This is a genomic window from Paenibacillus sp. NPDC058898, assembly GCF_049316025.1.
Taxonomy (GTDB): Bacteria; Bacillota; Bacilli; order Paenibacillales; family Paenibacillaceae; genus Paenibacillus_AQ.
Genome location: NZ_JBMOSM010000023.1, coordinates 1 through 57,439 on the forward strand (window position 1 = coordinate 1; position 57,439 = coordinate 57,439).

55 protein-coding genes, 1 pseudogene and 1 riboswitch (1 of these 57 cut by a window edge) are annotated in these 57,439 nt (G+C 51.3%); of the genes and pseudogenes, 44 read left to right on the forward strand and 12 right to left on the reverse strand.

Translation table 11 applies throughout. The features are described 5' to 3' along the window. From ACOZB4_RS31955 to ACOZB4_RS31965, 3 genes and pseudogenes are all read left to right on the forward strand, one after another. Positions 1–432: pseudogene (locus ACOZB4_RS31955) on the forward strand (hypothetical protein); the annotation flags it as partial. 368 nt (positions 433–800) lie between these two features. Continuing rightward, complete coding sequence (gene tkt, locus ACOZB4_RS31960) at positions 801–2,822, forward strand: transketolase (protein ID WP_379415704.1); 2,022 nt, start codon at positions 801–803, stop codon at positions 2,820–2,822. A 101-nt stretch (positions 2,823–2,923) separates the two neighbouring features. Continuing rightward, positions 2,924–3,241 (forward strand): pyrimidine/purine nucleoside phosphorylase, encoded by a 318-nt coding sequence (locus tag ACOZB4_RS31965; RefSeq protein WP_339267666.1) that lies wholly within the window; start codon positions 2,924–2,926, stop codon positions 3,239–3,241. A gap of 131 nt (positions 3,242–3,372) precedes the next feature. Here ACOZB4_RS31965 and ACOZB4_RS31970 read toward each other — a convergent pair whose 3' ends face one another. Beyond that, on the reverse strand, positions 3,373–4,299 hold the full coding sequence (locus tag ACOZB4_RS31970; protein ID WP_379415701.1) for a copper amine oxidase N-terminal domain-containing protein: 927 nt from the start codon (positions 4,297–4,299) through the stop codon (positions 3,373–3,375). A 166-nt stretch (positions 4,300–4,465) separates the two neighbouring features. Next, positions 4,466–5,362: an NAD(P)-dependent oxidoreductase gene (locus ACOZB4_RS31975; RefSeq protein ID WP_379415699.1), complete on the reverse strand. Its 897-nt coding sequence runs from the start codon at positions 5,360–5,362 to the stop codon at positions 4,466–4,468. A gap of 197 nt (positions 5,363–5,559) precedes the next feature. Here ACOZB4_RS31975 and ACOZB4_RS31980 point away from each other — a divergent pair, with 197 nt between their 5' ends. The 3 genes from ACOZB4_RS31980 to ACOZB4_RS31990 all read left to right on the forward strand — a co-directional run bounded on the left by ACOZB4_RS31980 (position 5,560) and on the right by ACOZB4_RS31990 (position 8,254). Continuing rightward, on the forward strand, positions 5,560–6,915 hold the full coding sequence (locus ACOZB4_RS31980) for a glucose-6-phosphate isomerase (RefSeq protein WP_076324629.1): 1,356 nt from the start codon (positions 5,560–5,562) through the stop codon (positions 6,913–6,915). A gap of 106 nt (positions 6,916–7,021) precedes the next feature. After that, complete coding sequence (locus tag ACOZB4_RS31985; protein ID WP_076324628.1) at positions 7,022–7,654, forward strand: YigZ family protein; 633 nt, start codon at positions 7,022–7,024, stop codon at positions 7,652–7,654. A 6-nt stretch (positions 7,655–7,660) separates the two neighbouring features. After that, complete coding sequence (locus tag ACOZB4_RS31990; RefSeq protein WP_076324627.1) at positions 7,661–8,254, forward strand: TetR/AcrR family transcriptional regulator; 594 nt, start codon at positions 7,661–7,663, stop codon at positions 8,252–8,254. 180 nt (positions 8,255–8,434) lie between these two features. On the opposite strand, the gene ACOZB4_RS31995 is transcribed toward ACOZB4_RS31990, so the two are convergent. After that, positions 8,435–8,836 carry a secondary thiamine-phosphate synthase enzyme YjbQ gene (locus ACOZB4_RS31995; protein WP_379415695.1) on the reverse strand — a complete coding sequence of 134 codons (402 nt, stop codon included), beginning with the start codon at positions 8,834–8,836 and terminating at the stop codon, positions 8,435–8,437. A 299-nt stretch (positions 8,837–9,135) separates the two neighbouring features. Here ACOZB4_RS31995 and cysT point away from each other — a divergent pair, with 299 nt between their 5' ends. Genes cysT through ACOZB4_RS32015 form a run of 4 tightly spaced genes read left to right on the forward strand, consistent with a single transcriptional unit; the run spans position 9,136 to position 12,905 of the window. Then, positions 9,136–9,951: a sulfate ABC transporter permease subunit CysT gene (gene cysT, locus ACOZB4_RS32000; RefSeq protein WP_379415692.1), complete on the forward strand. Its 816-nt coding sequence runs from the start codon at positions 9,136–9,138 to the stop codon at positions 9,949–9,951. Next, positions 9,948–10,745, forward strand: a complete 798-nt coding sequence (locus ACOZB4_RS32005) for a sulfate ABC transporter permease subunit (RefSeq protein WP_379415689.1) — start codon at positions 9,948–9,950, stop codon at positions 10,743–10,745. Before cysT ends, ACOZB4_RS32005 begins: the two co-directional genes overlap by 4 nt. Position 10,746: 1 nt before the next feature. Next, a complete protein-coding gene (locus ACOZB4_RS32010; RefSeq protein ID WP_379415686.1) occupies positions 10,747–11,811 on the forward strand; it encodes a sulfate/molybdate ABC transporter ATP-binding protein in 1,065 nt (354 codons plus the stop codon). 35 nt (positions 11,812–11,846) lie between these two features. Further along, positions 11,847–12,905, forward strand: coding sequence for a sulfate ABC transporter substrate-binding protein (locus ACOZB4_RS32015; protein WP_379415684.1), 1,059 nt, complete (start codon positions 11,847–11,849; stop codon positions 12,903–12,905). A gap of 221 nt (positions 12,906–13,126) precedes the next feature. On the opposite strand, the gene ACOZB4_RS32020 is transcribed toward ACOZB4_RS32015, so the two are convergent. Continuing rightward, positions 13,127–13,693, reverse strand: a complete 567-nt coding sequence (locus tag ACOZB4_RS32020; protein ID WP_379415682.1) for a GNAT family N-acetyltransferase — start codon at positions 13,691–13,693, stop codon at positions 13,127–13,129. 190 nt (positions 13,694–13,883) lie between these two features. Between ACOZB4_RS32020 and ACOZB4_RS32025 the strand changes: the two genes are divergently transcribed. The 4 genes from ACOZB4_RS32025 (at position 13,884) to ACOZB4_RS32040 (ending at position 17,473) form a co-directional block, all read left to right on the forward strand. After that, positions 13,884–15,164: a serpin family protein gene (locus ACOZB4_RS32025; RefSeq protein ID WP_379415679.1), complete on the forward strand. Its 1,281-nt coding sequence runs from the start codon at positions 13,884–13,886 to the stop codon at positions 15,162–15,164. A 112-nt stretch (positions 15,165–15,276) separates the two neighbouring features. Continuing rightward, positions 15,277–16,305 carry a TIR domain-containing protein gene (locus ACOZB4_RS32030; protein WP_379415712.1) on the forward strand — a complete coding sequence of 343 codons (1,029 nt, stop codon included), beginning with the start codon at positions 15,277–15,279 and terminating at the stop codon, positions 16,303–16,305. Further along, complete coding sequence (locus ACOZB4_RS32035; protein WP_215163405.1) at positions 16,302–16,538, forward strand: hypothetical protein; 237 nt, start codon at positions 16,302–16,304, stop codon at positions 16,536–16,538. Before ACOZB4_RS32030 ends, ACOZB4_RS32035 begins: the two co-directional genes overlap by 4 nt. Positions 16,539–16,693: 155 nt before the next feature. After that, entirely contained in the window at positions 16,694–17,473 is a 780-nt protein-coding gene (locus ACOZB4_RS32040) for an MBL fold metallo-hydrolase (RefSeq protein ID WP_379415676.1), read from the forward strand. Positions 17,474–17,573: 100 nt separating this feature from the next. On the opposite strand, the gene ACOZB4_RS32045 is transcribed toward ACOZB4_RS32040, so the two are convergent. After that, positions 17,574–17,984, reverse strand: a complete 411-nt coding sequence (locus tag ACOZB4_RS32045; RefSeq protein ID WP_379415673.1) for a GNAT family N-acetyltransferase — start codon at positions 17,982–17,984, stop codon at positions 17,574–17,576. A gap of 220 nt (positions 17,985–18,204) precedes the next feature. On the opposite strand from ACOZB4_RS32045, the gene ACOZB4_RS32050 reads away from it, so the two are divergent. Then, positions 18,205–18,966: a TioE family transcriptional regulator gene (locus tag ACOZB4_RS32050; protein ID WP_379415671.1), complete on the forward strand. Its 762-nt coding sequence runs from the start codon at positions 18,205–18,207 to the stop codon at positions 18,964–18,966. Positions 18,967–19,097: 131 nt separating this feature from the next. On the opposite strand, the gene ACOZB4_RS32055 is transcribed toward ACOZB4_RS32050, so the two are convergent. Further along, positions 19,098–19,904 carry a Cof-type HAD-IIB family hydrolase gene (locus tag ACOZB4_RS32055; RefSeq protein WP_076324614.1) on the reverse strand — a complete coding sequence of 269 codons (807 nt, stop codon included), beginning with the start codon at positions 19,902–19,904 and terminating at the stop codon, positions 19,098–19,100. Positions 19,905–19,942: 38 nt separating this feature from the next. After that, positions 19,943–20,845, reverse strand: coding sequence for a DMT family transporter (locus ACOZB4_RS32060; protein WP_379415667.1), 903 nt, complete (start codon positions 20,843–20,845; stop codon positions 19,943–19,945). A gap of 285 nt (positions 20,846–21,130) precedes the next feature. Here ACOZB4_RS32060 and ACOZB4_RS32065 point away from each other — a divergent pair, with 285 nt between their 5' ends. Further along, on the forward strand, positions 21,131–21,844 hold the full coding sequence (locus ACOZB4_RS32065) for a metal-dependent hydrolase (protein ID WP_076324612.1): 714 nt from the start codon (positions 21,131–21,133) through the stop codon (positions 21,842–21,844). 87 nt (positions 21,845–21,931) lie between these two features. Here ACOZB4_RS32065 and ACOZB4_RS32070 read toward each other — a convergent pair whose 3' ends face one another. Beyond that, positions 21,932–22,933 (reverse strand): lipoate--protein ligase, encoded by a 1,002-nt coding sequence (locus ACOZB4_RS32070; protein ID WP_215163392.1) that lies wholly within the window; start codon positions 22,931–22,933, stop codon positions 21,932–21,934. A 175-nt stretch (positions 22,934–23,108) separates the two neighbouring features. Between ACOZB4_RS32070 and cobD the strand changes: the two genes are divergently transcribed. The 11 genes from cobD to ACOZB4_RS32125 all read left to right on the forward strand — a co-directional run bounded on the left by cobD (position 23,109) and on the right by ACOZB4_RS32125 (position 34,365). After that, positions 23,109–24,233, forward strand: coding sequence for a threonine-phosphate decarboxylase CobD (gene cobD / locus ACOZB4_RS32075; protein ID WP_379415663.1), 1,125 nt, complete (start codon positions 23,109–23,111; stop codon positions 24,231–24,233). A 75-nt stretch (positions 24,234–24,308) separates the two neighbouring features. Further along, positions 24,309–25,043: an adenosylcobinamide amidohydrolase gene (locus ACOZB4_RS32080; RefSeq protein ID WP_379415660.1), complete on the forward strand. Its 735-nt coding sequence runs from the start codon at positions 24,309–24,311 to the stop codon at positions 25,041–25,043. Continuing rightward, positions 25,040–26,017, forward strand: coding sequence for an adenosylcobinamide-phosphate synthase CbiB (gene cbiB, locus ACOZB4_RS32085; RefSeq protein ID WP_379415658.1), 978 nt, complete (start codon positions 25,040–25,042; stop codon positions 26,015–26,017). Before ACOZB4_RS32080 ends, cbiB begins: the two co-directional genes overlap by 4 nt. Then, positions 26,008–26,781: a histidine phosphatase family protein gene (locus tag ACOZB4_RS32090; RefSeq protein WP_379415655.1), complete on the forward strand. Its 774-nt coding sequence runs from the start codon at positions 26,008–26,010 to the stop codon at positions 26,779–26,781. Before cbiB ends, ACOZB4_RS32090 begins: the two co-directional genes overlap by 10 nt. A gap of 155 nt (positions 26,782–26,936) precedes the next feature. Beyond that, positions 26,937–27,138: riboswitch (cobalamin riboswitch) on the forward strand. 258 nt (positions 27,139–27,396) lie between these two features. Beyond that, positions 27,397–28,401: an ABC transporter substrate-binding protein gene (locus ACOZB4_RS32095; protein WP_076324606.1), complete on the forward strand. Its 1,005-nt coding sequence runs from the start codon at positions 27,397–27,399 to the stop codon at positions 28,399–28,401. Continuing rightward, positions 28,398–29,444, forward strand: coding sequence for a FecCD family ABC transporter permease (locus ACOZB4_RS32100; protein ID WP_379415652.1), 1,047 nt, complete (start codon positions 28,398–28,400; stop codon positions 29,442–29,444). The genes ACOZB4_RS32095 and ACOZB4_RS32100 overlap by 4 nt, the downstream gene beginning before the upstream one ends. Beyond that, on the forward strand, positions 29,441–30,226 hold the full coding sequence (locus ACOZB4_RS32105; RefSeq protein ID WP_076324604.1) for an ABC transporter ATP-binding protein: 786 nt from the start codon (positions 29,441–29,443) through the stop codon (positions 30,224–30,226). The genes ACOZB4_RS32100 and ACOZB4_RS32105 overlap by 4 nt, the downstream gene beginning before the upstream one ends. A 67-nt stretch (positions 30,227–30,293) precedes the next feature. Next, complete coding sequence (gene cobT, locus ACOZB4_RS32110; RefSeq protein ID WP_379415648.1) at positions 30,294–31,364, forward strand: nicotinate-nucleotide--dimethylbenzimidazole phosphoribosyltransferase; 1,071 nt, start codon at positions 30,294–30,296, stop codon at positions 31,362–31,364. Continuing rightward, entirely contained in the window at positions 31,361–31,939 is a 579-nt protein-coding gene (gene cobU / locus ACOZB4_RS32115) for a bifunctional adenosylcobinamide kinase/adenosylcobinamide-phosphate guanylyltransferase (protein WP_379415646.1), read from the forward strand. Before cobT ends, cobU begins: the two co-directional genes overlap by 4 nt. Then, positions 31,936–32,757 carry an adenosylcobinamide-GDP ribazoletransferase gene (gene cobS / locus ACOZB4_RS32120; RefSeq protein WP_379415644.1) on the forward strand — a complete coding sequence of 274 codons (822 nt, stop codon included), beginning with the start codon at positions 31,936–31,938 and terminating at the stop codon, positions 32,755–32,757. The genes cobU and cobS overlap by 4 nt, the downstream gene beginning before the upstream one ends. 213 nt (positions 32,758–32,970) lie before the next feature. Next, the gene (locus ACOZB4_RS32125; RefSeq protein WP_076324600.1) at positions 32,971–34,365 is read left to right on the forward strand and encodes an L-cystine transporter; all 1,395 of its coding nucleotides are present in this window, start codon (positions 32,971–32,973) and stop codon (positions 34,363–34,365) included. Positions 34,366–34,491: 126 nt separating this feature from the next. Here the strand turns inward: ACOZB4_RS32125 and ACOZB4_RS32130 are convergent, their stop codons facing one another. Next, positions 34,492–35,580, reverse strand: a complete 1,089-nt coding sequence (locus tag ACOZB4_RS32130) for a M24 family metallopeptidase (protein ID WP_379415709.1) — start codon at positions 35,578–35,580, stop codon at positions 34,492–34,494. Positions 35,581–35,678: 98 nt separating this feature from the next. Here ACOZB4_RS32130 and ACOZB4_RS32135 point away from each other — a divergent pair, with 98 nt between their 5' ends. After that, a complete protein-coding gene (locus ACOZB4_RS32135; RefSeq protein ID WP_379415641.1) occupies positions 35,679–36,074 on the forward strand; it encodes a DUF2569 domain-containing protein in 396 nt (131 codons plus the stop codon). Positions 36,075–36,168: 94 nt separating this feature from the next. Continuing rightward, the gene (locus tag ACOZB4_RS32140; RefSeq protein WP_379415639.1) at positions 36,169–36,669 is read left to right on the forward strand and encodes a GNAT family N-acetyltransferase; all 501 of its coding nucleotides are present in this window, start codon (positions 36,169–36,171) and stop codon (positions 36,667–36,669) included. A 119-nt stretch (positions 36,670–36,788) separates the two neighbouring features. Here the strand turns inward: ACOZB4_RS32140 and ACOZB4_RS32145 are convergent, their stop codons facing one another. Further along, complete coding sequence (locus tag ACOZB4_RS32145; RefSeq protein ID WP_379415637.1) at positions 36,789–38,246, reverse strand: PLP-dependent aminotransferase family protein; 1,458 nt, start codon at positions 38,244–38,246, stop codon at positions 36,789–36,791. Between the two features lie 109 nt (positions 38,247–38,355). Between ACOZB4_RS32145 and ACOZB4_RS32150 the strand changes: the two genes are divergently transcribed. Next, positions 38,356–38,934 (forward strand): GNAT family N-acetyltransferase, encoded by a 579-nt coding sequence (locus tag ACOZB4_RS32150; RefSeq protein WP_379415635.1) that lies wholly within the window; start codon positions 38,356–38,358, stop codon positions 38,932–38,934. A 109-nt stretch (positions 38,935–39,043) separates the two neighbouring features. Next, a complete protein-coding gene (locus ACOZB4_RS32155) occupies positions 39,044–39,520 on the forward strand; it encodes a GNAT family N-acetyltransferase (RefSeq protein WP_379415632.1) in 477 nt (158 codons plus the stop codon). Between the two features lie 63 nt (positions 39,521–39,583). On the opposite strand, the gene ACOZB4_RS32160 is transcribed toward ACOZB4_RS32155, so the two are convergent. After that, the gene (locus ACOZB4_RS32160) at positions 39,584–39,925 is read right to left on the reverse strand and encodes a hypothetical protein (protein WP_379415629.1); all 342 of its coding nucleotides are present in this window, start codon (positions 39,923–39,925) and stop codon (positions 39,584–39,586) included. A 330-nt stretch (positions 39,926–40,255) separates the two neighbouring features. Between ACOZB4_RS32160 and ACOZB4_RS32165 the strand changes: the two genes are divergently transcribed. Then, positions 40,256–41,203 carry a serine/threonine-protein kinase gene (locus ACOZB4_RS32165; protein WP_339267617.1) on the forward strand — a complete coding sequence of 316 codons (948 nt, stop codon included), beginning with the start codon at positions 40,256–40,258 and terminating at the stop codon, positions 41,201–41,203. On the opposite strand, the gene ACOZB4_RS32170 is transcribed toward ACOZB4_RS32165, so the two are convergent. After that, positions 41,166–43,274 carry a VWA domain-containing protein gene (locus ACOZB4_RS32170; RefSeq protein ID WP_422759725.1) on the reverse strand — a complete coding sequence of 703 codons (2,109 nt, stop codon included), beginning with the start codon at positions 43,272–43,274 and terminating at the stop codon, positions 41,166–41,168. The genes ACOZB4_RS32165 and ACOZB4_RS32170 overlap by 38 nt on opposite strands. Before the next feature lie 408 nt (positions 43,275–43,682). Here ACOZB4_RS32170 and ACOZB4_RS32175 point away from each other — a divergent pair, with 408 nt between their 5' ends. The 12 genes from ACOZB4_RS32175 to ACOZB4_RS32230 form a co-directional block, all read left to right on the forward strand. Continuing rightward, positions 43,683–45,851, forward strand: a complete 2,169-nt coding sequence (locus ACOZB4_RS32175; RefSeq protein ID WP_379415627.1) for a transcriptional regulator — start codon at positions 43,683–43,685, stop codon at positions 45,849–45,851. A gap of 627 nt (positions 45,852–46,478) precedes the next feature. After that, entirely contained in the window at positions 46,479–46,910 is a 432-nt protein-coding gene (locus tag ACOZB4_RS32180; protein WP_379415624.1) for a membrane-associated protease 1, read from the forward strand. A gap of 125 nt (positions 46,911–47,035) precedes the next feature. Beyond that, positions 47,036–47,581, forward strand: coding sequence for a J domain-containing protein (locus tag ACOZB4_RS32185; protein WP_379415622.1), 546 nt, complete (start codon positions 47,036–47,038; stop codon positions 47,579–47,581). A gap of 38 nt (positions 47,582–47,619) precedes the next feature. After that, on the forward strand, positions 47,620–48,159 hold the full coding sequence (locus ACOZB4_RS32190; RefSeq protein WP_379415620.1) for an FHA domain-containing protein: 540 nt from the start codon (positions 47,620–47,622) through the stop codon (positions 48,157–48,159). Positions 48,160–48,200: 41 nt separating this feature from the next. After that, a complete protein-coding gene (locus ACOZB4_RS32195; RefSeq protein ID WP_076324588.1) occupies positions 48,201–48,719 on the forward strand; it encodes an FHA domain-containing protein in 519 nt (172 codons plus the stop codon). Positions 48,720–48,734: 15 nt separating this feature from the next. Next, positions 48,735–49,619 (forward strand): PP2C family protein-serine/threonine phosphatase, encoded by an 885-nt coding sequence (locus ACOZB4_RS32200; protein WP_379415617.1) that lies wholly within the window; start codon positions 48,735–48,737, stop codon positions 49,617–49,619. A gap of 44 nt (positions 49,620–49,663) precedes the next feature. Then, complete coding sequence (locus tag ACOZB4_RS32205; RefSeq protein ID WP_379415614.1) at positions 49,664–51,592, forward strand: serine/threonine protein phosphatase; 1,929 nt, start codon at positions 49,664–49,666, stop codon at positions 51,590–51,592. Beyond that, positions 51,589–52,875 carry a normocyte-binding protein gene (locus tag ACOZB4_RS32210; RefSeq protein ID WP_379415612.1) on the forward strand — a complete coding sequence of 429 codons (1,287 nt, stop codon included), beginning with the start codon at positions 51,589–51,591 and terminating at the stop codon, positions 52,873–52,875. Before ACOZB4_RS32205 ends, ACOZB4_RS32210 begins: the two co-directional genes overlap by 4 nt. Next, the gene (locus ACOZB4_RS32215) at positions 52,866–53,564 is read left to right on the forward strand and encodes an iron-dependent peroxidase (protein WP_379415610.1); all 699 of its coding nucleotides are present in this window, start codon (positions 52,866–52,868) and stop codon (positions 53,562–53,564) included. Before ACOZB4_RS32210 ends, ACOZB4_RS32215 begins: the two co-directional genes overlap by 10 nt. A 117-nt stretch (positions 53,565–53,681) precedes the next feature. After that, entirely contained in the window at positions 53,682–56,330 is a 2,649-nt protein-coding gene (locus ACOZB4_RS32220; RefSeq protein ID WP_379415608.1) for a molecular chaperone, read from the forward strand. A 233-nt stretch (positions 56,331–56,563) separates the two neighbouring features. Beyond that, a complete protein-coding gene (locus ACOZB4_RS32225; protein WP_379415605.1) occupies positions 56,564–57,337 on the forward strand; it encodes a DNA and RNA helicase in 774 nt (257 codons plus the stop codon). 62 nt (positions 57,338–57,399) lie between these two features. Continuing rightward, positions 57,400–57,439 carry the 5' end (the start) of a contractile injection system protein, VgrG/Pvc8 family gene (locus ACOZB4_RS32230; RefSeq protein WP_379415603.1) on the forward strand. It continues 1,511 nt past the right edge of the window, so only the first 40 of its 1,551 coding nucleotides appear in the window; its start codon is at positions 57,400–57,402; the stop codon falls past the right edge of the window.

Here is a 57,439-nt window from a genome sequence, read left to right on the forward strand (position 1 = left end):
GAGGCCGCGCGTGACGCCGGCCTCGAGCGGCTGGCGGCGCGCAAAGCCCGCGCCGCCGATTTCTACGGCGGCAGCTCCGCGAAGCCGCCGCCGCAGGCCCCGCCCGCGCGCGAGCGCAGCGGCGCGGGCCACGGTGCCGGGGGCGGGAACCCCGCCCCGGCACCCGGCGCAGCTCCGGCAGGGGGCCGCAAGGCCCCGCCGGAGGCGCGCGATTCGCAGCGGGCGGATGCCCCGCTGCGGGAAGAGCGGCCGTCCCAGGCGAAGCCGGCCGCAAGCCAGGGCGCGCGCAAGGGAAGCGCGCCCATGCCGCCTCCCCCGCCGCCGCAGGCGCAGGGGGACGGCCAAGGCCGGCCCGGGGAGAACGGGCCGGCTCCGGAAGGAGGCTCCTCCATGGATCGCCTCCTCAAAGCCAAAAAACGCGGCACGCGCTGATGTGCCGCCTCAAGCTTCGGCCTAAGCTGTCTAATGTACAGCTTAGGCCGAAGCTTTTTCATTTGTCGAGTGAAGTAACTTTTTCCATACCGCCGAAGTCCATAAAATCGTTTAACGGATGTCGAATCCGGTTATAACCGGACTATTAAGGGAAATAATGCAAGGGGGATGTCGCTCTCCCTGACGGCCTTTACACAACTTTGACAATTACGTTATGGAAATGAAAGACGTGTGGTGATACAATAAGAGTCAAAATGATATTCTCAACATTCCTAACTGCTCTGATACCATGTGGATTGGGGCTGGCGGGACGTAAGAAGCCTTCATTTTCGAAGCTTACTATGGAAAAGATTTGAGGAGGACGAATCATGACAACTGAACATAACCAAACGATCGACAACCTGTCCATCGCAACGATCCGGACATTGGCGATCGACGCGATCGAAAAAGCAAACTCCGGTCATCCGGGCATGCCGATGGGGTCTGCACCTATGGGCTACCAACTGTTCGCGAAGACGATGAACCATAACCCGGACCAGCCGGCGTGGATTAACCGCGACCGTTTTGTCTTGTCTGCAGGCCATGGCTCCATGCTGCTCTACAGTCTGCTTCACCTGAGCGGTTATGACTTGTCCATTGAGGATCTGAAGCAGTTCCGTCAATGGGGAAGCAAAACCCCGGGTCACCCGGAATTCGGCCACACGGCCGGCGTTGATGCAACGACAGGTCCGCTTGGACAAGGCGTGGCTATGGCTGTAGGTATGGCAATGGCTGAAGCTCATTTGGGCGCGACTTACAATAAAGACAGCTTCAATGTGGTTGATCACTATACGTATGCGATTTGCGGCGACGGTGACATGATGGAGGGCGTGGCTTCCGAGGCAGCTTCCCTGGCAGGTCATTTGAAGCTTGGCAAATTGATCATGTTGTACGATTCCAACGATATCTCCCTTGACGGCGAGCTTAACCTGGCATTCTCCGAGAACGTAGCGAAGCGCTTTGATGCTTATGGCTGGCAAGTGCTGCGCGTAGAAGACGGCAACGATTTGCCTGCGATCGAGAAAGCGATCGAGGAAGCGAAAGCCGATACGAACCGTCCGACGCTGATCGAAGTGAAGACCGTCATTGGTTATGGCAGCCCGAACAAACAAGGTAAAGGCGGTCATGGCGGTACGCACGGTTCTCCGCTTGGAGCTGATGAAGCGAAGCTGACCAAGGATTTCTATAATTGGGTATATGAAGAGGACTTCTATGTGCCTGAGGAAGTGCGCGAGCATTTTGGCAAAGTGAAAGAGCGCGGTATTGCGGCTTATCAAGCTTGGGTTGATCAGTTTGCGAAATACAAAGAGGCTTACCCGGAACTGGCAGCGCAATTCGAGCGCGGCGAATCCGGTGAACTGGCTTCAGGATGGGACAAAGACCTTCCGAAATACAGCGCGGATGACAAAGCGGTTTCCACTCGCGTAGCTTCCGGTAAAGCGCTGAACGGGTTGACTGCAGGCGTACCGCAGCTGCTCGGCGGATCGGCTGACCTGGAAAGCTCCACGATGACTCACTTGAACGACCTGGCCTCTTTCACAGCGAACAGCTACGAAGGCCGTAACGTGTACTATGGTGTTCGTGAATTCGCAATGGCCGGTGCCATGAACGGTATCGCCCTCCATGGCGGACTGAAGATTTTCGGCGGTACGTTCTTCGTATTTACGGATTATCTGCGTCCGGCTGTACGTTTGGCTGCGATCATGAAGCTGCCGGTTACGTATGTGCTGACTCATGACAGCATCGCTGTCGGTGAAGACGGCCCTACGCATGAACCGATTGAACAATTGGCCTCCCTGCGTATTATTCCAGGCCTGACGGTGATCCGTCCTGCGGATGCCAACGAAACTTCCGCGGCATGGGCCTATGCGGTTGAGAACACCGACCGTCCGGTAGCTTTGGTGCTGACACGTCAGAATCTGCCGATTCTTCCAGGTACGGTGGATCATGCACGTGAAGGCATCAAACGCGGCGCTTATGTTGTTGCCGATGCGAAGGATGGCAACGTGCAAGCTCAAATCATTGCAACGGGTTCTGAGGTTCAGCTTGCCGTTAAAGCGCAAGCAGCATTGGCTGAAGAAGGCATCGATGTACGCGTCATCAGCATGCCGAGCTGGGATCTGTTTGACAGCCAGGATCAGGCATACAAAGATTCCGTGCTGCTTCCTGACGTAAAAGCCCGTCTGGCTATTGAAATGGCTCATCCGTTCGGATGGGAGCGTTATGTCGGAGACAAAGGCGACATCCTGGGCATCAACACATTTGGCGCTTCGGCTCCTGGCGACCGTGTCATTGCCGAGTACGGATTTACCGTTGAGAATGTGGTTAGCCGCGTAAAAGGCTTGCTGTAATCCAGGCGGATCTAACTCCATATTGATTTTCCGGCACCCGCATCATGCGGGTGCCGTCCATATATCAAGCCATAACGATGTTGGAGGAGGAGAGTTTGTCGATGACACAATTTAAGAATGCTACCGTTACAAAGGCAGCCAACGTTTACTATGAGGGGAAGGTAACCAGCCGTACGGTGCTGCTGGACAGTGGCGAGAAGGTAACGCTCGGCATCATGCTTCCGGGAAGCTATGAATTCGGCACGGATGGCCCTGAGATTATGGAAATTTTGTCGGGCGATTTGCGTGTCCTGCTGCCCGGTGAGCAGGAGTGGTTAGAGATTCAAGGGGCCGCGACCTTTAACGTTCCGGGCAATTCAAGCTTTAAGCTGGAAATCCGCACCGTTACGGATTATTGCTGCTCTTATCCGACCATGTAATAAATTAAATGCTGCATGTGATTTCGTGTCCGTAAATGCACAACAAAAAGGCTCAAAGCCGTTGGCTTTGAACCCTTATTGTCAATGCCGGATATCAACGCATGCCGTTAACGGTGGTTGTTATAATGGATTCATTCTTCCGGAATCGGCACGATCTCGCCTTTGTAGCCTGGTAAGTGGTTATCAAGCTCTACGTATCCTTCGCCCCATTCCTTGCCGCGGTCGAGCAGTTTGTAGCTGGTGACGCCGGAAGGATAACGGAATGCGAATTCGGCTACAGTCCAGTTCCTGGCATCCGGCTGCTTACCGATCTCTGCTTGAATCGGGGGCAGGAAGAACAGGTTCTGATTCGCAGCCGCTTTGGCGGAGTAGTCCAGCTTGCCTTGCCATTTCAAGTATTTGACGCCACCCTGGATCTCGTAATATTCAGCGATGTCGTTATCGACCAGGAAGAAGCGATTGGAGTTGCCTTTTGGAAAATAATAATTCACGCCTTGCATTTCCACAGGGAGCATTTCCAGCTCAGGTTTCTGCAGTTGGGATGAATAAGGCAGCTTGGCTGCAGCATTCCGGGCAGTGGCCAGATCGGAGCTCTTTAAGTCAGCAAGCATAACGGCATCTGCTTTATTGATATAAGCCGTCTTTAGAGAACCATTCCAGTCGATGTCGGCATCAAAAGCTTGGGCTACGGCCCTCAGGGGAATCATGGTCTTGCCTTTATGGAGCAGCGGGGCTGCAGGCAGCGTCTTCTGAACTCCGTTCACTACCATGCGGGTGCTACCCGCCGTGAGAATCACCGTTCGGTGGTCACCCTGAATTGTCACCTGTTTCTTGCTGTTGTCGTACTTCATGACATAGTTACCCAGAGGCTTGAGATCGGTTAGGGTAACAAAGGTGGAGCCCTGCTTAATCAGCACTTCACCGCTAGCGGTCACATTGTTAATCGAAGCGGTTGGTTTGGCTGCAGCAGAAGCCGGTGATACAGCTGTTACCGAAGATAGTACAGTGGTTAATAGGGCAGCGGCTGTCACTGCTTTTAAACCTTTGGTCCATTTCATGTTGTATTTCCTCCCTTCGCATAGTAGACGAAATAAAATGCAAAAAGTTTCTTCTGGAAGTAAAATCATGAAAAAGACCAAAAAAACTGGCTCCTTCTCCTGGTCCGGATAATCCGGAACCAGTATAAAGGAGGCCAGTGTAAGGTAAAGCATGGCTTAGCTGGTATTATGGCTGCTGTTCGCCGATTTTCTGGCCGATCCAGGCTTCATAGCATTTCACGACAGCGGAAAGATCCTCTTCGCCATAGCCTTCGCTAGCACCGGCTTGAAACAGGCTCTTTGCCAGATTCAGCATAGGGGAAGGCATTCCAATGCCATCGGTGAGTGAAGAGGCCAGCTTAAGGTCCTTGAGCATGAGCGCAAGCGAGAACTGGTTGCTGAAATCGCCCTCGATAATTTTGCGTCCCTTCAGCTCTGCCGCTTTGCTGCCAGCTGATCCCAACTGCACGAGCTCCAGGAAGTTGTCAGCGGGAATGCCTGACTTCGCGGCGATGGCGAAGCCTTCGGCAAGCGCCAGATTGTTAATGCCCACAATGGTATTATGCGCAAGCTTCGCGACAGCGCCGCTTCCGTTAGGTCCCATGTGGATGACTTTTTTGCCCAGGGTGTCAAATACGTCTGCATGGGCTTCGATGACCGCGGCATCGCCGCCAACCATGAAGACCAAGGTTCCATCAATCGCTGCAGGCTTGCTGCCGGTTACCGGGGCATCCAGGAAGGAAGCGCCGAGACCGGATACGGCGGAAGCAATCTCCTTGACAAGGCTCTCGGAGATCGTACTGCAGTCAATGACGGTCATCCCGCTCTTCAGGGAGCCAAGCAGACCGTTCTCTCCGTAGAATACATTGCGGATGGATTGGTCGTTGCTTACCATCGTAATAACAAGATCTTGTCCTTCAGCCGCTTCACGAGGCGTCTCCGCAATGGAGGCTCCCTGTTCGGCGAGCGGACGGCATTTTTCATGGGTGCGGTTATACACGGTCACATCGTAATCCTGCTTCAGCAGATTGGAGGCCATGGGAGCGCCCATGGTGCCCAGTCCGATAAACCCGATTTTTTTCATAGCTATATCACCTTCGATTATGGATTCCTGATCCACTCTATCTTAGCATGGGTTCCCGAAACGAAGCCAGCGTTTGTGAGGAATGGAAGCGGTAAGGAGATCCGCGCATGAAGAATAGATGACAGTTGGCCCGTGAAACTTGCGGTCGTTATTAAATTAAAGTATCCTATTTCTAAATTCACAGGAGGTTTTAAGGCATGTCTAAAAAAATCAAGTTTGATTACAGTAAAGCACTGACTTTTGTTAATCAGCACGAAGTTGATTATTTCGCTGAGCCGATCCGCACAGCTCATGAACAGTTACATAACGGTACGGGTGCCGGCTCCGATTATCTGGGCTGGATCGACCTGCCGACGCAGTATGATAAAGAAGAATTCTCGCGCATCCAGAAAGCGGCTGCCAAAATCCAAAGCGATTCGGACGTTCTGATCGTTATCGGAATCGGTGGCTCCTACCTCGGGGCACGCGCGGCCATCGAAATGCTGTCGCATTCGTTCTATAATGAGCTGTCGAAGGACCAGCGCAAGACACCGGAAATCTATTTTGCGGGTAACAACATCAGCTCCACTTATGTGACCCACCTGCTTCAATTGATTGAAGGCAAAGACTTCTCCGTCAACGTCATTTCCAAATCCGGCACAACGACGGAGCCGGCTATCGCATTCCGTATTTTCCGTGCGGAACTGGAGAAGAAATACGGCAAGGAAGAAGCTCGCAAACGTATTTACGCTACGACAGATCAAGCGAAGGGCGCCCTCAAGAAGCTGGCTTCCGAGGAAGGCTACGAGTCCTTTATCATCCCTGACGATGTGGGCGGACGTTATTCCGTGCTGACAGCGGTGGGTCTGCTTCCGATTGCTACGGCAGGCATTAACATTGAAGAAATGATGCAAGGCGCGGCTGACGCATCCAAGGAATACAGCAGCCCGAACGTAGCCGAGAATGAGGCATACCAATATGCGGCGGTTCGTAACGCGCTTTACCGTAAAGGCAAAGGCATCGAGATCCTCGTGAACTACGAGCCTTCCCTGCATTTTGTATCCGAGTGGTGGAAGCAGCTTTACGGCGAGAGCGAAGGCAAGGATTACAAGGGGATCTACCCGGCATCCGTCGATTTCTCTACCGATCTGCACTCCATGGGTCAATTCATCCAGGAAGGCAGCCGCAACATCTTCGAGACGGTCATTCAGGTTGAGAACGTATCCGAGCATATTACGATTGAATCGGACCCGGATGATCTGGACGGATTGAACTTCCTGACCGGGAAAACATTGGATTTTGTCAACAAAAAGGCCTTCCAAGGCACCATGCTGGCCCATACAGACGGACAAGTTCCGAATTTGATTGTGACAATTCCAGATTTCACTCCCTATTCGTTCGGATATCTGGTATACTTTTTCGAAAAGGCCTGCGGTATCAGCGGCTATCTGTTGGGTGTCAACCCGTTTGACCAACCGGGCGTAGAGGCGTACAAGAAAAATATGTTCGCATTGCTCGGCAAACCTGGGTATGAGAAAGAGAAGGCCGAATTGGAAGCTAGACTTTCCGATTAACCTGACACTTTCATTAGATTAGACGTAAGACGCTGAAGGAAGCAGTCCGCTGGCATATCATTGCCGTGGACTGCTTTCTTGGCAATATAGAGGTGGTTGTAGTATCATGCTGGATCGTTACAAAACGGTACGTCAGACGGGCTCCAAAGAGATTGTCATCAAGAAATCGCGTTTCATCGGGCACGTAATGCCAGTTGAAACCGAAGAGGAAGCCGTCGCTTTTATTGAAGAGATCAAGAAAAAACATTGGAATGCTACCCATAATTGTTCTGCTTATATGATCGGAGAGCGGGATGAGATTCAGAAGCAATCGGATGACGGGGAACCGAGCGGAACGGCGGGTAAGCCGATTCTCGAGGTGATCCGCAATCAGGGGCGGAAGAATGTAGCCATTGTGGTCACGCGTTATTTTGGCGGCATAATGCTGGGTGCGGGCGGATTGATCCGGGCGTACACCGACGGAGCCGTGGCTGCGATTGAGTCAGGCGAACCGATTACAAGGGTTCTGCACCGGGAGATTTTCGTGGAGCTGGATTATACCTGGCTGGGTAAGGTGGAGAACGAGCTTCGTAACCGGGGCGTTCGTATGGGAGAGACAAACTTTGCCGACACGGTGACCTTGACCTGCTTGCCGCTCGATGGTGATGCGGAGAGCTTTATGACTTGGATGGTGGATTTGACACAGGGGCAGTCCTTGATCACAGAGGGAGAGCGGCTTTATTTTATTGAAGGGGAATAAAATAATATGGCAAGAAGAGCAGTAGAACGCGAGTTGTCGAGAGAGCGGATACTGGAAGCAGCCAGGCATTTGTTCATAACCAAAGGATACAGGGCCATATCGATGCGAAGCATCGGGCAGCATCTGGGTTACAGCCATGGCTCCTTGTATTATCATTTTAAGGAAAAGGCGGAGCTTTTCTACGCCATTGTCATGAAGGACTTTAATGATCTAAATGATTTGCTGTTGGAAATCTCGGGAAAGCCTCCCTGTGACGGGGTATCGAAGCTGGAGCAGCTGATGCTGGAATTCGTTCGTTTCGGTCTGGATAATCCTTACCAATACGAAATCATGTTCATGATTCGGGACGAAGAACTGCTGTCCTACTGTCGCTCTGAGCAGGGACGCTGTTTTGAAATGTTTGCTATGCTGGTCCGTCAGTATTTGCTTGAGGAGAATTACAGTGAGGAAGAACGGCGAACCGTTCCGCTGACTTTGTTTTTGTCGCTGCATGGATTTATATCGTATTATATTCAGGACAGAATTGGTTTTGATGAGATTAAACCAGCCGCTCTTACCCATATCAAAGTGTTATGCCGGAGTCTGTACAGCAGGGTCTGATTTTGAAATGTTGCCAAGACGTATAGTTTGATACTTCAATCCGTTACAACGATCTAGCGTTGAAACGTCAATCACCTAATGAATAAAATACAGACAGGTCCACGCCCCCTAGCATGTGCCTGTCTTCTTTTTGTGTTGTTATACATGTGCTGGCGTCAACATAAAATCTTATTTAAGGGATCATCCTTCCATGATCTTCACATGATATTGGCGCTGCCTCGGACCATCAAATTCACAGAAATAAATGCCCTGCCAACGTCCGAGAAGCAGGTGTCCGTTCTGAATGATCACGGTCTGGGAAGGGCCGCAGGTGATCGATTTGAGGTGGGAAGCGGTGTTGCCCTCCGCATGGCGATACTTGGGATGATTCCATGGATATACTTCATCCAGCGACATCAGGACGTCCCGTTTCACATCAGGATCCGCATTCTCATTGATGGCAATCCCCGCCGTCGTATGCGGACAATAGATCAGCACCGTTCCCTGCTGGACCCCGCTCTGTTTCACGTAGGAGTGGATCTCCCTTGTAATATCCCTCATCTCATCGCGGTCTTGCGTATCTAATTCACCGGTATACAGCATGTAGAATACCTCCTCATTTTTTAAGAGATAAGAAAGCATAAACATCCGAGGCTTAGCATCCTTATCTCGCAAGAAAAACTTCCACTAAATGCGGTCTGTCTACTTAGAAAGTACGTCGATAGACGTTTTTCTTACCATTTCTATTATTTTACCCGATAAAGTGCAAAAGATGGATTGACGATGGGATTCAGCTTTTGGTAAAGTATGTGTAAAGAAAACCAAGTATACAAATAGGAAATATAAAGATGGTTTGTGAAAGTGTCGACCGGGATGCCATCCGGAGGCGGGAGGGATACGATATGACAACATGGATTCGTCATAAAGGTTGGACTTGGGGTTTTCGAAGTACCGTGCTGCTTTATTTTCTTGCCTTGATCGTACTGCCGATCTTTGGGGTATATGTGCAATCATTCTCTGCAGGATGGAGTCATTTTACGGAGAGCATTATGGATCCGATAGCGTGGAAGGCTGTGCTGCTTACCATCAAGCTGGGCGTCATCTCTACTTTCATCAACGTGCTTATCGGAACGATGATTGCATGGGTGCTCATACGTTATAAGTTTCCGGGAAGGACGCTGCTGAACAGTCTGGTCGACCTGCCCTTTGCGCTTCCGACAGCCGTAGGCGGTCTGATGATATTGCTGCTGCTGGGCCCCGGGAGCTTTCTCGGTGGCATGGCAGAGAAATTGGGTTTTGAAATTGTGTTCCACCAGCCCGCGATTGTGATAGCGATGATGTTTGTCACGTTTCCGTTTGTCATCCGGGCGGTTCAGCCGCTGCTGGAGGAACTCGACCCGCTGGAGGAAGAAGCGGCATATACGATGGGAGCTTCCAGGACGAGAACCTTTTTTAAAGTCATCCTGCCGTCGATGCTCCCAGGGATTATAAGCGGAGGCATGCTGGCATTCTCAAGAGCATTGGCCGAATTCGGGGCCGTTGTCTTGGTGGCCGGCAACATTCCGGGAAGAACGCTGATTGCATCGGTTTTTATTTTCGGTGAGGTCGAGAGCGATAATCCTGCAGGAGCAGCTGCCGTATCTATTCTGCTCCTTACCCTCTCTTTCATCATCCTCTGGGTGATTAATGCCGTACAGCAGAGGGGGAAACGAGCTTGAGACGTCTGTGGATCGGACTTACGTACGCCGTATTTATCATTCTGCTAATCATCCCCCTGTCTCGAATTGCATTCGGTGCGTTTGATAAAGGTCTGAATGGGTTTGCCGAAGGTCTGTTCAGGCCAGAAGCCTTGCATGCCCTGATGATGACGGGTCTTATCGTGGTATTCGTTACGTTCTTTAATACGTTATTTGGCATCATGATGGCGTTGTACCTGGTACGGGCGAATTGGCTCAGCCGCAAGATCAAAGGCATTCTGAACAGCATTGTCGATCTGCCTTATGCGGTATCGCCGGTCATTGGCGGTTTGATGATTGTACTGCTGCTCGGACCCGACAGCATCATGGGCGGTTTTTTTGAAGGGATCGGGTTTAAGGTGGTGTATGCTTTCCCGGGCATGGTGATCGCGACACTCTTTGTCACGTTTCCGCTCATGGTTCGCGAGGTCATGCCTGTCCTGCAGGAAATTGGGAATGATCAGGAACAAGCGGCAGCGACGCTAGGGGCTTACGGATGGACAACGTTCCGGAAAGTAACGTGGCCTTCCATCCGATGGGCTGTCGTATATGGCCTGGTGCTCACGGTAGCCCGTTCATTGGGCGAGTTTGGTGCAGTGCTGGTAGTGTCCGGTAATATCATGAACAAAACTCAGACGGCGACAACGCTTGTATATCAGGATGTGGAGAATTTTAACGTGGCTGCGGCGAATGGCGTCGCATTGGTACTGGCTGCCTTCTCGGTGGGACTCTTGCTGCTGATGGAATGGGCCAAAAAAAGAAAGGATGTGCATTGATATGCATGTGGAAGTTCGCGATCTGAACAAGCATTTCGGTACGTTTCATGCCGTCAAGGATGTCAGCTTCGAGATTGAGAAGGGACATCTGATTGGACTTCTGGGGCCCAGCGGAGGCGGTAAAACCTCCATCCTGCGCATGCTGGCGGGGCTCGAGAATCCGGACTCCGGGCAAATCTCCTTTCATGGTAAAGTGGTCAATGATCTTCCGCCGCAGGAGCGCGGAATCGGCTTTGTGTTCCAGAATTATGCCTTGTTTAAGCATATGACCGTATTTGATAACATCGCTTTCGGCTTGAAGGTGAAGAAGACTCCCAAGGCCATAATCAAGGACCGGGTCATGGAATTGGTGGAGCTGACCGGTTTAACAGGTTTCGAGAGCCGCTATCCGCACCAGTTATCCGGTGGACAGCGTCAGCGTGTAGCCTTTGCCAGAGCGCTCGCGCCTGAACCGCAGCTGCTGTTATTGGATGAACCGTTCGCAGCCATCGATGCGAAGATCCGTCAGGAGCTGCGCTCCTGGCTTCGCGAGCTGATCGAGCGGGTCGGCATTACGTCGATTTTTGTTACGCATGACCAGGATGAAGCAATTGAAGTCGCGGACGAAATTATGATTATTAATCAGGGGCGTGTTGAGCAGAAGGGAACGCCTTGGGATATTTACAAGGAGCCGAAGACGCCGTTTGTCGCTTCATTCATAGGGGAATCCACCGTGATTTCGAGCGCGGCCGAGCTGAAGGGATTTGAGGCAGCGGCTAACAAGAATGCGACGCGTGCGCTGATTCGCCCGGAATATATCGAGATTGGAAGCAAGCATGATTTCAGCGTGCTGTCTGCAACGGAGACGGGGATCGTTCGTCATCTGCATTTTCGCGGCAGCGAATGGCTGGTGGAGGTGGAGGTTAAGGGACATAAGCTGATCACCTACCGTTCACTGGAGAAGGAAACGCTGTATCCGGGTCAAGAGGTCCGCGTCCTCGTTCACCGAGCTTACCTCTTTAATGAGGAGCACAGCTGGATCGAGGAGAATCGACTGAAGGTCGACCCGATGCCAATTATGATCTGATGATTCTAAATATCCGAAGGGAAGTGGATTCATTCATGCGGATCTTGAATATGAAACATACCTCATTCCTGCTGGTTGGCATGGCCCTTCTCTTCAGTTTTGTTATGGCAGGATGCGCGAGTGACCCGCCCGATAGCGAAGAAGTGATAACCCCAACCGGAGAGAGAACGATCGTTCTGGGCGCGTATAGCGTGGCCAGAGATGCCCTGTCCGAGATCATCCCTGCTTTTCAAGCGCAGTGGAAGGAACAGACGGGAGAAACGATTCGGTTTCAGGAATCCTACGAGGCTTCCGGAACACAAGCTCGTGCCATCACGGGCGGATTTGAGGCCGACGTCACGCTGCTTGCCATGGAAGGGGATGTCGACAAGCTGGTCAGGGAAGGGCTTGTGGACTCGGAATGGAAATCCCAGCCGTATAACGGCATGGTGACACGATCCATTGTCGTTCTCGGCACGCGCGAGGGAAATCCGAAAGGGATACGGGATTTCGACGATCTGACCCGATCGGACGTCAAGGTGCTGTATCCGAATCCGAAGACCTCGGGCGGCGCCCAGTGGGATATTAACGCGATCTACGGCGCGGGGCTGAAACAATCGGAAGAGAACGGAAAGCGTGATCCTGCCGAAGCGAAAGCTTTTCTTGAAGCGGTTCACCGCAATGTGGAGTCGCTCGATAAAAGCGGGCGGGCTTCCATGGCGGCTTTTGAATACGGGGTCGGAGATGTGATCGTAACGTATGAGAACGAGCTGCTTGCCCGGATTGCCCAAGGCGTCCAGTATGATATCGTTGTGCCGCAGCATACGATGCTGATCGAGAATCCGGCTGCAGTCGTCCAACGTTTTGCTGAAAAGCACGGCACTCAGGATGTATCGACCGCTTTTGTGGAGTACTTGCGCACACCGGAGGCGCAGAACATCTTCGTGAAATATGGGTTCCGTCCGGTTGAAGAATCGGTGTTTGAACAGACGAAGGATCGGTTTTTCAACCCGCCGGGGCTATTTGATATCGAGTATCTGGGTGGATGGGATGAGGTGCGCGAGACGCTGTATTCCAAGCGTGGAGTCTGGTATCAGGTACTGGCCGGGCTATGATGCTTGATGGCAAACGGAGCGATTGGATGGGTTCATGAGGGATAGTTGTGTATGGGTTGCGTTTCGTAATGACCCGTCAATCAAAAAGAGAGAAAGCGAGCCGTCCAGGATCTCCTGGCCGGCTCGCTTTCTTGGTATTTATAGAACATTAGCAATCGTCTGAATAACGCCTCATGCGCTGCAAATATTCCACGTATACGAATTGCGCAGTACATCTTGCCCTACACGCGCGCTTTCTGCGCTTCCCATTCTTCTCGCAGAATGCCCATACGAATGGAATCGTAGTAGACGCCCTCGTAATACCGGCACTTCCGCATGCGGCCTTCAAGCAACATGCCAACCTTCTCCGCGCAGCGCATCATTCTCGGATTGCCGGACCAGGTGGTGATGCCGACACGGGCGATGGTGAGATTTTGAAACAGGCATTCAATCCAGAGCGACAGTGCTTCCGTACCGTAGCCACCGCTCCAATGGCTCGGATCGTAAATCAGGATTCCGGCTTCCAGCCAGCGTGAGGCTTCATGCTCCCAATAAAACGTGACGATGCCAATCGTCTTTCCCTCGGCTTCGATGAGCAGGTCATTCGGAAATTGATCGGTTTCGAAGTCGGCGTTCCACTGTGTTTCAAAAATTTCATAGGAAATCTGCTTGAGCGGGAAATAAGGAGCGTCGTATTTTTTCCATTCCGGATTCTCATTGCCATAGATCAAATTATATAAAACTGGGGTATCCTCGGGTTTTCTGGATCTTAGCGTAACTTTGCTGCCTTCAAGACGAATTTTTTGCATATGTAGAAACTCCTTTCGCTCTGTATTCTGTATATGCCTTAAGTACGGTGCGAGTTCTCTACATTGTAACGGTGATGAAGTTGATTGCCAACTGAATTTGGATAAATGATCCTTTATATGAAACATTAGGTGGTGTCATTCCGTCAATAGCAGATAGACAAAGAATCTGACATTGAAGGGGGACAAGGTTATGCGAAAAAGAAAGGTACTCACAGGCCTGTGCTTGCTTATTGGGCTTACCGCTTGCGCTCAGGGCAGCGAGATCCAGTCAGGGGAACCGCAAGGAATTGTGCATAAGCAGCCCAAAGTGAAGGAATTGTCGGCTCAGGAACGCAAAGAGGTATTGGGCAAGGTAAATACCGGCATGGTGAAAGCGCAGAATGATTTTGGCTTACGCTTGCATCAAGCGTTATCGAATAGCCCTGAGTACAAGAACGGCAATCTGATTATTTCTCCATACAGCATTACGCAAGCATTGGCACTTGCTTATAACGGCACAGCCGGCGATACGGCGGCCGAGATGTCCGATATGCTTGGCTGGAAGGGCATGAATGATGCGGATATCAACGATGGGAACCGCCAGCTGCGATCATTGCTGGAGAACGGGGGCGGGGTCGTGCTGAACGTGGCCAATTCCGTGTGGCACCAGCAAGGACTTGAGATGAAGAAGCCGTATTTGCAGACCGTTAAGGATAGCTATCGTGCTGAAGTTAAGGAGGCCAACTTGATGCATGCCGATGCCATGAATGCGATAAACCAGTGGGTAAACGACAAGACGAGCGGCATGATCCCTACGATTTATGATGAGCCGCCAGGCGGTGTTGCGGTCCTGATCAATGCCATTTATTTTAACGGCGGGTGGATGGATGAATTTGATCCGGCGAATACCGTAGAGGAAGAATTCACGCTTTCTGACGGCACCACGCAAAAAATTCCGATGATGAAGCGGGAAGCACGATACAGTTACAAAGAAGGGGCGTCCTGGCAGGCCATCCGCATTCCTTATGGAGATGGCCGAATGCATATGCTGGTCATCTTGCCAAAGGAAACCTCATCTATGGATGAGCTGCAGCAGCAGTTGTGGAAGGATACGTCCGCCTGGAAAGACGATTTCTCGCATGAGACCATCCAGCTTGGGCTGCCCAAATTTAAGGTGGAACAGACCTTCGAGCTGCCGGATGCGCTTCAAAGCCTGGGAATGATTCAGGCATTCGACAGGGATGCAGCTGATTTTAGCGCCATGGCACACGATGGAGAGAAATTTTGGATTGAAAAGGTAAAACACAAAACGGTGGTGGATGTCAGTGAAAAGGGCACGGTGGCCGCAGCGATTACAGCGGTTGGGGTCGAGACAGCAGCCGTTCAGCCTACCGAGCCGATCGTCATGAATGTTGACCGCCCTTTTTTCTTTGCCATTGAAGATCGGGACACAGGCACATGGTTATTTATGGGGTCTGTTTTGAGACCTTAGCATATACTATACCAACATGCGCCTGCCATAATTTTCACCCAAAAATAGGCAACTTTGTTATAATGGTCGAATAAGACTAAAATGTATAACAAAGGGAGAATAGGATGTGCCTATGACCATACCGAAGCCGAATTTATTCATAGGTTCTTCCAGAGAGGCCATCAAGTATGCACGGGCGATCCACGAACAGATCAAACGATCCGCTCAAGTGACACCTTGGTACGGCGGGACGTTCGGGGCGAACATGTATACGATGGAAGCTTTGGAGAAGCAGCTGGCGTCCAGTGATTTTGGTGTGTTCGTCTTTTCTCCGGATGATGTGGCCCTCATTCGAGGCAAACATGTATTTGTTACTCGCGACAACACGTTGTTCGAGATGGGGCTGTATTGGGGAAAGCTCGGGCGGCGAAGGGTGTACTGCATCATCCCGGATCAAGTGGAGGCAGACAGCAGTTCCGTTCAAGACGTTATCGTTAAGGATTACCATCTACTCTCCGACCTGCAGGGCTTAACGCTGCTCGAATACGAACTGCGAAGCGATGATGATTACAAATCAGCGGTCGATGTCGCTTGCGGGCATATTCTGAGTGCGATCGAAACCGAAGGGTTCTACAACAACCCGAGCACCGTGATTGAGCAGAAGGATGCGGAGCTGAGGCGCAAGCAAAGCGTGCTGCATTTTTTCTGGGAATATAACCGAAATGTGCATGTGAATGATGAAGCTGAAAAATATCATGCACTGAGTGAAGCTGTCCGAAATTCCTTGCTCCCACCGGCTGCAGGGGATTTCAGGGTGACCGGCGCCGCCTTCTGGGGCCGTAGAGATGAAGGCATTGCCCAAATCGGGGGTAATGTAGGTAGAGGACGGTATTTCCCGTTCGATGGGAATACGGAACATTCGCCAAGTAACCAGTCGATTTACGTGATAGATGTCTATAATAGTGGAAAATGGGCATTTTATCACGAAGAGGAAGTTGCGCAGGTGTATGTGTTCTGCTATCCTTTAGGTGTAAATCATGTATTGTCCGTGCATTTTACGGGACATGAGATTCTTACGGATGAAGATCTCGCGGAGGTTGTAGAACAGAATCGTGAGCTGCTTCGTACCATCAGGCATTTAGTTGGAGGGGATTCGTCGTGAGCAGGAATGAGAAGAAGAGAACGTCAGGTCATCCGCAGGGGTCCGCCAATAGCAGCAGCTGGGTGGTTCGGGGACCCGTACCGATGATGAGTACGCTGAAATCCCGGAAGCGCTCGGTTAGACGCCCAAGCAAGAATAGTGTATATGTTGGTCCTTCCGTGGAAGGTGTAGATAAGAAATACGTCAAGGTCATCAGCGGAGCTGTTGACGATAATAAGCCCTCTTTTGCTTAGTGAATGGCTATGATACCGTATCTTTAGGCAGGAATGACGAAAGACCGTTCGGGATGATCCGGGCGGTTTTTGTTTTTTCTTTGTGCGCTTATACAATATAGGGACAAGGTTTGCGTAACCAAGAACGAATCGATAACACAAATGGGGGATGTCATGTGCGCGGGGATACATTGACTTTTTTGGGAACGGGAGATGCCATGGGCGTTCCGCGAGTATATTGCGATTGTGAGGTATGCACGGAAGCTCGGAATACGGGAATCAATCGGCGTTTGCGCTCTGCCGTGATGGTGGGGTGCGAAGAAACGACTTTCATGATCGACTGCGGCCCGGATTGGCGCTCTATGATGGAGGGGCTGGGAAAGCGGAAGATGAGCGATATGCTGATTACGCACGCCCATTTTGATCATATCGGCGGTCTTCCGGAATGGAGTGATGCCTGCAGATGGCAGAGGGAAAAAGGTCGGTTATACGCCCCTGCCGAGGTGCTGGAGCAGATTGTACGCCAGTATCCATGGCTTCCGCGCCAGATGGAGATGACGGCTGTGGACGATGGGATGACGCTTGGCGGCTGGGAGATTTCCTGCTGGAAGGTAAACCATGGACAGAACGGGTACTCCTACGCGTACCGGTTCCAGAAGGAAGGGTACACATGGGTATACAATTCAGACTCGATTAATCTGAGCCCTGCCGAAAAGGAACCGCTGAAGGGCGTGGATCTCCTGGTGCTGGGAACCAGCTTTGTTCATGAAACCGCCAAATTCGAGACGCGCTCCGTTTATGATATGAAGGAAGCGGCAGAGCTGCTCGCCGAGGTGAAGCCTCGCCAAACGGTGTATACCCATATGTCGCATGACGTCGACGTTCGGAATGAGATGCCTCTTCCAGAGGGAGTCCGTGTGGCGATGGCGGGGATGACAGTAAAGCTGAGCAAGTGAAGAAAATTATGAGTTCTTGTGACTAGGAGCGTGAAAATGTAGCGGAAGCGATTACGCAGCCCAGTGGGATGCCTTACACAGGTTTGAAGGCACCGCTCTCTTACACAGACCTGGCCATGCCGTATCGATCAGGGTACAGCAGCTTGAAGCCGGCCTGTTGGTACAGCTTGATTCCGGGCACGTCCGTGATGACAGTGACCTCGGCTCCGCTTGGCGCTATTTTTTCCAGGCGGGAGAGCAGCTCGGACACAATCATCTCTTCAACCCCCTGATCAAGGTGAGAGGCCGCAACCATAATATCCACCAGTTGAAAATAGAAAGTGCCGTCACCTACGACCCTTCCCATCCCGATCAGCCGGTCATGGCCGTCTCTGGCCAGAAGGGACAGCACGCTGCGGTTTAGCGCTGTCTCTATGGCCGCAATCTCAACCTCAGGCAGTCCTGTATCTACTCTTAGATCCATGTATTCTTTATTCTGTGGAACATCCTCGGTTATGTGCACGTTCATCATAATCAGCCTCCCGCTGTTAAGAATAAGTTCAACTCGTCTCTACACCACTCAATATACAACATTGATGCAAGTGAGAAGATGTCTTGTAGCGAATCTAACCAAGTCAACGGTGTTATCCCGCAGGCCTTCTCATAGCACTTTAATGTTTTAATTTAAGGTTTGCCAATGGCTTGCGATTCTGGTAAAGTAGGTTCTCAATCGTGATTGGGGAGGGAACGGCATGCATTACTACAAGCCGAAAGATATCGCCAAAGAGCTGCACATCAGCACGAGTGCTTTAAGGCATTATGAAGCTTGGGGAGTGGTACCTCCTCCTGCCCGGAACGAGAAAGGCTACCGTTTATACACGCAAATGCATATGGCCTACTTCCGTTGTCTGCGCGCCATGTTTCCGGGCTTTGGTTACGCGGTGACTTACGATGTGATTCGCCACATTCAGAAGAGGGAGATGGATGAAGCCCTCTGGGTCGTGAATGGGGAGCAAGTCAAACTTTTGCAGGAAAAAAACATTGCGGATGAAACGCTTGCGTTGCTTGAGAATCCCGAGCTTAACATCATCAAGGACAAAAAACTCAAAGCCCATATGACAATCGGCGAGGTCGCCGAGCTGACCAACGTGGAGTCGTCCGCCATCCGTCACTGGGAGAAGGAAGGTTTGATCACCCCGGATCGAAACCCCGAGAATGGATATCGGCTGTACACCCCGTCGCAAGTCAGGCAGATTTTGCTGATTCGCTCGCTCAGGCGGACTGTATATTACTTGGAGAGTATCAAGGAGATTATTCAGGCCGTGGAGCATCAGAGCATTGAGCAGGCACAAAAAATGGTTCGTGAAGCGTTATCCGTCATTCATAAGCGGAATCTGCAGCAATTCAACGGCATTCATAAATTGATGGAGCTGTGCATGGAGGTAGGCCTGCTGGAGTTCAACGATGCGGCACTTCTGAAGCCGATTCTGACGTTTAACCCGGACCGGGAATAACGGATAGGGAGCGGAACTTTTGCCCGCAGATGATCGGTTAGGGAACGCACTGGCTGCGTTTTTTATGGACACAAACAAGCCCCCATGGATATCATGGAGGCTTGTTTGTGTAGATCTATTTGTCCCGTATATTAACCTTGGTTGAGCACGAATTTATCAATGACATGCTTCACGCCGTCCTCATTATTCCCGAGTGTAACGTAATCGGCAATCGCTTTAAGCGGCTCGATCGCATTGCCCATGGCGACGCCAAGACCGGCGGCTTCCAGCATCTCGTGATCGTTCCAGGAATCACCGACAGCGATGGTTTCCTTGAGATCGCAGCCGAAATGATCCGCAAGGAAGGTGAGGGCATGTCCCTTAGTGCCTTCCTTATGCATGAATTCCAGAAAATGCGGTTTGGATTTGGTAATATGCATGTCATCGCCCAGCAGCTCACGGAATACAGGGATCAGTTCATCCAGATAGTCGGGATCGTCAATGATGAGCATTTTCGGGGTCTGTTTCTGAACCATCTTCATAAAATCAGGCTCGATATAATACGGCGTCCGGTTCAGGGCGCAGTAATCGATCAGCTTCTGATTCTCTTCACGGGCATACAGCTTGTCATCGATGTAGGTTTGCAGATGGAGATTGTGCTCTACGCAGTATTCATACAGCTTCACGGCTGCATCGACGGGTACGAAGCGTTCGTAGAGAACCTTCTCGTCGAGCAGATTTTTAATTAAGGCACCCTGGTAGGTGATAATGGGAACATTGAGTCCGGTTTGACGCGCAATTGCTTGAGCAGACGCATAGGCACGTCCGGTTGCCAGTGTCACGACGACACCGTGGGCTACGGCTTGCTCAAGCGCCTGCTGGACGCCGGGGGTTACTTCTTTATCGTCATTGATCAAGGTGTCGTCAATGTCGATGGCCATCAATTTGTAAGTTGTCATAGGTATCTCTCCTTTTGTTTCTGTCTCTGTCTTTAACTCTATTGTACCTTCTGTGGCGCAGACTTCAATTCCGCAATCACCATTCCCGCCAAAATGCACAGACAACCGATGCCGCCGATGAGCGTAAGCCGCTCTCCCGCGAACAGGATTCCGGTCAGCGCGGCGAATACTGGCTCCGTTGCATAGATGATGGCCACCCTGGATGGCGTCGTATATTTTTGACAGACGGTTTGGATCCAGAAGGCGAATGCGCTGGTGGGTCCGATGGATACAACCAGTGCCAACAGCACGTTCGGCTGGGTCAGCTTCTCCATCAGGTCGGTCACATTGCCGACATGTTCGGTTAGTGCAGATGCCGCTAAGCTGCATACTCCCACGACAGCCATCTGGAGCGCCGCCAGCAGCAAAGCAGGGTATCGACCGGCATAAACGCCCGTATAACCAATATGGAGCGCAAAACCGATGGCGCAAACGAATACGAGCAAATCCCCCTTATTCAAGCTCATGCCGGAACCGGTGAAGGTAAGCAGATACAGACCCGCTGCCGCAAGCAAGGCACTGATCCAGGTGAATCTGGAGATGGAGTGCTTTAACAGGGCATAGGATATGAAAGGGACCAGCACGACGGACAAGCCGGTAATAAAGCCTGTATTGGACGTGGTTGTGTACAGAAGGCCCGCGGTTTGAAAGGCATACCCTATAAATAAAAAAAGACCTAGCAGGCAAGCATGCAGCAGCATTTTGCCGGATATTAGCTTCCACTGGCTCCTGTAAAAGAGGGTAATGATCAATACAAGGAGCAGGGCTGCTCCCAAAAAGCGGACCGAATTGAAGGCCATCGGCGGGAGCACGCGGACCGCATGCTGAACGATGAGGAACGTAGATCCCCACATCATGGCCACCAGAAGCAGGCTGAGATCGGCAATTCGTGAGCGATTCACTCGGAAGTCATCCTTTCTTGAAGATGTGAAACTCCTGATGAGATTCCCGTACATTCGTCCCCGGTCGTAACCTTGGGGCAAGTGATCAAATTGTATCCCATATCAGAGAATCGGACAACCATTTTTAAGTCTAACCAAAGTGGAAGGGGTAGACAAAAAGAGGATGATTTTGCTATACTAATGAACCGAACGTATATTCTCATGACCCTGGGTTATCGGACGTGAAGACCGGCAACTCCATCGATCCCATAGTCAGCATTGAGCTTAGAAAGGAAGATTGTCATCATGATGGGCAGAGCTCATTTGATTATTAGCACAGGGGTTACGTTATCCGTCATGGGCATGAGCGAAGTGCCTGTCACGTTGCCGGCTGCCGCAGTGGCTTTGGTTAGCGCACTGCTTCCCGACATCGACGAGCCCAACTCCCTGCTGGTCCGCAAAGCCATTCCTTCCGGGCTGCTGCGAATCCTCCAGCTAGCGATGATTGGCGCAGCCATCTTCGTTGTCTTCTACGGCAAGGAGTATGCCCCATGGAACATCGCCCTGGCCGGGCTGATCGGGGTTGTTTCGTACCTGCCAAGCCGGACCCTGCGCCATATCGTCATGTTCCTGATCGGTCTCGGACTGATCTCCTTCGGGCAGGGCTTCAGCCCATGGAACACAATCGCAGGCAGCGTGCTCATTGCAGGCTCCTTGGTGACCCACCGGGGGTTAACCCATACCGTCTATGCCGCTGCCGGATGGACGGGCCTGCTGTATTTTGCATCGCAGGGCAAGATCGGCGGGGAAAGCTTATGGTTTGCTGGCGGTTTATCCTACTCCATCCATTTGCTTGCAGATGCATTGACCAATCGCGGAATCCGTCCGCTTCCTCCGTTCAAATGGAGAATTAAACTGAAAATCATGAGCACCGGAAGCAAATGGGGACGCACGGTAGAGAATGTATGTATCGTGTTAACACTGGTCCTTGTTTGGTATGTGTTTATGGCCTCATCTTGATCCGAGGTATACCTGTTTGAAATGAAAAGCCTCTCACCCTTATGCATGCAGCATACGGGCGGGAGGCTTATTTAATACGAGCTGGCTCTATTCCTCAAGAAAAATCAAGCCGATCAAATCGTCGAGCTCAAGGTTGCCGAAGTAATGCTTGACGTTGATGCCGGATAGTGCCGTGCGCACCGCTGTTTCTTCATATCGTTTGCCGCGAAGCAGGTTCTCGATATCAGCGACATCGCCGACGCCGAAGAAGTCGCCGTAAATCTTGATCTCTCCGATATGTCCTTCACGGATGTCCATGCGGATATCAATAATGCCCACCGGGAACTTCTTGGCATGCTTCACATTGCTTTCAGGGGAGAGTCCATAGTTCCAATCCCAATTCTGATAGCGTTCCTTTGAAATCTGGTTGATGATCTCCCAGTCCTTCTCCTGAAGGACATATTGCGGTACTTGATCCGGCTCCATACCGAAAATCGAGCGAAGCAGCTCGGCACGGAACTGTTCAATGGTCATATCCGTACCAAGCAGCTCCTTAATATTCGCCACGCGGCTGCGGACGGATTTGGTGCTCTTGGATTTGAATTTTTCCGGATTGGCATTCAGCGAGGCTTGTACATCATCCAGGTTCAGATCGAACATGAGTGTGCCGTGGCTGAACATGCGTCCCCGCGTCGAGAACTGCGCGTTCCCCGAAATTTTCTTCTCGCCGACCTGCAGGTCATTCCGGCCGCTGAGCTCGGCGGGCACGCCCATCTTTTGCAGGAAGTCGATGACCGGCTGCGTGAACTTCAGGAAGTTGTGGAAGGACTGGCCGTCATCCTTCGTAATGAAGCTGAAATTCAGGTTGCCGAGATCATGGTATACGGCTCCGCCCCCGGACAACCGGCGTACAACCTGAATGTTGTTGTCACGAACGTATTCCTGGTTGATCTCTTCGATCGTATTCTGATGCTTTCCGATAATAATGGAAGGCTTGTTGATATAAAAGAGAAGGTAGCTCTCGTCCATGGACAAGTGCTTCAAGGCATATTCTTCAATTGCTAGATTAATGGATGGATCGTGGATCCCCTGATTATCGATAAATAGCATAGTATCCTCCGTCGTCACAATTCAAAATGTGGTGCTTCCAGACTATTGTAAACCAATTTTAAGACAGAGACAAAGGATTCCGTGTTGACGAGTCAGGGACAGTAGCGACATAATGATGGCATTACATAACGGCAGGACTTGCAAGAGTCCAGGGCATGGAACAGGAGGAGCCCTTATGAACGACAAAAAACAACCCTTGATCGAGGTGTACGGCCATGGAGGGGACGTGGAGACGGCCGCTGCCGCATTCGGAAGGCAAGCCTCGGCTTTCCTGGATTACAGCGCCAATATTAATCCGCTTGGACCGCCGCAAGGAGTTATTACGGCCTTACAAGAGGGAATGAGTGCGGTCATTCGTTATCCGGATCCGGGACACCGCAAGTTTAAGGAGCTGCTCGCAGCAGAGCTAGGCACCGATCCCCGGCGAATCCTTGTCGGCAACGGAGCGGCAGAGTGCATGGCGCTGTTGTTGATGGGGCTATCGCCAGGGACTGTGGGCGTGGTTGACCCGTGTTTTTCCGAATACCGGGAGTTGTCCTTAAAATTTGGTTCGGACATCCGCTCCGTGTGTGGACATCCGGAGAGGGACTGGCGAGCAGACAAGGCGGATGTGATGGAGCTGATAGCTTGCACGGATCTCGTGTTTTTGGGACAGCCCAACAATCCAAATGGGGTTCAGTACAGCCTTGAGGATATCCGCGAAATAGCGGCATGCGCAGAGCAAGAAGGGACCTGGCTGGTGCTGGATGAAGCCTTTATCGACTTTATTCCGCTGGGAGACAGACAGACCCTGATGCCAGAGCTTCATGACTATCCTCGAACCGTGATTGTCAGATCGATGACCAAGTTTTATGCGATTCCGGGCCTGCGGCTCGGGTATACGGCCGCGCATCCCGATGTGATACGCAAGATGGCAGGCAAGCAGGTGACGTGGAGTGTCAATGGACTGGCGCTGCTTGCGGGCGAGGCTTGTCTTGGCAGCGGCAGGGACTACGAGCAGAATACGCTGCAATTGATTCGCGCAGAGCGTCAGAAGCTCATACATGGTTTACGAGCATTGGGGCTGGACGTTACGCCGGGCGAGGCTAATTTTCTACTCATGGAGCTTCCGCGGCCATGGCGTGCCGAGATGTTTCAGTCGGAGATGGGAAGACGCGGCGTGCTTGTCCGCAGCTGCGCCATGTACCCGGGCCTTGGTGAGCGTCATATCCGGCTAGCCGTTAAACATGCCGCGGATAACGACAGGCTGCTTGCCATTATGGCGGAGGTTCTTGGCATTTCTTCTGAAGACGCAACTTAAGGGTATTAAACGGCACATACCAATGAAGCTCGGGATCAAGCAGATTTAGATCATAGAGAGCAGGGAGAGAGAAACATGGCAGTACCTTTTCTGAAAGGCAAGAATCACCTACATCGTTCGAATGCGTGGCCGGGAGCGGTGGTGTCCCTCGAATTGAAGCTGGAACAGCCTCATATCCGGATATCGCTTCCGGAGCCAGCTGAGTCCATTAGCAGCGCCATATACGGCGGCGGATTCGTAACCTTGGATCATATCGTGAATCGTTATGTGGACAAGCATTATGATTGCAGCGACCCCGTGAACGATATGTCTAACTTTATAGCTGCTCACGGTTATCCGGCTGAATCTACAGCTGGATTGATGACGGCTGTAAAACTGAAATATGCTTCCATCCGGGAAGAGCGGAGTGAACAGGCTTCCATCCTGTGCTGCACCACCGCCGGCGTGGGCAATGCAGCCCGCGCTGGGTCGAGCCGTACGACCTTTGCCGCTTACCAGCCGGGCACGATTAATATCATGCTGATGGTGGACGGGATGATGACGCCGGCTTGTATGGTGAACGCCATGCTGACGGCGACGGAAGCGAAAGCCGCGGCGCTACATGATCTGGGCGTGAAGGATCATGAAACCGGAGCCGTCGCGACCGGAACGACGACGGACGCGATGGTCCTTGGGGTCAGCGGCAATGCAGCGTATAGCGTGAACCACCATTATGCCGGAACCGCAACCGATCTGGGCGGCATGATCAGCCGCCTTGTCTACGAGAGTGTTACGGAAAGCATTGTCTCCGAAAGAGAGCACCGGATATGACCGTCGTGTGGGTCATTTGGGCAGCGGTCGTACTGGACCTGCTGATTGGAGATCCGAGATGGCTCCCCCATCCTGTCATTGGCATGGGGAAAGCCATCCGCCGGGTTGAAGGCTGGATACGCCATTGGGCGACTTCCGCTCAGAGCCTGAAGTGGGCGGGCATTCTGCTGCCGGTGATCGTGGCCGGTGGCTCCTTCGTGCTGGCGTGGCTGCTCCTCTTGTTATGTGCAGCGATTCATCCTTGGCTTGCGTGGGGAGTGGAGATCGTGCTTATTGCGACTACGATTGCCATCAAGGGACTGCGTGAAGCAGGATTGGAGGTCTACGGCCATCTTCGCTCCGGCCATATCACGGAGGCCAGGCGCGCGCTCAGCATGGTTGTCGGGCGAGACACCGGCCATCTGGATGAGCCGGAGATCGTACGGGGAACGGTGGAGACGGTTGCGGAGAATATCGTGGATGCGGTCATCGCTCCGCTGTTTTTTGCCCTGATCGGGGGAGCGCCGCTGGCGATGGCCTACCGGGCCGTGAACACGCTCGACTCCATGGTCGGTTATAAAAACGACAAATACCAGCATATCGGCTGGGCATCCGCAAGGCTGGACGATATCGCCAATTGGATACCGGCACGCCTGACCGCAGGACTGTTGACCATAGTGGCTGCGATGTTTTCGCTGCAATGGAAAAAAGCGATCAAGATGGTCAGAAGGGATGCGCGAAAGCACCCCAGTCCGAATAGCGGCTTCCCGGAATCGGCCGTAGCTGGTGCGCTGGGCATTCGTCTGGGAGGCGAGAATTCCTATCAAGGCGTGATCTCGTTCCGGGCTTACATGGGGGATCCCGAACGACCGCTTGAAGCGGAGGATATTCAGGTGACAAATCGTCTGCTGCTGGGCGTATCGGTATTGTTTACGTTACTGGGTACCGTGGTGCTCGGACTTGTGGCCGCAGCAGGAGGAAGCTTATGGATATGAGGATTACCCTGCATTTGGTCCGTCATGGCCGCACGTTGTGGAACGAGGAGCGCCGTTATCTCGGTCACGAGGATCAGGGGATTCTGGTGGAAGGAAGACAGCAGCTCCTCCCGCTGCGGGAAAGGTTTTGTACCAAGCAGTTCGTCCGGATCTATTGCAGTGATCTTCTTCGATGCAGGCAGACGCTGAATGTTATCTTACCGGATTCAACAATGTCCGCTATTCCTGATGATGAAGATCCGGGCAGGTTTATTCCAGGGGTCGAGTATGATCCGCGGCTGCGTGAGCTCGATTTCGGGGATTGGGAGGGGAACACCTACGAGGACTTGAAGTCGGATATCTCCTATCGGCGCTGGATTGATAACCCCGCAGAAGTTACGCCGCCAAATGGGGAGAGCTGGGAAGCGTTCTGTTCCCGGATTCAGGCATTCTTGACCGGATTGTATTTGGATTTGAAGGAACTGTTGCATGTGGAGGAAGATCCGGATACCCTTGTGCAGGCAGAGGCAGAGGCAGAGGCAGAGGCAGAGGCAGAGGCAGAGGCAGAGGCAGAGGCAGAGGCAGAGGCAGCCGGTTATGGTTGTGGGACACAGAGGGCCGAGTTGGATGTGCTTGTGGTCACCCATGGGGGCGTCATCCGGCAGATCACGGCAGCTACCCTTCCGCATACGGAATTCTGGGAAACGCAGGTGTCACCGGGCGAGGAGCTCAAGCTGCAATTGATATGGGATGGAGAACGCTGGCAAGGCGTGCGGTTAAGCTAATAAATGAAATCGTATGATATCGGTGCGGAATGGGCGATAACGGGATAAATCCGTATCATAAGGCATTTGAAATGACCGATTCTTTCGGTTGTAAGAGGAAGGTTTATCGCCTATAATTTTGGGCAGAGAAACCATGCTTGGCCTAACATACATAAATTCATATTATTTGCGAGGGTCCCGGACAGAAGGCGTTGTTGCCTTCTGCCGGGTTAATAGGGAAGCCGGTGCAAGTCCGGCACGGTCCCGCCACTGTGAAGCAGGGACTTCTTCATATGCCACTGAGCCATAGCGCTTGGGAAGGCGGAGAAGTCGTTACAGCCTGCAAGTCAGGAGACCTGCCCTCGGCGAATGAATGACGGTCCTTCGAGGAGAGGATTACGTTTGCCGGACCCATGCAGCATGTGTGGGCGGAAGTTTAAGGCGCTATCTGTGAACGGTTATCCAGATGTCCTTATGTTAAAACGTAATCCCTGAGTCCTTGTTTACGAGGAGTCAGGGATTTTTGCTTTTCTTTGGAGTATGACGATTGATGTTTTTCTCCCGGTAAGGATCGGTCGAAGGAATGTAAACGCGAAAGCGCCAGGTTCTCAATTATGCATAGGGGGATTTCAAGAGATGAAAGCATTAAACAAAACATGGTCCGTACTTCTAGTAGCCATACTGATGGCTCTGGCCTTGATTGGCTGTGGAGACAAAGAAGCGGCGCCGAAGGATACAACGCAGCCTGCACAGCAGGAAGAGCAGAATAACGAAGCGCCGGCGGATTCCGGCGAAGAGCTTAAAACGACGTATCCGCTGACCGTTAAGGATTCAACCGGGGTTGAAATGACGTTTGAGAAAGCTCCGGCCAAAATCGCATCCCTGACACCGTCCGAGACGGAAAAACTGTTCGCTTTGGGCCTGGATGAGGAAATCGTTGGCGTGTCCGATAATGACGATTATCCGGAAGCGGCCAAATCCAAGCCTAAATTGGGCGGGTTCCAAGTGAATGAAGAGGCTATTATTGCAGCCGATGCCGATGTGGTATTTGCGGCTTCGATGAATGCTCAGAATGCCGAGAAATTGCGTGAGCTTGGCGTTACCCTGTTCGTCAATGATCCGAAAACCATTGATGCCGTGATGGAGAACATCGAACTGATCGGACAAATTACGGACCGTCAAGCGGAGGCGAAAGCGGTCGTGGATCAGATGAAGCAGGAATTGGCTACCGTTACGGAAGCCGTGAAAGCCGTGAAGGATGAAGACAAGAAGAAAGTGTATGTGGAATTCTCTCCGGGATGGACCGTCGGCAAGGGCGAGTTTATGGATGAGATCATCACCTTAGCTGGCGGCGTCAACGCAGCCGGCGATGCGGAAGGCTGGTTCGAAATCAGTGAGGAAAATATTATTGCTGCGAACCCCGACGTCATTCTGTACACGGACGATGTGGTTGATGAAGCAACCAAGAAAACATTGGATCAGCTGATTAAGGAGCGCGGCGGCTGGGATCAGATCGAAGCCATCAAGAACGATCAGGTCATATCCGTGGATGCGAACCTGCTCAGCCGTCCTGGTCCCCGTGTGACGCAAGGGTTGGTGGAAGTGGCGAAGGCCGTTTATCCGGAACTGATGAATCCATGAGTAAAAAACTTGCAGGATTCGGTGTGGCCGGTATCATCCTATTACTGTTAACCTTGGTTGTCAGTCTCGGAATCGGCTCCGTGCACCTGCCTGTGAGAGAGATTGGGGCGATGCTGCTGCACCGGCTGCCGGGAATCGGCGATTCCATCGTTCCGGGCTGGGAAGCTTCATCCGAGCAAATCTTAATGAAGGTGAGATTGCCGCGCATATTGCTGGGGATGCTCGTAGGAGCCTCCCTGGCCGTCGCCGGAGCCGCCTTTCAAGGGGTATTGCGCAATCCGCTGGCGGATCCGTTTACGCTTGGTGTATCTTCGGGTGCTGCGCTTGGCGCAGCATCCCTGATTTTTTTCGGGATGGAATATTCCTTTGCCGGAGGTTACACGCTGCCGCTTGTAGCGTTTCTGACCGGAGCAGGCACCTTATGGGCCGTTCTGCTGCTGGCGAGGGATCAAGGAAAACTGCCGATCCACGGGCTCATTCTGTCCGGCGTGGTGATGCAGTCGTTTCTGGGCGCCGTCGTTTCCTTTCTGACGGTCATGTCCAAAGATACGGTAAACCAGATCCTGTACTGGACGATGGGGAGCCTGAGCATGCGTGGATGGTCGTATACGGCCATCCTTTTCCCGTATTTTATCGCAGGTTTTATCTACTTATGGAGCAGGTCGCGGGCGCTTAATATTTTGTCGCTGGGGGAACGGCAGGCCGCCCATATGGGCTTGAATGTGGATCGGTTGAAGACCAGCGTGCTCATCGTTGCTACCCTGCTCGCCGCCGCAGCCGTGTCGGTATCCGGCGTGATTGGATTCGTGGGACTTGTGGTACCGCATATGATCCGGCTGATCACCGGCTCCGATTACCGCGTCATTGTCCCACTGTCGGCTCTGGGCGGCGCGATATTCATGGTCTGGTGCGATACGGCGGCACGGTCCGTGCTGGCACCAACGGAAATACCGCTTGGTGTGGTTACGGCATTCATAGGCGCTCCATTCTTTGCGTATTTGCTATACCGGAACAAAAAACGGCGCAGGGAGGGTCTATCATGATTACAGCTCAAGGACTTGGCAAAGCATATGGCAAGGTGCCGATTCTTGAAGGCGTGGACCTTCACATTGCCGAAGGGGAATGGTGGGGGATCATCGGTCCGAACGGAAGCGGTAAATCCACCCTCATGCAGCTGTTATCCGGTGTGGAGAATCCTACGCAAGGAAGTGTGACGCTTCGGGGCAAGGCGCTTGCACACTATACTCGTAAGACGCTGGCCCGGATCGTGGCGGTGCTTCAGCAGGAAGGGCTTGATCCTACCGATTTTACCGTCCGGGAAGTGTTGGAGATGGGAAGGTTCCCCTTCCTGAACTGGCTTGGCCGTGAAGATAAGGATGCAGCCCCGCTCATTGAGGCCATTATCCGAAAGCTGGATCTGAATGGTCTGGAAGAACGGCGGCTTACCGAGTTAAGCGGCGGTCAACGCCAGCGTGTCGCGCTCGGCAAGGTAATGGTCCAGGAGCCTTCGCTGCTGATGCTGGATGAACCGACGACCTATCTGGATATCCACTATCAGCTTCAGTTCATGGATATGGTGGCGGAGTGGCGGAACTCGTCCGGGATTACGGTGATCAGCGTACTGCATGATTTGAATCTGGCGGCCCAATTTTGCGATAAACTGCTGGTGCTTGATCAGGGAAAGATCGCTGGGGTTGGCAAGCCGGAAGAAGTTTTGACAGCGGCGTATATACGTCAAATTTTCCGGGTGGAGCCCTCGATTGTGGCCCACCCCGAGAATGGTGCTCCGCAGGTGCTGTTAACGGCGAATAGCACGTGGTCCTGACCGATGTTGCCGCATATTCCGCTTTAGGATGTAAGATTTAGGAACAAGATACAAGGAGGTCGTTTCATTGACGGATACAATCGTTAATCGTTTAAATCACATCATTGCTAACATTAAACCGCTGAATGTCGAGGTTCAGAACGAAACAGCCGCTTATTTGGACACGCTGACGAAGCCTCCGGGCAGTCTGGGTAAGCTGGAGGCGCTAGCGATTCAATTAGCGGGAATTACAGGGAATGTGAAGCCGTCGTTCACCAAAAAATCCGTCGTTGTCATGGCTGGTGATCATGGAGTCTGTGAAGAAGGAGTCAGTGCATTTCCAGCTGAGGTAACGCCCCAGATGGTCATGAACTTCCTGAATGGAGGGGCGGCTGTGAATGTGCTGGCGCGTCAGGCGGGGGCGGACGTGCATTGTGTGGATATCGGTGTCGCGATCGAGCTGAAGGATGAGAAGCTGAAGTCGCGGAACGTTGGCAGAGGAACTGCCAATATGGCCCAAGGGCCCGCGATGACAAAGACAGCGGCACTGCAGTCCATTGTAACCGGTGCAGAGGTAGCAGCCGAGTTGGTGTCGCAAGGAACGCAAATGTTCGTGACCGGGGAGATGGGCATTGGGAACACGACACCGAGTGCAGCGATCTTCTCCGTTCTGTCCGGCAATCAGCCATCTGAAGTCGTGGGAAGGGGAACGGGCGTAACCGATGAACGGCTGCTACATAAGATTCGAGTTGTGGAACAGGCTATACAAGTTAATAGACCTCATGCCGATGATCCCATCGACGTGCTCGCCAAAGTTGGAGGATATGAGATCGGCGGGTTGGCTGGACTTATCCTGGGTGCGGCTGCCCACGGTTGTCCCGTTATCATTGACGGCTTCATATCCAGTGCGGCGGCGCTGGTTGCCAAATGCATCTGCCCGGACGCCCTCTCCTATATGATTGCCTCTCATGTTTCGCATGAACAGGCGCATGTGCTTCTGTTGAAAGAGCTGGGGCTGCATCCGATGCTGCAAATGGACATGCGTCTTGGCGAGGGTACAGGCGGAGTACTGTGCCTGCATCTGGTCGAGGCGGCGTGCCGGATCATGCATGAGATGGCGACGTTTGAGAGCGCCGGAATCAGCGGAGGGGCCGTATGAACCATCGTGGAAGCGTGTTGGTCACGGGTGGGGCCAGAAGCGGAAAGAGCTCATTCGCGGAGAAGTTGTGCATGAAGCGCTCGGAGTCCGGAACGTATGTGGCGACTGCGCAAGCCTATGACGATGAGATGAGGGAACGGATCCGAATTCATCAAGACCGTCGGCATGATTCGGCCTACGGTTGGGAGACAGTCGAGGAGCCTGTCGCCCTCCCGGAACTGCTGGATACGCTGGGCCAATCGCAACCTAATGCTCCTGCGGTGGTAGTGGACTGCCTGACACTGTGGCTTACGAATGTGCTGCTGCAAGCTGAGCCTGAAGGAAGTGCTGCAATGGAAGAACAGCTGGGACTTCAAATCGGCAGGCTCGCAAGAGCGGTACAGGGTTATCCGGGAACGGTCATTCTGGTAACAAATGAAGTGGGGTCGGGGATTGTTCCGGAGTATCCGCTAGGCCGAATATATCGCGACTGGGCAGGGATCATGAATCAGAGACTGGCTCAGATATGTGATGAAGTATTTTTGGTGACTGCGGGAATTCCGATGGAAATCAAGAGCAAGGAGTATCTCATATGAGCAAGATAATCGAAGCGGCTGCGGCCGCTTTTCAATTTCTATCGAGGCTGCCGGTGCGGAGGGAAATTCCTTTTACGCCGGAAGTGCAACAACGGAGCGTCGTTTTTTATCCATTGGTGGGTGCGGTTATTGGTATGATCGTTGCCGGATTGGGACTGGGCGTAAGCTTTGTGCTGCCTTCCTTTCCCGCTGCCGTCATCCTGCTGGTTGTATGGGTTGCGCTGACGGGAGGGCTGCACCTCGATGGTTGGATGGATAGTGCTGATGCGCTGCTTAGCCATCGGTCGCGTGAGAAGATGCTGGAAATCATGAAGGATAGCCGTGTAGGTGCAATGGGGGTCATGGCGTGTATGCTGCTGCTCCTTTTGAAAGCTTCCTTGATCATGTCTATATGGGATTTGTCAGCCGGGGCATGGAAACAAGAGGCATGGCTGCTGGTGCTCGCTCCGGTTTGGAGCCGCTGGTTTATGGTCCATGCGATGTATCGCTGGCCGATGGCACGGGGAAGTGAGGGGCTTGCCGCTCTATTTCATGGATTGACCGCCGGCAGGAGATCGCTGGCAGGCGTAATGGCTGTCCTGTTAACGCTAATTATTGTAGGTTTGCTATGGATCACGGCAGGCGAGACTAATCTTGGGATGATTGGAATCGGAGGAATCCTTGTCATACCATTCATAGCCTGGGCCGCTGGCAGTTTAACGGCAGAACGGATGACCCGAAGACTTGGAGGACTGACGGGGGATACTTACGGAGCCCTCAATGAACTGATTGAAACGGTTGTGTTAATATTTGTGGTTCTCCTTTTGAAGTTTACATGATATGATAGTAGAGCGATATCAGTGGTAATCCGATCAACATAGTCGACATAATCCGCATCGATGAGAACACAACGATTTTGGGCAGGAATTTTCTCAATCGGGTAATGATATGTTTAGAGTGGGCTGTAATGGATATGAATACATACTAGCGCACTTATGACATGAGGATGGAGCACCTATATCCTTATCTAAAGAATGGGAGGAATCATTAGGATGGAAACGCTTTGGGTTATCATCAATGTCCTTGTTCTGATTCTGCTGGTCGGTATTTTGTACTGGATGCAAAGAAAGCATTACTCGTTTACCAAGCGCGTGTTTGCTGGACTCGGACTGGGTGTGTTGTTCGGAGTGGCACTGCAGCTCATCTATACTTCGACCTCCGATGTGGTGGTGAAATCCACCGATTGGTTTAATCTGATAGGCTACGGCTACGTTAGGCTGCTGCAAATGATGGTCATTCCGCTGATCATGGTGTCGATCATATCGGCCATCATGAAGCTGAAGGGCGGAAAGAATCTGGGCAAAATGAGCGGGCTTATCATTACGGTGCTGCTTCTGACGACAGCCGTAGCCGCTGCTGTCGGAATTACGACCGCGTTGGCCTTCGATTTGTCCGCCGTCAATATCCAAGGCGGTGCCGCGGAGGAGCAGCAGGGTGCACTGCTGCAAGAACGGCTCGGGGATGTTGAGGGCCGTACGCTGCCGCAGCAGATCCTGGATTTCATTCCGAGCAATCCGTTTGCCGACATGACGGGAGCACGAAGAACTTCGACGATTGCGGTCGTCATTTTCTCGGCATTCGTCGGGATCGCCGTTCTCGGGTTGGACCGAAAAAACAAAGAGCAGGCGGAAACGTTCCGCAACATGATCTCTGCGGTCTACGGCGTGGTTATGCGCATCGTGACGCTGGTGCTTCGTCTGACGCCTTATGGGATTCTGGCACTCATGGCCAAAACGATCGCCACGACCGATCTTGCGGTGATCATGAATTTGATCGATTTCGTCCTTGCTTCGTACGTGGCCTTGATCGTCATGTTCATTATCCATCTGGTGCTGCTGGCGATATTCGGGTTTAACCCGCTCAAATATGTGAAGAAGGTGTTCCCGACGCTGACCTTTGCCTTCACCTCGCGCTCCAGCGCGGCCACGATCCCGCTTAACGTGCAGACCCAGAACAAAAAGCTGGGCGTTTCGGAAGGCATCGCGAACCTCTCGGCATCGTTTGGCGCCACGATTGGGCAGAACGGCTGCGCGGGCATTTATCCTGCCATGCTGGCCGTCATGATTGCGCCGACAGCCGGCGTGGACCCGACCTCATGGTCGTTCATCCTTACCCTGATCGTGGTCGTTATGATCAGTTCCTTCGGCGTGGCGGGTGTCGGAGGCGGAGCTACCTTCGCATCGCTCATCGTGCTCTCAACGATGAACCTCCCGGTTGCCTTGGCGGGTCTGTTAATTTCCGTCGAGCCGCTGATCGATATGGGACGGACGGCACTGAACGTGAATGACTCCATGACAGCCGGTGTGATTACCGGGAAAGTCATGAATGAAGTGGACAAAGACGTGTACAACGACGACAATATTGAACTGGATATGGTTCAGGCATAACATATCTGTGGTAGCCATCTTCAAGGCATTGTTTCTGCCGGAGGATGGCTCTTCTGGTACATAGAGAAAGCCCGAATACCGTAAGTGAAACGGTAATCCGGGCTTTTTTCTTATGCTGAAAATTGCTTATCCGATGATGGTCAGTTCTTTCGGGAAGGAGGTGAGCACCTCGACGCCATCCTCGGTTACGATCACATCGTCCTCGATTCGTACGCCGCCTACGCCTTGCAGATAAATGCCGGGCTCGATCGTGAATACCGCCCCAGGCTGCAAAATATCCTGGTTCAAACCGTGGATGGATGGATATTCGTGGACATCCATGCCAAGCCCGTGACCCAAGCGATGTACAAATGCCTGTCCGTATCCTGCGTCATCAATCACTTTGCGAGCCGCTTGGTCAATCGAGCCATAGGTTACGCCGGGTTTTACGGCCTGAATACCGGCCAGGTTCGCTGCAAGAACCGTATCATAGATGTTGACGGCTTCAGGCTTCAGCTCGCCTACGGCAAAGGTACGGGTAATATCCGAAGCATAACCACCCGCATACACTCCCAAATCGAACATGAGCAGATCTCCTGCTTCAATCCGGCGCGTACCGGGAACACCGTGAGGCAAGGCGGTATTGGGGCCGGATAATACCATGGTGGCGAAGGACGGAGCATCCGCACCCATTTTTTTCATTAAGTACTCCAGCTCTGCCACAACCTCAATCTCGGTGACGCCGATTTTTACATGGGCCAGGCCTTGCGTCAGCACATCTTCAACCAGTCTCACTGCATGTTTGATGATCTTCACTTCATCGGCCGACTTTCGAATTCGGAGCTCCCGGAGTACAGCTCCAACATCCTCGATCCGGTTCGCGTTCACATGCTGCTGCAGCTGTTCATAACGGGATACGGTGAGCTGATCCTTCTCAACGGCCAGCGTACCGGCTGCGCCTTGAAACTGCTGCTTCAGCAAGAGATACGGATTATCGGTATCCTGATGCGTGACAATATGCTTAACCGTTGAAGCGGCCGCGGCTGCGTCTGCATCCAATGCGGGCACAATCAGCACCGGATCATTCGCTGAGGAGAGGAGCAGGCCCAGAAAACGCTCATGGGGATCACTCGCAAATCCCGTCAAATAGTAAACATGCTTGGGGTCTGTCACAAGAACATGATCCCAGCCTTGTGTATTCATGGATTGTTGCAAACTTTGCAATCGTTCGTTCATCCTGTTCATTCCTTTCTTCACCCGAAGACGGTTGTCATACCATTAATGTTAGGGTATCGCGTTCAATCGCGTAAGTAAAGTTTTCCTTTATTATAGGCTTGATCTTCCTATATATTAATCATATTTTCCCGGTGTTTGAGCCGGAGATATGGAGTATGTTTACCGATAAAGGATCACCTGCTTATAATCGTTCGCTTATCCAGCTAATCCTTTTTGAGACCGTGGTTAATGTGGTGTTTGTTATTGCATTAGTCTTTGCTTTATTTTTGCTGTATCGCAAAAAAAGGGCGTTTCCCAAATTGATGATCATTTATATTTTATTTAGTCTGCTGACCAGCATAGTGGACTATGTCGCAGTCAGCCAAATCGAAATCCTGGCTCAGGGGGATAATGGGACATTCATGCGTGAAGTTACCCGGTCCATTTTATACGCCTGTATCTGGATCCCTTATTTTATCCGTTCCAAGCGAGTGCGCAACACTTTCGTGAATTAATGCCGCTTGAAAAAAAAGAAGCGTTTTTCCGCTGCCTCTTGTACAATAGATCTCGTACAAAAAGATTACGCATCTATTCGGAGGTAGGATCATCGTGACGCAACAATACCGTATCGATTATGCCGTCAAAGAGGATTTGCCGGCTATTGTGGACATTTACAATTCGACGATCTCAGGCAGAAAAGTAACCGCCGATCTGGAGCCGGTTACGGTGGAGAGCCGTATAGAGTGGTTTGAAGAGCACAGCAACGATTTTCGTCCGTTGTGGGTCATGAGGTCCGAAGACGGGATGGTTGCATGGATGAGCTTTCAATCCTTTTATGGTCGTCCGGCTTATAACGGCACAGCTGAGATCAGCATATACGTAAACGAGAAATATCGCGGCATTGGTGCCGGCAGTATATTGATTCAGAAGGCAATCGAGGAGTGTCCGCGCCTTCACGTCAGTAATCTGGTCGGATTTGTATTCGGCCATAATGAACCAAGCCTTAAGCTGTTGAAGAAGTTTGGCTTTGATCAATGGGGGCTTCTCCCCGGGGTTGCGGAGCTTGACGGCATCAAGCGGGACTTGGTCATTGTCGGTCGTGCAGTTTAAGTGCTGATACGTTAATGGATGATTTATAGTTTGCCTTTAAGGGCATACAGACTACCATATCAAAAAGCTGTCCCTTTTGGTAAATGAGAGGACAGCTTTTTTTCATGTTGTTATGATATTTAGAGGGAGACCGCTCCCAGCCAACAGTCAGCAAGCCGCTCTATGCCTGCTTCAATCTCATCTTCTTTTAATCCGCCGAAGCCAAGAATGAATGATCTACGATCCGATTCGTTGGACTCATTGGCAGGAAGCATTCGCGTATAAGCAGCGGAGCTTACGCGGATTCCCCTTGCTTCGGCTAACGTTTGCAGATCCTCTTCGGATAACGGATGGTTGAGATGAAGCATGAGGTGAAACCCGGAGCCTGTACCCGATATTTGAGCATGTTCACCAAAGTGACGTTGAATAGAACCGATCAGGCGATCATGCTTCCTACGGAGTATCATCCTCATTTTTCGCAAATGTCGTTCAACATAGCCCTCCCGCAAAAAGCGCTCCAGTGTCATCTGATTCAGCTTAGAGGCCGTACAGTCGAGAAAGAGCTGGAACTTTAATCGGTGATAATCCGGCAGCAGAACCTTCGGCAATATCATATATTGGACTCCAAGCGCAGGGGACAGTACCTGCGAGAATCCGCCCAGGTATATTACACGACTGTCGGGCATCAGCCCTTGGAGGCTCGGAATCGGTCTTCCATAGTATCGGAACTCACCGTCAGCGTCATCTTCAATAATAAAACCTCCAGTTTCTTGTGCCCATTGCAGCAGCGCCAACCTGCGGGAGATAGGCATAATGACGCCGGTGGGGAACTGGTGGGAGGGGGAGACGGTTACGAATGCTGCCCCGCTGCTCTGCAATTCATGCTGACTGATCCCATCCTCCAGCACGGGGATTGGAATGACATCATACCCCTTCTGCCGGAAAACCTCCGGCTGCTGTGGATAACAAGGGTTCTCAACAGCGATGGACTTTCCGTAAGGAAGAAGCAGTCTGCTGATCAAATCAAGCAGAGGGAAAGGATCAGAGCCGATAATCACCTGTTCAGGCGTACAGGCTACCCCGCGAAAATGTTTGGCATAGTTGGCAATCTGGCAACGCAGCCCTTCTTCACCCTGCGGATCCCCGTAGAACAGCATGTCGGCCGTACTGTTTTCCTGCAAGCAACGGTTATAGGCTTTTCTCCACTCGGTCATCGGGAAATATTCGTATTCATTTTTGGACATATGAAAGTCATATTTAAAGTAATAGTGTCGTTTGAGTATAGGTCCCTTGGGAGAAGCTGGTTCCACGGGAAGCGCAAAAGGAACATCGGCTAGCCATTGCACAAAATATCCGCTCCGTGGCTTGCTCGCAATAAAGCCTTCAGCAAGCAGCTGCTGATAAGCCATTTCAATGGGGGTGGTGCTAATGCCAAGCAGCTCGGCAAGCCTTCGAACCGATGGGAGACGGCTTGCATGAAGCCAATGCCCGGCGGATATCTGTTGTTTCATGTATCGATACAATTGTACATACAGGGGAACGCTGGAATCATCCAGCAATAATGTGATTTCTGTTTGATTTACCGGAACCTGTTTCATATCATCTGTCCTTTATAAATATTCGAATCTGCATATTTGGATATGGTCAATTTCTTGATATAGTATAAGGGATTTTTAGTTCCAGAGGAAACGGGAGGTTACAATCGACATGAACTCATTTATTACAAATACGAAGCCGGTACGGTTTCTTGAAGGCGAGCGAATCTACTTGCGTCCCTTTGGAGAAGAGGATACCGCAGAGTATTTTCAAATGCTGTTTAATCCGGAAATGCGGAGGCTGACCGGGACGAAGCGGGCTTTTACGCTGGAAGAGGTACGTCGGTATATCGAGGAGAAATCCGGTAATCACGACACCATCCTGCTGCTGATCGCTTTATCGGATAGCGATCAGATTATTGGCGATATCGCGCTGCTGGATATCGATTACGTTAACCGGAATGCGAATATTCGCATCGCCCTTGATAAGGGCGAGCATCTCGGCAAGGGGTACGGACCGGAAGCCATCAAGCTCTTGCTTGAATACGCCTTCGGAATCCTTCATCTTCACCGGATCGAGCTGCAGGTGTTTGATTATAACGAGCGTGCCATCAAGGCTTATGAGAAAGTGGGCTTCAAGCGTGAAGGGGTTCAGCGAGACGCATTGTACTACCAGCATCGTTACCATGACTCTATAATAATGAGCATGCTGGAGGAGGAATACAGGGCGCTGTATCACCAAGGGCAATAGCATCCTGGCTGCTTGAGAATGAAGTTGCGTGCAAACCATTCGTGGTTTTCTGCATTCCAAACCTTGACCGGCATCCAGTAAACTTGGAATAACGTTGGATGTAAAGGATGTGCGTGATTTGAAAGCAGAGATTCATATATATCAAGCGGAGCTGAAGGATTTGGATAAGGCAGCCGCTCTGTTTAATCAGTATCGTCAATTCTATAAGCGAGAAGATGATTTAAACGGGGCTGAGGAATATATCAGGGATAGACTGACCCGAGGTGATTCCGTTATGTATTTAGCGGATTACAATAGTGGGGGAACCCTGGTCACGGCTGGCTTTCTGCAGTTATATCCGTCCTTCTCATCGCTATCGATGTCCAGGTTGTGGATCTTGAATGATCTATACGTGGATTCCGAATATCGCGGACTTGGTATCGGAAGGAAACTGCTCCATCAAGCCCAAGCGCACGCCCTTCAGACCGGAGCTAAGGGGCTGACCCTGTCCACGCAGCTTCATAACGTGACTGCTCAGCAATTGTATGCATCCGCAGGGTATGTGCAGGATGAAGAATTTGCGTATTATTATTTGGATTTATCATAGCGAAAGTTCATCAATAACAAACAAAGACGATACTCCAGAAGGAGCTATCGTCTTTGTTTGTTATTAATATATCGAGCGTATTTTGCGGAAAACCTCAACCCGGGCAATTTTAAGTTCCCACATCTGGTCGAGCAGCTTCCGCTGTTTATCTTTATCATCCGTTGCTTTCAGTTCATTGTACAGGGCAAACATGCGGTCATTGATTTGGTTCATGCATTGCCACAGCTCATGTTCCGTGCATTCCACCGACTTCGCTTGTTTCTCGCCCTGAGGTTCCTGCATGTGGCGAAGTGTACGAACAATGTCCGCTTGCCACTTCCGATCTTCCAAGCGTATAGCCAAACTGAGAAGATCCAGATAATCATCGAGGGTCAGAGATGTCGGTTCTTTATCGCATGGATCCAAGTTGAAAGCCCCCTTAGCAAACTCCTAATTATCTTTATACCAAGTATTATACTTGGAATTATGAGTTTTTCAAGGGAAAAAATAACGAGTATATTGTTATTCAACTTTCGCACCCGGAATATTGACTCAAATCCTTGAGGGCGCAAGAAGAATTCAATATATTTACTCGCCGGTGAGGGGGATATTTTGAGAGAACATATATCAGATCATGCATGGTCAATTTGATGAGAAATTGGTAAGATGAGGATATTACATATATAGGTTGTTTGATATTAATCGCAAAAAACATAACAACCAGGTTCTTCTTTAAAACGTTCGTGGAGGTTGACAGTGAGTAAAGCAATGATGGAAAACGAGGGGAATGGACTGCGCCGCAATTATAGATTGTACAGCAGGGAGTCAGGATCGTCACTGACTTACCGGGTTCGCAGTAAGATTTCTGCAAGCGAACTGGCCATCGTATACGCGGTCAGATGCGAAGAGAAGGATATGAAGTTCGTGATCAAGGAGTTCTTCCCTAAATCGTTAGTACGTAGAGGGAAAGATGGCAGCTCTGTACGCCGGTTATCGGGAGTGCCGGATGATAAGTATGAAGCTTTAAGGAATGCATTTATTAATGAAGGAAAGATTTTGAAGGACTGTGAGCATCCCGGTATTGTCCGCTTTATGGGTCAATTTGAACAAAATGAGACCGTCTATATTGTTATGGAGTTTATAGAAGGGGTTACATTGGCAGAAATGATTGAGGGACGTCCAGATAGAGTTGAGCCCGGCTTTCTGTACAAGACGATGCTTCCCTTGATTGAGACGCTGGAACATCTGCATAAGCAAGGAATCATTCATCGTGACTTAAAGCCGGGCAATATTATCATTGATCACCAGAGGCGCGCGAAGCTGCTCGATTTCGGTTCAGCCATTCGTTTTGACGGCAGCGGCGGCTACCCGATTCTGACAACAGCCGGGTATTCGCCACTCGAGCTTTATTCCGAACAATCTCGTCAAGGGCCGGTAAGCGATATATACAGCTTGGCTGCATTGTTGTATTATTGCTGCCGCGGCACGGCGCCCACAGATGTTCGCAAGCGATTGTTCGATGATCGGCTGGAGCCGATGGGCACGGGGTTGAAGCGCCGTTGGCCGTTTCTGTCCCGAGCCATCCGACGCGGCTTGATCGTTGAGCCGGACAAACGCTGTTCTTCTCTTAAATGGTTCAAGGCTGCGATTACGATGGAATATGTGACTAGCCCGTCTGCTCGCCGGTGGATTCGTTCCGGATAAAAATATTTGTAGCCGGCTTAATGGCCTTGTAACGCAGCTCGATTTCAGTTATACCGTCCTCGAATGTAATGTACAATTTGTCATTATATTCGAGGATTTCTTTTTTATTCATCGGCAGCGGCGTACGGTTGCGAACAAGTGAACAACGTGATGTGTTCTTTATGATCAGCTTGCCGTCTTTACCTGGGGTAAAGACAATTTGTTGCGCTTCAGGAAGCGGCTCATGTACATCAAGGCTCACGAACAGCTCCAGCAGACTTACCTTACGTCCCCCAAAAGAGGTGAGCGGCCATGATTTGACCGGCACTTCACTGCCGCTGGCCGTTGCCAGAAAATATCCTTCCAGCTTGCCGGCAAAGCCCGGCTTCGGACGCAGCCACATAAATAAACCGACGGCAATGGCAAGAAGAACAATTCCTCCGGCGATAGACCATTTAAGCACGGTGTATTTCGATTTGACGTTAACGGTTAATATCGCCGTAGCCGAGCCTCCTTCCGAATCGGCAGCAGTTACCGTAATTTGGGTCTGTCCCGTTTGAAGCGGAGACAAAAGCAGTTCCCCGTTCTTAAGCTCAGGGGTCAGCATTTTATTTGGCTTGTGGCCGCTGTTCATGGTGTAAGTTAAATCATCCCCGTTCTCATCAAGGAATAAATCGTTCATGTCCAGAACGACTTGACCATCTTCTTTGATGACCTCTAGTTGTTCTCTGCCATGGACGGAGGGCGCTATATTCACAATATTCTGATCTTGGACGATACTGTGCCGATAGAAGCTCGGACCATCCATTTTTACCTGCCATTTGTATTTTCCTGAGGTGGAAAAGATGTATTCGGCATAAAAGCGTGTGCCCTCGTTCTTCATATCTACAACAACTTCCTTATTCGTCTCCAGATTCGTCACGACAAGCTGTCCTTGCAGAGACTGATACACTTCCTGCTCCATTAATTGCTCATTTGTAGCCGGATGGATGAGATAAGCCTCCATACCCGTAGGCTGACCCTTGATGGCGGCTTTGCTCGTGATTGCCGCTTTGGCTTCCAGCTCATAGCTTCCGAGCAAATTTATTTTTACAAGATCCCCTGATGTGCCCCTAAATTTAAGCTTGGCCGTACCTTTCTTGGGCTGAGATACCTTGATCAGCGTGTAGCTCCCTGACTTGAACATACGTATATTCTCTGAGCTGTAGAAAAGCTGCGTCTCCTTGAGTGGATGCTCGGAAAGCAAAATAATGTTGGCTTCTCCCATACTTGAATTGGGAATGTCGACTTGTACCTCTTGCAGCTGCCCCGTCGCCGTAACGCCAGCTACCGGAAGCAGCACGGATCTCATTTGCGCCGCGAATATCCGGTTGAAAATTTCAGGCAAATCGTCAGCACTGCTGGTCATATAAGAGGCGCCGCCAGTTTCATTCGCGATGCGCTCCAATTCCTCAGGATTGACGGTGCCGTCGTGGTTCAGTCCGATCGTGTAGATCGGGTATCCATCCTTCTGCGCTTTTGAAATAGCTTTGTCTACGTCCTTAGCCGAATCGGCAGCAGTTCGTTGAGACCGGGAAGCTGGCCCAAAATCTGTTTCTCCGTCAGAAAGAAGAATGACGAACGGCTTACGTCCGCTGCCCTCTCCTTCAGACGACTTGGATGAAATCAAGTTCCCGCCTGTGTTTAGTCCTAATCCTAAATCGGTATATCCGCTTCTGCGGAGTCCGGCTATTTTTTGTTTGAGCTCTGTCTTATTAGCCGCTACCGAAATGGAGGTCAGCGGTTTGGAATCCACAATTTGATGATTGTAGGCTACAAAGCCGATTCTCGTCCGGCTCGCTTCGCTCATGTCCATGAACATATGAATCACTTCGTTCGCCATTTTGTTAGGGTCAGCATGATTCATAGAATAGCTTGTATCCAGAACAAAGACCGCATCAAAAGCATCGGTGTGATTTTTTTGTAAGGAATTTGCAGAAACAGGGAATGGATTGTGAAAATTTGTCGTAAAAAACATGAAAACAAAAATCAGGATAAAAGTCCTAGTGAATAAAAAAGTGCCTGGAGTCTGTTTTTGCCTTTTTTTCTTCATTTACCGATACCCGCCTTATGTACTATATAGTATTGGAATAGAGCGGAAATAGTCGCTCAAATATGTATATTCAAACTTATATCGGAATTGGGCCTTGTTTATTGTATATTATTCCAAAAAATAGGTCTTTAATTGGATATATTTTCCTCATGTGAATGAATGAAAGGTTCTTAAGTCCCTATATTCATCATCAATTCAAGATATTGACAATTGATATGAGCGATGTTTAATATTACCCTCGAGACCCGGGTACAGTGAAACTCGTCCCGGTCATACGACCCAGGTATCCCGTACAATAGTCGGATACCGTCGAAAAAATAAGTAGTGCAAGCGTCCGGCATGGGAAAGAATCCGGGGTCTTCATCAGGCCGGCTGCGCTTTTTAGAAACGGGAGGAGGAATAACGACAATGGATATTATCAATCAGACCAATCGAACGATGCTGTTCGAAGAGATCAATCCCGAGAAGCTGGACCTGATCACCATTGTGGGCGATGTTAAAGGCATTGATAGTCTGAGCGACGACAAAATCAAGGAGATCAATAGCCAGCTTTTAGTGCGAAGTTTCGATGAATTTTTGGACAAGTTCTCGCCGACGGTGTACTCATTTTTCAATGCGGCTAACCAAAAAGTCGTCTACATGCTGAAGAAGCCCGATGGAATCGCCGAGGAGGCGATTTCCGAAATCCGGATTGATCAACACAATGATTTCTTGAAAATGCTGTTCACACTGATCGACACGAAACGCAGCCAAGGAATGACAAACGTCGATTTCAAGTTTGAGCATTTGCTCGACATGATTTCGCCGAAGAAGGTCATGGATGACATTCGTCAGGTTCGTAAGGAAATCCATTACATGTACGGACAATACGAGAAGCTGGATGACGAGGATCCGAAAAAGCTGGATATGGGCGACAAACTGAACGCGATGTTCGAAGAGGCGAGTGCCAATTACAACAACGTGATGGCTATGCTTCCACTGGCGATCGAGGATATTAAGACGCGTCTGCTGCTCGGCAGCTCCAACGAGGAAAGCGATTCCGAAGCGGTGCAAATCGGGATGCTGACGATCGGGGAGAGCGGGGAGTTAAAAATCATCGAGGCTCCGAAGGGGGACAGCACGGAACTTGTGCTGCTGGACGAGAACAGCTCCAATGGTTTGGCGGTTGTCTTCGAAGACGATTACAACTCCATCACGGAAACTCCATCCGGTTATGTTAAGGATTTGGTTGTACGAACCTTTAGTCCGCTGCCGGCGGTAAGCACGGAAGTGAATCTTGAGACAGAGGTACAGAACTACAACACGTATTTGGAATTCTACAAAACGGCCAAGGATGATTTTGTCAAAACCGTGAAGCCGCTGGTGGAGAAAATTCTCGGCGTCAAAATGTTTTTTGATCAATATGCCGTCAAGAACAAAGGGATGGCACCTTCGCTGCTCGTGACGAATACGAAGCTGGACATGATCGTGAAAAGCGCCAATATCCCTCGTTTGGAGACTTATTTGAACACGGTCAACTCCAAGAATGATTTCTCGGATACGATCTGGTTCGGCATCGTTCCTTCCGTAGAGCTGGAGAGTGCCGGCAAGGTGAAGGTAACCCGCGAGCGCTTCAAGGGCAACGAGAAAATTGCCAAGCAGGATGGCAACACCATGGAATCCTTGTCGATGCTCATGCAGGTTGTCAAAGACTTCAAGGTGCAAATCTTCTTCAGCTTCGAATCGGGAGAAGAGACGACGTTCAACAATATGGCTACTGCAGGAATCGATAAATACATCGATAAATGCACGCCGCTCCTCCGTAAAGAGTACAGTGAATATGCAATTCCATGTATTCCGAACTTTACGGTCATTCCGAAGGAAAAGTCGGGCGTAATCATCGATAGCCGCATGGTTCAGACCGAGAACGGAGCCCAGCTCTCCAAGGAAAAGGAAGACATTCTCAAGCTCTGGATCGAGGGTGTTTATGTTGGGGCCTCGTATGTGGCTGCGGGTATCGTCTCAGCCTATCAGTGTCCGGAGTACTTGAAGGAATCCTTCAAGAACACGAGCAAAGAGTTCCCTGGCGTTCGTTTTGACATTGAAGCTGGCGAGAACAGCCTGCGGGCGGTCACGACGATGGCGAAGGAAATTACCGGATTTACGAATACGATCAAGGATTCGATTAACCGGAAGAACTTCGGCTTTATTTTCTCCTCGGAGAACGCTCAGCTGCAAGGCAAGGATATCCGCCGGATTACGGTGTACAAGGCGAGAAGCCTAGCTGCGTCGGAGGACGGGTTCGACTCCATTTACAAAACACTGGTCAGCACATACATAGAGCGGATTCTTCGCTTCCAGACGGCCGACTTCAAGCATGAGAACATCATTAAATTTTTCAGTAACAATCCGAGCAGCCAGAAGAGCATGTGGCTGGCCAAGCGCGGTTTCATAAATTCAATTATTCATGACGGAGATGACATGAATTATGTGATCGACGAGAAGAACAACCTGTGTCACATTGATCTGATCTATAACGGCAATGTGAAGAATTTGGAAGTTATGATTACCAAAGGCACCAGTCCAGTCAAAGCCTAAGAGGGGAAATTCAAAAGCAACTTTTGATCACGAAGCAGGAACTGAAGGAATACTCGGCATCGAATCTTGAATTCAGCCGGGCCTTCCGGTGCTCACGTAGGTTTGCCTACGCTCCGCTCCTCAGTCCCTAGCTTTATTCAACCTTCTCGGTGCTGAAAAGTCATTTTTTGAATCTGATTAAAATTCATAAGACAACTTTTGATCACGAAGCGGGAACTGAGGGAATACTCGGCGTCGAATATTGAATTCAGCCGAAACTTCCGGTGCTCACGTAGGTTTTGCCTACGCTCCGCTCCTCAGTTCCGTCTTCATCCAATCTTCTCGGTGCTGAAAAGTTGCCTAGAGGAAATTCAAAGGGGAGTTTGATCACGAAGCGGGAACTGAAGGAATACTCGGCATCGAATCTTGAATTCAGCCGGGCCTTCCGGTGCTCATGTAGGTTTCTCCTACACTCCGTTCCTCAGTCCCTAGCTTCATTCAACCTTCTCGGTGCCACTTTGATCACGAAGCATCAACTTAATCTGTATGTGGGAGACGATCCTTCAACGGTTCGTCTCGTTACATAAATTTTGGGCAAGAACATCTGCCCGAACAAATAATTTCACTTATGCTAAGGAGGATTTACGTATGGGATTCAGATTGAAGGTAGAAGGAGCCGAAACGATCGAGCTCGGATTGGACAACATTCAGAAAGTGGTTTATGACACGGATACACCGGATGATTCAAATGCTAGATCAACTGATGTTGGTTCCACATTGAAAATCAGCGGTAAAATCATCACTGCCACGGACGGTGACAAAGCGGATGACACGCTGAAGCTGGCGCTGTGGTCTTTGGTTCCTGCAGAAAAGGCGGATTGCTACCGTAAGCTGACGCTTGAAGTGATCGCAGCGGATCAAGTGGTTCGGGAAATTACATTCCCTAACGCTTTTGTGGTGGATTACAAAGAAACGTTCGGCGACACCGAAGGTGTAGGTTCTTTCGAGCTGTACGTGAAGCAGAAGAAAGACAAAACCGAGTTGGCTAAGCTTAACGGCGGTTACGACGCAAGCAATTAATTCATTGCACTCATAGTACCAGGGCAGCAAGCAATCTCAAGGGGCCTGGCCCCTTGAGATTTACTATACCTTGTGCGAACGCCCGCTTGAGATAAGAAAGGCTGCAGAGTGACAACCTGCTCACAGTGGGAAAAAGCACGAAAGCAAGTCAGGTGCTCTTTGATCAGGCCGATAAAGGCATAAGCGAAAGCGGGGAAATCGCGTTGAATGGTACCGATTACTACACAGAGCTCGGAGTTTCTAGGCAGTCCACGACAGCCGAGGTTCGGCAAGCTTATCGCAGGCTGGCCAAGCGTTATCATCCGGACGTCAATCCCGGGAATGCAGAAGCGGAAGCCAAGTTCAAGCTGATTGTCGAGGCTTACGAGACCTTAAGCGATGAGCAGCTTCGTGCAGCTTACGACGAGAGGCAGGCTAGTGCCAATCCATCCTCAGGTCAGCGGAGTGGAAGGTCGAAGGCAGGGCAGGGCGGACGGAAATCGTCTGGCACATCATCGGCGAAGGTGGAGTCGGAAGGCTTTGATCCGGCTGAGATACACAAGCAATTTGAGCAGTTTTTTGGCATGTCGTCGCCCAAGGGGCGGTCAGATTCGCAGGATAAGGAAGCAAATAATAAGAATCCGCTGGATACTTCAGCGATGTTCAATCAATTTTTTGGCTATAAAAAATAAACTGATATTGCCTACATACATTGACGGGGGGGAGCCACTTGAAGCCGGAGAACCACAAATGGATTACACGAATTGATCTGTTGATATACGGAATATTAGCCGGTATGGTGCTGTATGCCCTGCTCCGTCCTTTGCATTATACATTGCAAATGTCCATCGTCGCGGCATCGGCCGTGATTGCAGGCGTGTTGATTTGGACCAGTGGTCGTTCCAATGATAAGCCACAGGTAGCGAGGGAAGCTGTCGCGAAGATCGTGCTGCTCGATGATGACGGAGAGCGCGTGAAGGAATGGTACGTCAAGGGAGAAACCTCAGTCCTGATCGGAAAAAACACGCAGCGCGGCGAGGTTGACATAGATTTATCGGACTGCGAGTATGCGTCGCTTGTCAGCTCCGAGCATGCTGTCCTGAATCGTGTTGGCGATCAGTGGTTCATTGAAGATGCGGATTCCCACAGCGGGACAGGTATCCGCAAAGCAGGACGCAGCGAGGCGAATCGGCTTGTTGTCGAAGAGCCTGTAGAGATTGGTACAGGGGATATGATCTTTATTGCTAATACGCGATTGTTAGTGAAATAACGGAGAACACACTTACCTACAAATGGGGGATTGAATCGAAGATGAGCTTGACGAGATGCCTGAATGGACACATGTTCAGTACGAGAAAGCATGGCAACACTTGTCCATATTGCAATACGACGCTAGAGCAGCCTTCGCGGAACGAATCACGCAGACCCCAGGTCGCGGAGGATATGGAAGAGAAGACGATGCCTTATCTGGGGGAGACGACGGGGATTCAGCCGGTAACCGGCTGGTTGGTATGTGTTGAGGGACCGCAGATGGGACAGGATTACCGTATTATGGCTGAGAAAAATTTCATCGGCCGCGCGGAGGAAATGCAGATTCGGCTTATCGGGGATAACGCGGTGTCCAGACGCAATCATGCCGTGATCGTCTACGATCCGAAGAAGCGAAATTTTTATTTGCTGCCGGGCGATGCCTCAGGGCTTGCTTATCACAACAACGAAGCGGTATACACGCCGGCTGAGCTTAACGCCTATGATTTAATCCAGCTCGGGCGCAGTAAATTTGTATTTGTGCCTTTATGCGGACCACATTTTGAGTGGGATAACAGTTAAGAACGGATGGTAACGATGGAGGATTTGAGTTTTTTCGAATCGTACGGAATCGTTGCGGCTGCACTGATCACCGTCGCCGTATTGCTTGTTATGCGGCAAAAGCTGCGTACGAGCCCCGCTGTAGAAACTACGCCGGAGAATAGCGAACTTCTGTATATTCCAGACATTATTGAAACGAACAAAATTGGGAATGCCCAGACGATCGGCAAGCGGGAAGAGCAGGATGATTACTTCTCAAGCTCGACAACGAAAATCGGTGCGATGGCTGTGATAGCCGACGGCATTAGCGGGTTGTCGCATGGACGAATGGCTAGTACGCTGGCCGTTACGATGTTCTCGAGAGAGTATCTGAAGGTGGATGATCCGGCGGATATTCCCGAGTATTTTCACAAAGCGGCACTGATCAGCAACCGGGCAATCCTGGAGCAGCTTGGCGGGGAAACCGGAGGAACGACGCTCGTCGTGGGCATCGTGTCCGGAGGATTACTGCATTGGGCTGCGGTTGGAGACAGCATGATTATTCTGTTTAGGGATGGCGAATTTATTCCGATCAATTCCAAGCATACCCTGGAGACGGTGCTGGAGGAAAAGTATCTATCCGGTGAAATCAGCAAGGAGGAAGCCAAGGAGAATCCGAATCGCAACCAGCTGGTTAACTATTTGGGATATGGCGGTTTTAAAAGCATGGAGGTTGGCGATCCGGTATCCCTGCAAGCAAATGACACGATCATTCTGTGCAGCGACGGGGTTTATGATGCGCTGACCGAGGTAGAGATGGAGCAGATATTGATGCGGGGCTTGCCGCCGCAGGATGCCGCGGAAGAGATGATCAGCTTGATTGAGCGCAAGAGTTACAAGCATCAGGACAATGCAACGGCCATTATTTTGCAAATGGATTAACACATCATTATTCTCGCAGCAGGTCGGGGGAAACGGAGGAACACATGAGAAAGGAGAACAGCGATTTCAAGACCGCATTTGTCTCCGAAGCGGGTTCGTATATCGACAACAGAGATTATTTTGCCTTCGTGGAGCTTGAGGACATGGCTTGCTACGTTATTGCGGATGGTCTCGATACGGATCGAGAGGCACATAGCGCAAAAATGGCAGTCAGTGTCATCCTGGAGAATTTTATGGAGAAGCCATCCTTGTCACGGAGAAAAATCAGGCAGGATTTGGAGACAGCTCATGAGTGGTTGAAGTTTGAAAGCCGCAGAGTCCGGCTGAAAGCCAGCGTGCTCGTTGTTGTGACGAATTATACGCGGATGGTGTGGGCGACCTGTGGCCATGCGCGATTATACCATTTTCGCGGCGGTCGGCTGAATTTGCGTTCCAAAGATCAAAGCCTGGCGCAGTTGCTTCTGGAGGACGGAAGGGTGTCCGAGGAAGGATTTTCCGGCCATGAGGAGCGAGGAAATTTGTTGAGTTATATGGGGCGGCCAGATCGTTTTGAACCCTATATTTCAAATAAAACTCCGCTTTCGGATGGAGATGTGCTTCTTCTGTGCACACCGGGAATTTGGGAAGAGGTCGAGCTGCCGGAAATGCTCGATGCACTGGCGGAATCGAGTGATCCCGACAGCTTGACGGATACGCTGGAGGACATTGTCCTCAGCAAGCAGCAGCAGACGGTGAACAATTATACTGCAGCCGCTGTTTACGCTAACAAGACGTTTACCGAGAAGCCCAAAAACCGGAAGAAATGGATCATACGCATCGCAATACTGCTGCTCACCATGGTGATTGCCGGGGGAGGCATCTGGTATGCGAAGGCTAGGCAGGCGGCTAAACTGGCCGAGACGGTCGTGCAGATGACCGAGTTTGAGCAGGAGGGTGACGAATACGCATCCGCCAGCGATTACCCGAAAGCGCTTAAGGCTTACAGTGAAGCGAAGAACGCGGCCAGCAAGCTGAAAGACAAGCTGCATTTCCAACTGCTTCGCAACAAGCAGCGCGTGGCCCAAGCATTGACGGACGGCGACGAATACGTGAAGGACGGCAGCTTCGATATGGCACTGGACAGCTATACGAAAGCGCTGGGTGAGGCGGAGAAGTACAAGCCGTTCAAGGTAGAGGATATTCAGGCGCGAATCGAGCGAAGCGAGGCGGTCGCCAAGCTGACGGAAGTCATAAAGGAAGGCGATATCCACTTCCAGAATCAGGATTACACCCGCGCGCTGGAGACATACAAGAAGGCGTACAGGGCAGCGATTGAAGCGAATTATCCGAGCGGTCAGAAGCAGTTGGAGACGAAGATGGAAGAGGCCGAGGGGAAAATCAATACCATTTATCGGGAGACCAAAACGCTTAAGGCCGACAATTTGGAGAAAAAAGGTGACCGCGCGCTAGCCGCACTGGATTATAACGCCGCCATCGAGGCTTATGCGCTGGCCCAGGAAATTTACCAGGAGATCGACAAGCTGGAGCGGGTGCTGGCGATGGAGCGGAAAATTGCCAAAGCCGACGAGAAACGCAATCCCATAGTGCCTGCGGCGGGACAACCGGATTCGGCTTCGCTCTCGGCGGGAGGGGGGCCCGTTTCGGACATGTCCGGGATGAACGGTTCGAATGGAATGAATGGACAGAATGGCTCAAGTGGAAATAACGGATCGAACGGGAGCAATGGATCCGGCGGGGCTTCCGAGTGGAGCGGTGCTTCAGGATCGAGTATTAACGGAGCCACGAGACATGAAGGAAGCGAGGATCAAGCTTCAGGAGGCACTTCTTCGCCTGATGGATCAACTTCATCAGGGCCAAGTTCGGTGAATCAGGGTACAACCGCTGGATCTGAGGAGGCAGGAGCAAGCCCAGCAAGTTCTACGAGCGACAGGCAGGATCGGTCAGCTACGCCGGAAGGAGGCGGGGGATCATGAAGGATATCGTGATGGATCGGCTTAGTAAAATGGAGGATTTGCAGCAGCGCCGGCTGCTTCGCAATCTGATGAGCGGCGTGTTCCTAGGCCTGGTCGAATACCAGGAGGAGCTGAACCGCCAGATTGAGCGGCGAGTATTCGAAGAGGTCGGCAATCAGGACAGCAAATACGATGTGTATGTGGGGATGTGCCGCCGTGAGGAATGGGATCCCCTGCACGAGTATTTGTTCCCGATGATTACGGAAGATACGGAGCCGCGAAGGATTGATCTGCATCATTTGGTTGCCCGTCTAAACGAGGGAGAGGAGCAGCCGTTATTTTCCTTGTTTCTGGAATGCAAATACCCAATGATTCAGGAACTGCTCTACAGTGACCGGACATTTCGAGGAGAGTTGGTTACGAATATAGGCCGTCATGTCATTCAAGTCAAGCTGGAGCGAAATACCGCATACATACGAGAAATCGAGAAGCTGTATCATGTTTTTCTAAGCAATGGCCTACCTTGGAAAACGATCAATCATCCTTACGCTTACAAATTCGTGAACGTCGTATTGATCGGGGGGGACGTACAGCTGGCGGTAGAAGAGGAAGTTCAGGAGATCACCGTTCATCTGGAGGAATACGAAGCATATAAAAGAACGGATCTAGTTCCACTCTGGAACATTCAGCGCCTGGAACTGAAGACGGGAGGCTTCCCGGTTCCGGCGGCTGATCGCGTGAATTTCGAGCATGTGCTGCCGCTGCGCAAAAGCGGGCTGCAGCATGGCTATCTGGTCGACACCAATGACGACAGCATTCGTTACATCAAGCGTTCGCCGGAGGAACTGACCGTTGTATCGACGCGTGATAAATCCGATTCCTGGCAGGTATTGATGGTGGTGGAGCCGGTTAGTACAGGTATGGGCAAGCTGAGTTACGCACTGATGTCGAACCGGCAGCGGGACGATTTCATCAGCAATTATGGCCGCAGTCAAGGACAGGTCGTTCGCTCCAAGGGCGAGATCGTGCGGATTATCCATTCTTTTGCCGTATCGGAATGGCTGGAGCTCGTGGATGTGGAGATTCGGCCTCCTTCCGCCAATAACGCGCTGACCTATGAGCTGAACCGGTTCATTACGGATGAAGTTCGGGTGGATAACGGAAAATGGCGGATGTGCCTGAAATTCATCTACCGAGAATCCGGCAAGGAGTTGGGTTATTTAGCCGAGGATATGATGAGCTTTTTGGTGTCCCAAGTCCAGATGTCGTTCCCCGAATATCGCTGTGAAGGAGAATGGGCTTGAATTACATTTGGGATTTGCTCGTTCAGGCGCAGGAATCCGGAATTCATAAGCGGGATGTTACTTTCCTTCCGGCCAAGGTGTACTCGCCTTACATGGAGCTTAGCTTAGAGGATTTAAATGCCGCAGCGGGCGAGCAGGTCGAGGTGGAGGTCAACCCGTTCTATCGATTCTCCGATGTGTTCCGCGATTTGCTGAACATCAACTTGACGGAAGATGAGGAGATCCGCCATACGCTGTTTGATATTCTGATTCATTTCCTGGCGGAGTTGGACTTTATGCAGGGCATGAATAAGCGGGAATATCACATCCGATTCGTTCTGCGGGATTTGGAAGCCGGGGCGTTCGGCGAGCGGGTAAAAGAGCGGATCGGTCTGTTCGAGCGGGATGAACGGGAGTGGATCACCTGCGCAATCCTCCGCATGTATGACACGGGAGAGACGCTGAACCTGCTTCGAAGCACGGTAAGCCGAATGTTTCGCCGCTCGACGATTTATGTCAACAGCGAGGAGAAGGATGAGATGCTGTTCTACATCGGTCAGAAGAAGACGGAGCTCGCCGGCCGGAAGCTGGAGCTGCTGATGGAGCTGTTCCTCCCGGTTCGCTACCGCACCGAGGTGTATTGGGATTGCCATGTGGGGATTATCGATGCCGCGGATACAATGATTCAGGATCGCATCGCCATGTATTAGAGAGGTAGTTGCTCAGTCCTGACTTCACTCAACCTTCTCGGAGCTGAAAATTTGACTTTTTGAACAGGTATTTTTTAAGGATGCCCCTAACCATTTTGGAGGAGGAATTGATCAAGCATGAAGGGCTATAAACTGTACACGGATCCCACCAGCCAACAGCGGGTGCGCGGGAAGGTTCGATATACGCAGGATGAGCTTACGGAGATGACCACCTTCCAACTGCGGAATATTTGCTACCGGGAACGACTCGTAGAGGGGCTTAGCCATCGGCTGGACCGGGAAGAAATGATCCGCGTCATCCTGAAGTATTTGGGCGCGGACGAAGAGATGTTCATCGGCCCTTTCTGCGAAGGCGGCTTCGAGCGCGTAAAGACGGTGATGCGCAAATACATGCAGGCCTCGCTTCAAGGGGACGGGGGCATTCGTGTTCCGGCCCGCATCGTCATTTATCCGAACATCGCCATCGATAAAAGCGACGGCTATAAGGTGAAGGCCCCTGCGGTATTTGCGGAGTCCAATGTACTGCTCGTCAACGACCGGATGGAGCTCTGCGGCATTCTTCATTTGCGCAAAGAGGAGGGCGAGGCGGGCAGCTTTTATTTGGCGGCGGACAGCAGCATGGAATGGCAGCGTACGTCCAATCGCCAGTACAGCCTGTTGTTCCTCCGCAAGCGTGATTCGGAATATGTGTATAAAGCGTATTACCAAGCGCAGGCGCTGCCGCCCGTTCAAATCCAATATTATAAAATTCCGCTGGCTGAGCTGGACATACGGGAGCTGCAAAAGACGGATGCCGTGCTGGCGATCGATTTCGGTACTTCCAATACGACGGCCGGCGCTTTTTTATACCACGGGTATGCGCAGTCTCCGAGCAGTCTTGATGTGTTAAACGGTCATATTCGATCCAATGAAGTGAATTTCGTGAAGTTTCCCGATCCGACGTACCGAAGAACGGAATGGCTCGAGGCGCTGCCTACCGCGGTCAGCGCAGCCGATTGCTCAGACCCGGCAGCGGTAAAATACCAGTTCGGCCATGAGGCGTTGTTGAATATCCGCCGCAGCAGCTACAGCAGCCGGGCCTCGGTATTTCAGGGGCTTAAACGTTGGGTGAACAGCTATAACCAGCCGGTCGAGATTATGGACAGCGAAGGAAATACGGCTTCCATATTGCGGCGGGATATCATTCAGGCGTATTTGAAATACGTAATCCAGATGGCGGAACATCAATTCAAATGCAAGTTCAAGAACCTGCATTTCTCAAGTCCCGTCAAGATGAAGGCCCCGTTCCTTAAAATGTTCGCCGAGATTTTGCCGGATTTCCGAATTGAGCAGCAGGAGGCGCTGGATGAGGGGATGGCCGTACTGTACAACACGATTGCGGACGGCCTGGAACGGAATATATTCATGGAGGGGACGGAGTATAAAGCACTCGTGATCGACTGCGGGGGCGGAACGACGGATTTATCCTCCTGCCGCTTCCGCGTCGAGGACGGGCATATGTCCTACCGCATCGTGATGGACGCGACGTATGAGAACGGGGATACGCATTTTGGCGGCAACAACATTACATATCGCATTATGCAGTTTATGAAAATCGTATTCGCCGATTATTACACAAGCGGGCGGCGCAGAGTGACGGATATCGATGATTTGATCGATATTCCGGCAAACGACTTGTTCCGCGAAGTGGATGAGAACGGCGTGTCCGCGGTGTATACCGAACTGGAGCGACGTTATCGTGAGGCGGAGGCGATGATTCCGACCGCCTTTGCAATGTACGAGAATCGCTCGCGGGACGAGTATTACCGGGTTCGCGGCAATTTTTATTTCTTGTGGGAGATTGCCGAGGGCATGAAGGAACAGTTTTTCCGCAAGACCGGAATCCTGAGGAACCGCTTCGACGCAGAGGAGGACGACAGCCGGGATAACGATTTGCAGATAACCACGATGGAGCGATGGTTCCTGTCGGTACTTCGGGGCGGTGAATTGAAGGATGAATATGAAATTCCGAATGTTGTGTTCAATATCAAGGAAATTACCCAGCTGATTAAAGGGGATATCTACGAGGTGCTGCGCAAATTTCTGGATGGATTCTACCAGGACGGCGTGCTGAGCGAGTATTCGATTATTAAGCTGACCGGGCAATCCTGCCGGATCGAGGTGTTTCGCGAGGCGCTGAAGGAGTTTGTCCCGGGACGGAGCATCGAATTCCGGCAAAAACCCGTCGAAGGCCGTGTTCCCGAGTTGAAGCTGGCCTGCCTGCGCGGAGCAATCCGCTATCTGAACGCCCGGAAGGCCGGCGTCATTGAGACGAGCATTACGAATCATGCCGCCGTCATCCCGTATTCGGTCAGCGCATACACCCATGACCGCCGCGAGCTGGAGCTAATCTCCAGCCTGGAACGGACGAACCGGGTGCTGGGCTTCATCTCCCGGCCTTACCACACACAGGAGGTGGAGTTCCTCCTGCGGGGATCGGACGGCGTGCTGCGGCACAGCTATGTGTACCATAACCGGATCAAGGACTATGAGTCCGTGAAATATGAGGATATCCAAGCGGTCTATCAGGATAAAATTCCGCAGGACGATACCGACTCTATCGTGAACGGGGAGACGAAGTATTTCGTCTTTGCGGATGAAAATCACTGGGGCTTTCACGTGCTGCCAATCGCCCGCCAGGACGAAGGGCTGCTGCTCGGCCGCAAGGAGCTGTTTCCGTTCGAGAACGAGCGGTCGGAGCTGGACTTTTTTGACGGGATGAAGTAGGGGAGTGCGATGAACTTTTTAACTAGGCTAACCATAATGCAGCCTGTGAAGGTCCGCAGGATGCTGTCTTTATGCGCTATGCTCTAGCTGCACTCGCTATGATCTTTACTTCCATTCTGTCCTGCACCTACACGGAGTTCATATGAGGGGCAGCAAGCTTCGTAGGTTATCGATCATACAGAACTTAACCGGGTGAGTGGTATGAACGTCACAGCCGGAAGGAGGGGAAGGCAATGTTTAACCATATTGCACCGAAGTTCGAGAAGGGCCGGATCCTAAAGACGGCGATGCTGGAAAATCTGCGGGATTTCCCACGCGAATTTGTGGATGTCTACTATCAGGAATATACGGACGGCATCATTACAGGTGCCCATGTTGAGGTTGGAGCAGATTCCTTGACCGTTCATCCCGGCATCGTCAAGCACCAAGGGCGTTTATATTTGTTGAAAGATGCTGTGAGCACCAAGTGCCGCGCTACAGGGAGGGAGGCCGCGCTGAAGGTTCGTTTCCATGCAGGCGAAGAAGACAGCGACTGGCGGACGTATCGCAGTGAGATCGTGATCGACGAACAGATGGAGACGGGTGCCTCCGAGCTCGAGCTATGCCGCTTCAAGCTGAAGGAAGGCGCCCGGCTGCGGCAGGACTACCAGGGCTTCCGGGACCTGGCGACTGAATTTAATACCGTGAATGTTCTGCATGTCCGCTATGCGGCTTACGGCAAAAGCACCTTGTCCCCGGTTATCCTGCGCTGCTTCGCAGAGGAAATGATACTCAAGGGAAGCGGCGATCCGCAGGACTTCATGTTTACGATGATGTGCATGAACGAGGGAACCCTCGCTCGGGACGTCATTTTGCACTATATGGCGAACCGTCTTGGCATGAGCAGCAGGGAGTATACCAATGTGGAGATCCACAAGTATTTGTGCCGTATCCTGGACGGTGTCCGGGGTGGTGGCAGCAAGCTAGGCATGATCCCGGGAGGCGGCCAGCGGGTGATCGTGGATTAGGGAAGTTTGGTGCGGTCGGCCTACAGATAGAGGAAAAGAAGTAAGCAAAGGAGATGAAGTATATGTCAAGCTTGATCGTTGCGTATGATACCTTGAAAATTG

Excerpts from the sequence above, each read along its gene's own strand:
- ACOZB4_RS32045 (WP_379415673.1), bottom strand. The coding sequence starts at position 17,984 with ATGATGAACGTGCACATAACCGAGGATGTTCCACAGAATAAAGAATAC.
- cobD (WP_379415663.1), top strand. The coding sequence starts at position 23,109 with ATGAACGACAAAAAACAACCCTTGATCGAGGTGTACGGCCATGGAGGG.
- ACOZB4_RS31985 (WP_076324628.1), top strand. The coding sequence starts at position 7,022 with ATGCTGGATCGTTACAAAACGGTACGTCAGACGGGCTCCAAAGAGATT.
- cobU (WP_379415646.1), top strand. The coding sequence starts at position 31,361 with ATGAACCATCGTGGAAGCGTGTTGGTCACGGGTGGGGCCAGAAGCGGA.
- ACOZB4_RS32180 (WP_379415624.1), top strand. The coding sequence starts at position 46,479 with ATGGGATTCAGATTGAAGGTAGAAGGAGCCGAAACGATCGAGCTCGGA.
- ACOZB4_RS31975 (WP_379415699.1), bottom strand. The coding sequence starts at position 5,362 with ATGAAAAAAATCGGGTTTATCGGACTGGGCACCATGGGCGCTCCCATG.
- cobS (WP_379415644.1), top strand. The coding sequence starts at position 31,936 with ATGAGCAAGATAATCGAAGCGGCTGCGGCCGCTTTTCAATTTCTATCG.
- ACOZB4_RS32010 (WP_379415686.1), top strand. The coding sequence starts at position 10,747 with ATGCATGTGGAAGTTCGCGATCTGAACAAGCATTTCGGTACGTTTCAT.
- ACOZB4_RS32065 (WP_076324612.1), top strand. The coding sequence starts at position 21,131 with ATGATGGGCAGAGCTCATTTGATTATTAGCACAGGGGTTACGTTATCC.
- ACOZB4_RS32175 (WP_379415627.1), top strand. The coding sequence starts at position 43,683 with ATGGATATTATCAATCAGACCAATCGAACGATGCTGTTCGAAGAGATC.
- ACOZB4_RS32170 (WP_422759725.1), bottom strand. The coding sequence starts at position 43,274 with ATGAAGAAAAAAAGGCAAAAACAGACTCCAGGCACTTTTTTATTCACT.
- ACOZB4_RS32095 (WP_076324606.1), top strand. The coding sequence starts at position 27,397 with ATGAAAGCATTAAACAAAACATGGTCCGTACTTCTAGTAGCCATACTG.
- ACOZB4_RS32030 (WP_379415712.1), top strand. The coding sequence starts at position 15,277 with ATGACCATACCGAAGCCGAATTTATTCATAGGTTCTTCCAGAGAGGCC.
- ACOZB4_RS32015 (WP_379415684.1), top strand. The coding sequence starts at position 11,847 with ATGCGGATCTTGAATATGAAACATACCTCATTCCTGCTGGTTGGCATG.
- ACOZB4_RS32150 (WP_379415635.1), top strand. The coding sequence starts at position 38,356 with ATGAACTCATTTATTACAAATACGAAGCCGGTACGGTTTCTTGAAGGC.
- ACOZB4_RS32225 (WP_379415605.1), top strand. The coding sequence starts at position 56,564 with ATGTTTAACCATATTGCACCGAAGTTCGAGAAGGGCCGGATCCTAAAG.
- ACOZB4_RS32090 (WP_379415655.1), top strand. The coding sequence starts at position 26,008 with ATGGATATGAGGATTACCCTGCATTTGGTCCGTCATGGCCGCACGTTG.
- ACOZB4_RS32105 (WP_076324604.1), top strand. The coding sequence starts at position 29,441 with ATGATTACAGCTCAAGGACTTGGCAAAGCATATGGCAAGGTGCCGATT.
- ACOZB4_RS32200 (WP_379415617.1), top strand. The coding sequence starts at position 48,735 with ATGGAGGATTTGAGTTTTTTCGAATCGTACGGAATCGTTGCGGCTGCA.
- ACOZB4_RS31970 (WP_379415701.1), bottom strand. The coding sequence starts at position 4,299 with ATGAAATGGACCAAAGGTTTAAAAGCAGTGACAGCCGCTGCCCTATTA.
- ACOZB4_RS32205 (WP_379415614.1), top strand. The coding sequence starts at position 49,664 with ATGAGAAAGGAGAACAGCGATTTCAAGACCGCATTTGTCTCCGAAGCG.
- ACOZB4_RS32020 (WP_379415682.1), bottom strand. The coding sequence starts at position 13,693 with ATGCAAAAAATTCGTCTTGAAGGCAGCAAAGTTACGCTAAGATCCAGA.
- ACOZB4_RS31990 (WP_076324627.1), top strand. The coding sequence starts at position 7,661 with ATGGCAAGAAGAGCAGTAGAACGCGAGTTGTCGAGAGAGCGGATACTG.
- ACOZB4_RS32070 (WP_215163392.1), bottom strand. The coding sequence starts at position 22,933 with ATGCTATTTATCGATAATCAGGGGATCCACGATCCATCCATTAATCTA.
- ACOZB4_RS32210 (WP_379415612.1), top strand. The coding sequence starts at position 51,589 with ATGAAGGATATCGTGATGGATCGGCTTAGTAAAATGGAGGATTTGCAG.
- ACOZB4_RS32195 (WP_076324588.1), top strand. The coding sequence starts at position 48,201 with ATGAGCTTGACGAGATGCCTGAATGGACACATGTTCAGTACGAGAAAG.
- ACOZB4_RS31980 (WP_076324629.1), top strand. The coding sequence starts at position 5,560 with ATGTCTAAAAAAATCAAGTTTGATTACAGTAAAGCACTGACTTTTGTT.
- ACOZB4_RS32125 (WP_076324600.1), top strand. The coding sequence starts at position 32,971 with ATGGAAACGCTTTGGGTTATCATCAATGTCCTTGTTCTGATTCTGCTG.
- ACOZB4_RS32080 (WP_379415660.1), top strand. The coding sequence starts at position 24,309 with ATGGCAGTACCTTTTCTGAAAGGCAAGAATCACCTACATCGTTCGAAT.
- ACOZB4_RS32025 (WP_379415679.1), top strand. The coding sequence starts at position 13,884 with ATGCGAAAAAGAAAGGTACTCACAGGCCTGTGCTTGCTTATTGGGCTT.
- ACOZB4_RS32050 (WP_379415671.1), top strand. The coding sequence starts at position 18,205 with ATGCATTACTACAAGCCGAAAGATATCGCCAAAGAGCTGCACATCAGC.
- cysT (WP_379415692.1), top strand. The coding sequence starts at position 9,136 with ATGACAACATGGATTCGTCATAAAGGTTGGACTTGGGGTTTTCGAAGT.
- ACOZB4_RS32130 (WP_379415709.1), bottom strand. The coding sequence starts at position 35,580 with ATGAACGAACGATTGCAAAGTTTGCAACAATCCATGAATACACAAGGC.
- ACOZB4_RS31965 (WP_339267666.1), top strand. The coding sequence starts at position 2,924 with ATGACACAATTTAAGAATGCTACCGTTACAAAGGCAGCCAACGTTTAC.
- tkt (WP_379415704.1), top strand. The coding sequence starts at position 801 with ATGACAACTGAACATAACCAAACGATCGACAACCTGTCCATCGCAACG.
- ACOZB4_RS32215 (WP_379415610.1), top strand. The coding sequence starts at position 52,866 with ATGGGCTTGAATTACATTTGGGATTTGCTCGTTCAGGCGCAGGAATCC.
- ACOZB4_RS31995 (WP_379415695.1), bottom strand. The coding sequence starts at position 8,836 with ATGCTGTATACCGGTGAATTAGATACGCAAGACCGCGATGAGATGAGG.
- ACOZB4_RS32100 (WP_379415652.1), top strand. The coding sequence starts at position 28,398 with ATGAGTAAAAAACTTGCAGGATTCGGTGTGGCCGGTATCATCCTATTA.
- ACOZB4_RS32220 (WP_379415608.1), top strand. The coding sequence starts at position 53,682 with ATGAAGGGCTATAAACTGTACACGGATCCCACCAGCCAACAGCGGGTG.
- ACOZB4_RS32145 (WP_379415637.1), bottom strand. The coding sequence starts at position 38,246 with ATGAAACAGGTTCCGGTAAATCAAACAGAAATCACATTATTGCTGGAT.
- cbiB (WP_379415658.1), top strand. The coding sequence starts at position 25,040 with ATGACCGTCGTGTGGGTCATTTGGGCAGCGGTCGTACTGGACCTGCTG.
- ACOZB4_RS32055 (WP_076324614.1), bottom strand. The coding sequence starts at position 19,904 with ATGACAACTTACAAATTGATGGCCATCGACATTGACGACACCTTGATC.